Annotated in this window: 38 protein-coding genes and 6 pseudogenes; 25 read left to right on the top strand and 19 right to left on the bottom strand. The window is 31.9% G+C overall.

Going from position 1 to position 49033, the window contains the following annotated elements; translation table 11 throughout:
* Window positions 1-133: 133 nt before the first annotated feature.
* The gene (locus tag HMPREF3239_RS09100; protein ID WP_053021809.1) at window positions 134-868 is read left to right on the top strand and encodes a hypothetical protein; all 735 of its coding nucleotides are present in this window, start codon (window positions 134-136) and stop codon (window positions 866-868) included.
* A gap of 301 nt (window positions 869-1169) precedes the next feature.
* Window positions 1170-1347 (top strand): annotated as a pseudogene (locus HMPREF3239_RS12160) (IS6 family transposase); the annotation flags it as partial.
* A gap of 315 nt (window positions 1348-1662) precedes the next feature.
* Here HMPREF3239_RS12160 and HMPREF3239_RS09095 read toward each other — a convergent pair.
* The 6 genes and pseudogenes from HMPREF3239_RS09095 to HMPREF3239_RS09070 form a co-directional block, all read right to left on the bottom strand.
* Window positions 1663-2844, bottom strand: coding sequence for a NupC/NupG family nucleoside CNT transporter (locus HMPREF3239_RS09095; RefSeq protein WP_070855406.1), 1182 nt, complete (start codon window positions 2842-2844; stop codon window positions 1663-1665).
* Window positions 2845-2854: 10 nt separating this feature from the next.
* Window positions 2855-3766, bottom strand: coding sequence for a pseudouridine-5'-phosphate glycosidase (locus HMPREF3239_RS09090; RefSeq protein ID WP_048667850.1), 912 nt, complete (start codon window positions 3764-3766; stop codon window positions 2855-2857).
* Window positions 3750-4859, bottom strand: coding sequence for a carbohydrate kinase (locus HMPREF3239_RS09085; protein ID WP_048667849.1), 1110 nt, complete (start codon window positions 4857-4859; stop codon window positions 3750-3752). Before HMPREF3239_RS09085 ends, HMPREF3239_RS09090 begins: the two co-directional genes overlap by 17 nt.
* 156 nt (window positions 4860-5015) lie before the next feature.
* Window positions 5016-6641 (bottom strand): cassette chromosome recombinase CcrB, encoded by a 1626-nt coding sequence (gene ccrB, locus HMPREF3239_RS09080; protein ID WP_070855404.1) that lies wholly within the window; start codon window positions 6639-6641, stop codon window positions 5016-5018.
* On the bottom strand, window positions 6638-7999 hold the full coding sequence (gene ccrA / locus HMPREF3239_RS09075; protein WP_070442253.1) for a cassette chromosome recombinase CcrA: 1362 nt from the start codon (window positions 7997-7999) through the stop codon (window positions 6638-6640). Before ccrA ends, ccrB begins: the two co-directional genes overlap by 4 nt.
* A 186-nt stretch (window positions 8000-8185) precedes the next feature.
* Window positions 8186-8815 (bottom strand): annotated as a pseudogene (locus HMPREF3239_RS09070) (hypothetical protein); the annotation flags it as partial.
* Window positions 8816-8823: 8 nt separating this feature from the next.
* On the opposite strand from HMPREF3239_RS09070, the pseudogene HMPREF3239_RS09065 reads away from it, so the two are divergent.
* A pseudogene (locus HMPREF3239_RS09065) lies at window positions 8824-9162 on the top strand (recombinase family protein); the annotation flags it as partial.
* A gap of 111 nt (window positions 9163-9273) precedes the next feature.
* On the opposite strand, the gene HMPREF3239_RS09060 reads toward HMPREF3239_RS09065, so the two are convergent.
* The gene (locus tag HMPREF3239_RS09060; protein WP_017175149.1) at window positions 9274-9633 is read right to left on the bottom strand and encodes a ZIP family metal transporter; all 360 of its coding nucleotides are present in this window, start codon (window positions 9631-9633) and stop codon (window positions 9274-9276) included.
* 206 nt (window positions 9634-9839) lie between these two features.
* On the opposite strand from HMPREF3239_RS09060, the gene HMPREF3239_RS09055 reads away from it, so the two are divergent.
* From HMPREF3239_RS09055 to HMPREF3239_RS09045, 3 genes are all read left to right on the top strand, one after another.
* On the top strand, window positions 9840-10166 hold the full coding sequence (locus tag HMPREF3239_RS09055) for an ArsR/SmtB family transcription factor (protein ID WP_000391495.1): 327 nt from the start codon (window positions 9840-9842) through the stop codon (window positions 10164-10166).
* Between the two features lie 329 nt (window positions 10167-10495).
* The gene (locus HMPREF3239_RS09050) at window positions 10496-12421 is read left to right on the top strand and encodes a heavy metal translocating P-type ATPase (RefSeq protein WP_017175150.1); all 1926 of its coding nucleotides are present in this window, start codon (window positions 10496-10498) and stop codon (window positions 12419-12421) included.
* 1071 nt (window positions 12422-13492) lie between these two features.
* Window positions 13493-14275 carry a hypothetical protein gene (locus tag HMPREF3239_RS09045; RefSeq protein ID WP_053030215.1) on the top strand — a complete coding sequence of 261 codons (783 nt, stop codon included), beginning with the start codon at window positions 13493-13495 and terminating at the stop codon, window positions 14273-14275.
* A gap of 222 nt (window positions 14276-14497) precedes the next feature.
* Here HMPREF3239_RS09045 and HMPREF3239_RS12155 read toward each other — a convergent pair.
* The 4 genes and pseudogenes from HMPREF3239_RS12155 to HMPREF3239_RS09030 form a co-directional block, all read right to left on the bottom strand.
* A pseudogene (locus HMPREF3239_RS12155) lies at window positions 14498-14710 on the bottom strand (peptide-methionine (S)-S-oxide reductase); the annotation flags it as partial.
* 33 nt (window positions 14711-14743) lie between these two features.
* Window positions 14744-16312 carry a Vga family ABC-F type ribosomal protection protein gene (locus HMPREF3239_RS09040; RefSeq protein WP_053030214.1) on the bottom strand — a complete coding sequence of 523 codons (1569 nt, stop codon included), beginning with the start codon at window positions 16310-16312 and terminating at the stop codon, window positions 14744-14746.
* Window positions 16313-16686: 374 nt separating this feature from the next.
* Window positions 16687-17208: a hypothetical protein gene (locus HMPREF3239_RS09035; RefSeq protein ID WP_053030213.1), complete on the bottom strand. Its 522-nt coding sequence runs from the start codon at window positions 17206-17208 to the stop codon at window positions 16687-16689.
* Between the two features lie 30 nt (window positions 17209-17238).
* The gene (locus HMPREF3239_RS09030) at window positions 17239-17748 is read right to left on the bottom strand and encodes a hypothetical protein (RefSeq protein WP_053030212.1); all 510 of its coding nucleotides are present in this window, start codon (window positions 17746-17748) and stop codon (window positions 17239-17241) included.
* Between the two features lie 546 nt (window positions 17749-18294).
* Here HMPREF3239_RS09030 and HMPREF3239_RS09025 point away from each other — a divergent pair.
* A complete protein-coding gene (locus HMPREF3239_RS09025; protein ID WP_053030211.1) occupies window positions 18295-19701 on the top strand; it encodes a glycosyltransferase family 2 protein in 1407 nt (468 codons plus the stop codon).
* Window positions 19702-19825: 124 nt separating this feature from the next.
* On the opposite strand, the gene HMPREF3239_RS09020 is transcribed toward HMPREF3239_RS09025, so the two are convergent.
* Complete coding sequence (locus HMPREF3239_RS09020) at window positions 19826-20317, bottom strand: peptide-methionine (S)-S-oxide reductase (protein WP_053030210.1); 492 nt, start codon at window positions 20315-20317, stop codon at window positions 19826-19828.
* 142 nt (window positions 20318-20459) lie between these two features.
* Between HMPREF3239_RS09020 and HMPREF3239_RS09015 the strand changes: the two genes are divergently transcribed.
* Window positions 20460-21263: a Cof-type HAD-IIB family hydrolase gene (locus tag HMPREF3239_RS09015; protein WP_053030209.1), complete on the top strand. Its 804-nt coding sequence runs from the start codon at window positions 20460-20462 to the stop codon at window positions 21261-21263.
* 20 nt (window positions 21264-21283) lie between these two features.
* Here HMPREF3239_RS09015 and HMPREF3239_RS09010 read toward each other — a convergent pair whose 3' ends face one another.
* Entirely contained in the window at window positions 21284-21853 is a 570-nt protein-coding gene (locus HMPREF3239_RS09010) for a LysE family translocator (protein WP_053030208.1), read from the bottom strand.
* A gap of 109 nt (window positions 21854-21962) precedes the next feature.
* Between HMPREF3239_RS09010 and HMPREF3239_RS09005 the strand changes: the two genes are divergently transcribed.
* Window positions 21963-22838 carry a LysR family transcriptional regulator gene (locus HMPREF3239_RS09005; RefSeq protein WP_053030207.1) on the top strand — a complete coding sequence of 292 codons (876 nt, stop codon included), beginning with the start codon at window positions 21963-21965 and terminating at the stop codon, window positions 22836-22838.
* Window positions 22839-22959: 121 nt separating this feature from the next.
* On the opposite strand, the gene HMPREF3239_RS09000 is transcribed toward HMPREF3239_RS09005, so the two are convergent.
* The 3 genes from HMPREF3239_RS09000 to HMPREF3239_RS08990 all read right to left on the bottom strand — a co-directional run bounded on the left by HMPREF3239_RS09000 (window position 22960) and on the right by HMPREF3239_RS08990 (window position 25941).
* Window positions 22960-23607, bottom strand: coding sequence for a TetR/AcrR family transcriptional regulator (locus HMPREF3239_RS09000; RefSeq protein WP_053030206.1), 648 nt, complete (start codon window positions 23605-23607; stop codon window positions 22960-22962).
* Between the two features lie 16 nt (window positions 23608-23623).
* The gene (locus tag HMPREF3239_RS08995; protein WP_053030205.1) at window positions 23624-24277 is read right to left on the bottom strand and encodes an HXXEE domain-containing protein; all 654 of its coding nucleotides are present in this window, start codon (window positions 24275-24277) and stop codon (window positions 23624-23626) included.
* Window positions 24278-24684: 407 nt separating this feature from the next.
* A complete protein-coding gene (locus HMPREF3239_RS08990; RefSeq protein ID WP_053030204.1) occupies window positions 24685-25941 on the bottom strand; it encodes a YhgE/Pip domain-containing protein in 1257 nt (418 codons plus the stop codon).
* Window positions 25942-26105: 164 nt separating this feature from the next.
* Between HMPREF3239_RS08990 and HMPREF3239_RS08985 the strand changes: the two genes are divergently transcribed.
* From HMPREF3239_RS08985 to HMPREF3239_RS08975, 3 genes and pseudogenes are all read left to right on the top strand, one after another.
* On the top strand, window positions 26106-26711 hold the full coding sequence (locus HMPREF3239_RS08985) for a TetR/AcrR family transcriptional regulator (RefSeq protein WP_053030203.1): 606 nt from the start codon (window positions 26106-26108) through the stop codon (window positions 26709-26711).
* Window positions 26712-26834: 123 nt separating this feature from the next.
* Complete coding sequence (locus tag HMPREF3239_RS08980; RefSeq protein ID WP_053030202.1) at window positions 26835-28085, top strand: FAD-dependent monooxygenase; 1251 nt, start codon at window positions 26835-26837, stop codon at window positions 28083-28085.
* Between the two features lie 286 nt (window positions 28086-28371).
* Window positions 28372-28716 (top strand): annotated as a pseudogene (locus tag HMPREF3239_RS08975) (aldo/keto reductase); the annotation flags it as partial.
* 51 nt (window positions 28717-28767) lie between these two features.
* Here the strand turns inward: HMPREF3239_RS08975 and HMPREF3239_RS08970 are convergent.
* A complete protein-coding gene (locus tag HMPREF3239_RS08970; RefSeq protein WP_053030201.1) occupies window positions 28768-29286 on the bottom strand; it encodes a hypothetical protein in 519 nt (172 codons plus the stop codon).
* Window positions 29287-29495: 209 nt separating this feature from the next.
* On the opposite strand from HMPREF3239_RS08970, the gene HMPREF3239_RS08965 reads away from it, so the two are divergent.
* From HMPREF3239_RS08965 to HMPREF3239_RS08950, 4 genes are all read left to right on the top strand, one after another.
* Entirely contained in the window at window positions 29496-30809 is a 1314-nt protein-coding gene (locus HMPREF3239_RS08965; RefSeq protein ID WP_053030200.1) for a PrsW family glutamic-type intramembrane protease, read from the top strand.
* Window positions 30810-30815: 6 nt separating this feature from the next.
* Window positions 30816-31916, top strand: a complete 1101-nt coding sequence (locus tag HMPREF3239_RS08960) for a zinc ribbon domain-containing protein (protein WP_083324771.1) — start codon at window positions 30816-30818, stop codon at window positions 31914-31916.
* Window positions 31917-31946: 30 nt separating this feature from the next.
* Window positions 31947-33980, top strand: a complete 2034-nt coding sequence (locus HMPREF3239_RS08955; protein WP_053030198.1) for an Ig-like domain-containing protein — start codon at window positions 31947-31949, stop codon at window positions 33978-33980.
* Between the two features lie 86 nt (window positions 33981-34066).
* Complete coding sequence (locus tag HMPREF3239_RS08950) at window positions 34067-34594, top strand: DUF3267 domain-containing protein (protein WP_053030197.1); 528 nt, start codon at window positions 34067-34069, stop codon at window positions 34592-34594.
* Window positions 34595-34661: 67 nt separating this feature from the next.
* On the opposite strand, the gene HMPREF3239_RS08945 is transcribed toward HMPREF3239_RS08950, so the two are convergent.
* A complete protein-coding gene (locus HMPREF3239_RS08945; RefSeq protein ID WP_053030196.1) occupies window positions 34662-35540 on the bottom strand; it encodes a CobW family GTP-binding protein in 879 nt (292 codons plus the stop codon).
* Window positions 35541-35816: 276 nt separating this feature from the next.
* Here HMPREF3239_RS08945 and HMPREF3239_RS08940 point away from each other — a divergent pair, with 276 nt between their 5' ends.
* From HMPREF3239_RS08940 to HMPREF3239_RS08935, 3 genes are all read left to right on the top strand, one after another.
* Window positions 35817-36806, top strand: a complete 990-nt coding sequence (locus HMPREF3239_RS08940; protein WP_070855402.1) for a metal ABC transporter solute-binding protein, Zn/Mn family — start codon at window positions 35817-35819, stop codon at window positions 36804-36806.
* Between the two features lie 174 nt (window positions 36807-36980).
* A complete protein-coding gene (locus HMPREF3239_RS12695; protein WP_256323751.1) occupies window positions 36981-37103 on the top strand; it encodes a hypothetical protein in 123 nt (40 codons plus the stop codon).
* Between the two features lie 308 nt (window positions 37104-37411).
* Window positions 37412-38752 (top strand): trypsin-like peptidase domain-containing protein, encoded by a 1341-nt coding sequence (locus HMPREF3239_RS08935; protein ID WP_053030194.1) that lies wholly within the window; start codon window positions 37412-37414, stop codon window positions 38750-38752.
* 308 nt (window positions 38753-39060) lie between these two features.
* Here HMPREF3239_RS08935 and HMPREF3239_RS08930 read toward each other — a convergent pair whose 3' ends face one another.
* Window positions 39061-40284: an ArgE/DapE family deacylase gene (locus HMPREF3239_RS08930; RefSeq protein WP_053030193.1), complete on the bottom strand. Its 1224-nt coding sequence runs from the start codon at window positions 40282-40284 to the stop codon at window positions 39061-39063.
* A gap of 302 nt (window positions 40285-40586) precedes the next feature.
* Between HMPREF3239_RS08930 and HMPREF3239_RS08925 the strand changes: the two genes are divergently transcribed.
* From HMPREF3239_RS08925 to HMPREF3239_RS08900, 6 genes and pseudogenes are all read left to right on the top strand, one after another.
* Window positions 40587-41639, top strand: a complete 1053-nt coding sequence (locus tag HMPREF3239_RS08925; RefSeq protein ID WP_070855400.1) for a PTS sugar transporter subunit IIC — start codon at window positions 40587-40589, stop codon at window positions 41637-41639.
* A gap of 372 nt (window positions 41640-42011) precedes the next feature.
* Window positions 42012-43928 (top strand): threonine--tRNA ligase, encoded by a 1917-nt coding sequence (gene thrS / locus HMPREF3239_RS08920; protein ID WP_053030191.1) that lies wholly within the window; start codon window positions 42012-42014, stop codon window positions 43926-43928.
* A gap of 153 nt (window positions 43929-44081) precedes the next feature.
* Window positions 44082-44936 (top strand): GIY-YIG nuclease family protein, encoded by an 855-nt coding sequence (locus HMPREF3239_RS08915; protein WP_070855398.1) that lies wholly within the window; start codon window positions 44082-44084, stop codon window positions 44934-44936.
* 77 nt (window positions 44937-45013) lie between these two features.
* Window positions 45014-45154, top strand: a pseudogene (locus HMPREF3239_RS12505) (MepB family protein); the annotation flags it as partial.
* Window positions 45155-45724: 570 nt separating this feature from the next.
* Window positions 45725-46792 (top strand): acyltransferase family protein, encoded by a 1068-nt coding sequence (locus HMPREF3239_RS08905; RefSeq protein ID WP_053030188.1) that lies wholly within the window; start codon window positions 45725-45727, stop codon window positions 46790-46792.
* Window positions 46793-46808: 16 nt separating this feature from the next.
* Entirely contained in the window at window positions 46809-48704 is a 1896-nt protein-coding gene (locus HMPREF3239_RS08900; RefSeq protein WP_053030187.1) for a glycosyltransferase family 2 protein, read from the top strand.
* The last annotated feature ends 329 nt before the right edge of the window (window positions 48705-49033 follow it).

Below are 49033 nucleotides of genomic sequence, written 5' to 3'. Positions count from 1 at the left end.
ATTATACTATAAATTCAACTTTGCAACAGAACCTAAAAATTGATAATGGAAATGATAAAGAAGTAGAACAACTAATTAAAAAAATCAAATACTTAAATTAATTATCCAAATCAAGTAAGGAGATCTATTAATTATGAAAAAACTAATATTAAGTGTCATCATGTTATGTACAATGCTATTAAGTGCATGTTCCATTAATTTTGGAGATAATGAAAATGATAAGGATACTAATCAAGAACAGTCAGACAAAAAAAATAATAACGAATCTAGTTCTAAACCTGATAACAACGCCAACAACGAAACATCTAATAATGCTAATCCAAACAACTCTCAGGAACAAACCAATCGACAACAACCTACAAACAACCATACCGATACTCAGAATCAAGATCATCCTAACGAAGAAAATAGCACTCAAATCTCTCGTGAAGATGCCATTCAAAAAGCCAAAAATGTTTTTAAAACAGGACAATACTCTGAATTTAAAATAGATCAAAAAAGAAGTAGCAATACAGATTATTTTATAAAATTTTTAGGACGAGACGCTACTGGCTTTCCAATAAAATTTGCAACAACTGTCAATAAAGAAACTGGTGAAGTTGGAAATTTGATTGATGATCGAACAGAAAAAGATAAACAAATCCATGTACAACATGCCAACGAAAGTAAAATGTATAAAGGGGATAATAGTCGTAACGAAGAAATATATGGTCGAGATCTTTCTCGTCCTAATGATGATGAACGAGAAAATAGTAAGCAAAACAATATCAATTCAAAGCGTAATCAAGATGGCAATAATCACCCGAACGAAAACAGTTCAGAAAAAAATACTACTGAAGAAGACCAATCCTCAACCCAAAATAAATAGTAAAGTAAAACGACACTTTAGGTATCAGTCACCATACAAATACCTAAAGGGTCGTTTTATATATTAGAAAAAGAAGGATATAGAGATTTTGCTAAAAAATTCACATCATATCATACAGTTTTCCATCCAATATTTAATATTGATTCGTCAATAATTTCACTCAGGGAAATCAATGTAATTTTATTATTACGTTACCTGTCTTTTATAATTTTTTTCTACTGTAACAGTAACTAATTCATAAAAAAGGTTCTATTGCAAAGTTGAATTTATAGTATAATTTTAACAAAAAGGAGTCTTCTGTATGAACTATTTCAGATATAAACAATTTAACAAGGATGTTATCACTGTAGCCGTTGGCTACTATCTAAGATATGCATTGAATTATCGTGATATATCTGGAATATTAAGGGGGACGTGGTGTAAACGTTCATCATTCAACGGTCTACCGTTGGGTTTCTGCTTCCTTATATATATTATTTATTTATAAAGAATAACGGGATTTTGGGATTGTGCTTGCACAATCCTTCTGCTTCTTCGAGTAAGCAAATCCCATTCATTTCCCGTTAAAAAATCATCGTGGGATGTTCTTTAGCAATTTCAATATAAGCTTCGTGTAGTAGTAGATAGATAATGCAATTTGCTACCATATTAGATAAGTGTTATTGAAATTGATAAAGAAAATTCTTATAAATAGTTATAAAAAGTAATCAGAAGAAGAAAATAAAGAACTTTCTATAATAAAAAGTCTTCACTATTAAATTTTAGTGAAGACTTTTTACTTAAAATTTTATTATTTATAAAACTAAGCCAATAATACTTGCTGAAATAATTGATGCTAATGTTGCACCTAATAATAATCTTAGGGCAAAAGAAGCTACTTTATTTCCCTGTTTACTATCAATACCTTTAATAGCTCCTACCATAATTCCAACAGTACCAAAGTTAGCAAAGCTTACAAGATAAACAGATATTATACCTTGAGTCTTTGGAGATAGAGAAGAGGCAATTTTTTGAAAATCTAACATTGCTACGAACTCATTTGTAATTAACTTTGTTGCCATAATTGATCCAGCACGTATAGCTTCACTCCATGGAATACCCATAATGAAAGCGATAGGAGCAAATATGTAACCAATCAATTTTTTAAAATCTAGACCGACTAAATCAAATACAATAGTAATTCCTTTCATTAAAGATATAAAAGCTAACAACATTATTGCTACAGTAATAGCAATTCTGAAGCCATCAATAGCACTTTCACCAATCATTTGAAAGAAAGTTGTTTTTTTAACATTTTTTTCTGATTCAGCTTTTAATTCTTTATTATCATTTTTGTAAGGATTAATGACGCTAGCAATTATCAAAGCACTGAAAATATTTAAAACAACTGCAGTAACTACATATTTAGGATCGATCATTTGCATATATGAGCCTAGCATAGCCATACTGACAGCACTCATACCTGAAGTAGCGATAGTATATAACTTTTCTTTTGACAAGCTTGGAATAATATTTTTAACTGTTAAATAAACCTCTGGTTGACCTAACATAGAAGTAGATATTGCGATATAACTTTCAAGTTGGCCCATATGAGTTATTTTATTAATTATCCAACCTATAATTTTAATTAGAAAAGGTAAAATTTTAAAATAGTTTAACATACCAATTAAAACTGAAATAAAAACTAAAGGTAGTAATACATTTAGAAAGAAATTATAGCCGTTTTTATTTTGTAAATCTCCAAAAACGAATTCAATACCTTCTTTACTAATATTCATTAAACCTTCAAAAAATGTACTCATTGCGGTTAATAAATTAAGACCTATTGATGTATTCATCATAAATAAAACAAGAACAATTTGTATTACTATCATAATCATTGGTTTTTTTATATCTATAGCTTTTCTATTAAAACTAAAAATATATGCAACTAATAAAGCAAAAACTATTCCTAAAAATGTGAAGATTATTGACATAGTCAAGCACCTACATTTTGCTGAAAGCTACAGCTATTTTAGCTCCTAAAACAGCGTTATTTTCTACCAACTTAATATTTGTTTCTAAGCTTTTGCCATCTGTTTTTTCAACGATTGTTTTAAGAAGGAAAGGTGTAGAGTCTTTTCCAATAATTCCATTGGCAATAGAATCTTTAACAGCTTCTTCAATTATAGTGTCAATATAATCTTTAGAAAGTTCATGTTCTTTAGGAACAGGATTTGCAATGACCATTCCACCATGTAAATTTAACTCCATTTTGGTCTTGAAAATTTCAGCTATTTCTGTAGGTTCCTCAACTGAACTATTTAGTTTTAAACCGCTTTCTCTAGTGAAAAAAGCAGGTAGTTCAGTTGTTTGATATCCAATTACCGGAACACCTTTAGTTTCTAAGTATTCAAGCGTTTTAGGCAAGTCTAAAATAGATTTTGCTCCTGCGCATATAACTGTAACATTTGTATGCGCTAGTTCTTCTAAATCTGCTGAAATATCCATACTAGTTTCTACGCCCTTATGAACACCACCAATTCCACCAGTGACAAAAAATGGTATCCCAGCTAATTCTGAACAAATCATAGTAGAAGCAACAGTTGTAGCCCCAATTTTTTTAGTAGCAACTATTTCTGCTAAGTCGCGACGAGATACTTTAGCGACATTAGGACTATTTGCTAGAGTCTCCAAGTCATTTTCGTTTAAACCAATTTTTATTTTCCCATCCATTATGGCAATAGTAGCAGGTGTGGCGCCATTGTCTCGTATTATTTGTTCAACTTTTTTTGCCATTTCAATGTTTTGTGGGTAGGGCATACCATGAGAGATTATTGTAGATTCTAAAGCTACTATGGGACTATTGTTTTTTTTGGCTTCTTCAACTTCTGTAGAAAATTCAAGAAATTTTTTCATTTTTAAATTCCTCCAATTCAATTTCTAATTGTTTTTGATCTAAATTTTGTCTAACAGTGTAATTAGTTTCAACAGTTTTCTTCGAGTTTAACAAAGCTAAGTTAATAATGTCTTCATTAGTATAATTTTTTAGCCAACTATATATTACTGCGCTAGTAAATGAATCACCAGCACCAGTTACATCAACTACATTTTTAGATGAAATTACTGAGTGAAATGATTCTGAACTATTATCTTTGAAAATGAGTGGTTTTAGTCCATTTGTAATAATGACGTTAGACACACCAAGATTAATTAATTTCTCAGCAGCAATACTCATGTCATCATTACTATCAATTTTCATTTTTAAAAAAGTTTCGGTTTCATCGCGATTAATAATTAACCAATCAATTGAATGTAGTGAATTAGGCATATGGATCATTTTAGGTGAAGATACTGGTACAATTACTAACTTAATATTGTTTTTTTCTGCGAATGAAGTGAGGTACTCAATAGATTTTTTGGGTAAATTTAAATCTATTACTAAACATTTAGCTTTTAATAAGATAGATGACTGCTTTGACAGAAATTCAGGTGTAATTTCCTCGTAAATATTCATATCTGCAAAACCATACTGCATATCACCTTTTTTATCTATAATAGCTGTATATGATCCTGTACTTGCATTTTCTATAGGTTGAATATAATTTGTATTCATAAAAGGCTCAGATAGTTTTTTAATCAAACTCCATTCGCTATCATTTCCAGCTGCTGTTAAAAATGTAACATTTTCACCAAGTCTCCCTAAGTTTTCAGCAATATTTCTTGCTACACCTCCAATCGATTTTGTTGATTTTACTGGATTGGAAGTCATAGATTGTAGATCAGTATCACAATAAAACTTTCTATCAACATTAGCAGCTCCAATACAGATTATGGAATCTTCCTCATTAACAATGTATGCTTTTCCTAATATATATTTCTTTTTTATTAAACCAGATATTATATTAGCTGTGGCTGGCCTTGATAAACCAATACGTTCTGCTAACTCTTGTTGAGTAATAAAAGGATTTTTTTTAATTTCGTTTAAAATAAATTGCTCTTTATTTTTCAAAATAGCACCTCCTTTTAAAGAAACAATAGTTCACAAACAAAACATTTGTTTGTTTCATTCAAAGAGATAATAACATATATACATTTTTGTGTAAACGTTTTCTCGAAAGGTTTTATTTTTTATTCTATTAAAAGATAATTATACTCACTTTATTTACTAAATAATAAGATACAGTGTTTGGGACAAAAATAAAGACGAAGTGCTAAGAAGCACTTCGTCAAGTGGATGGTTATTAAATAGTTGTTTGATAATCTCATTATTCAGTTTGAGCGTAACGTAAAATTGCTTCTTATGATGCTCATCTTTTCTTATGTCAATACGATCGATGATTGTTAGATATAGTGATTTCAACTGAGATTTCTCTAATTTGTCTATATCTTTGAATATTGCTTGTAATACATTAGCAATCATATCTGCATCATAATGTGGAGATTCCGCTTGTTTATCTTGTTCTAGTTGATGGATTTGATTGTTTATTTGATTCAACTCATCTTGATAGCTAAGTATTGTTGGTTTCAACACACTATCTAAGTCAGGTGAGTCTTCGATCGTTTTCGTTAGTGTATGCATTTTGGCTTTGATTTCTTCACATTGTGACTGTTTATAAGCGATGTCATGATTCAAAGAAGAGACATCTATTTGACTTCTTTCATTTACTTTTTCAACCAATTGTTTCATTACCTTTTTACTTTTGATAATCTCCAATATTTGGTTCATAACATATTTTTCCAATATATCTGCTCTAACACTATTGGCTGAACAAACTTTAGAACCTTTGTTTCTAAAATTACTACATGAGTAATATCTGATTCTTTTCTTAGTGCCATCTTTTAATGTATTGGTTGTATTACTTGCCGCCATTGCTGCACCACATTTCGGACATTTTACAATGCCAGTCAGTAGGTTTGTCCCTTTACCATGGACTTGTGGTTTCTTGCGACTCTCCTGGCGTTTAAACTGTACTTTATCCCATAAGTTTCTATCAATAATAGGTGCATGCTTACCGTCAGCGATAATAGGTTCCTCATTGAGTCCTTTTCGTCTCTTATCGCTCCAGTGTCTATACTTCGCAAACTGTATTTTTCCAATGTAAAAAGGGTTTGAGATGATGTAGGTAATGGATGAAATACTAAACGGTTTACCTTTCTTAGTTACATAACCTTTGTGATTTAATGCATTCGCAATCTTACGATAACCATGACCTTTAGCGTATGACTCAAAAATATATTTAACAATATTTGCTTCATGTTGATTGATCATGAGCTCTTTTTTACTGTCAGGTACTTTATCATAGCCTAGAGGCAAATTACCTTGGTAATAACCTTCAATGGCACGTTGTCTTTGACCATTAAACACGTTTTCTACAATAACGTTTCTTTCAAATTCTGCGAAGCTCGCTAAGATTTGGAGCATCAATTTACCTGTGGAGCTCGCAATTTCTATTTTTTCAGTTAGACTAAAAAATTCAACATTAATCTCATACAATTCTTCGACAATATTTAATAAATCTGAGGTATTTCTAGCTAAACGAGTAGTATTATATACCATAATACCATCTAATTTACCTTCTTTAGCATCTTTTAACATACGTTGTAATTCAGGACGTTGTGTTGTTTTACCTGATATACCACGATCGGTATATTCATCAACGACTTCATAACCTTGAAATTGACAATACTCTGTAAGTTGATTTAATTGACCATGAATACTGTAACCATCCGTTTGCATTTCAGTTGATACACGTGCATATAATCCAATACGTTTCTTTTTGAGTTGTTTCATACGACTTCATTCCTTTCAGATATTATTAAGTGTGATTGTTCAACGATATTGAGTGGACTATTTTTAAAGTAGATTCCTTGTAATTGTTTAGTTTGAGTTATGTTGATGCAATCGATAAAAGGTGCTATGGTTTCTAATGTCAATTTATCTTTGATTATATGACGGATTGTTTTGGTAATTTGTTTATGTGAATAATTAGAGTAACGTTCTTCACTTTCAGAGCCAGCAGATAAATGTTTAAACGTCTCGATATCAATTTGATTTTGTGCTAGCTTTTCGATGAGTTGTTCTTGTGTTAGATGTGATTGTCTGTGTTTCATTTGTTGGCGTTTTAGAGCTTTTAGTATTGTCTCATTTAATTTGTCATGAAATGACTGATTGTTACAATATGCTTTACAAGTGTTGAGGACCTCTGTTTCAATCATTTGCGCATTGATACCTTTAAATGGACACGTATGATAAGCTTCATTCATATTTTTAGGACAGACATAGTAACGTAGAGAATGATGTTCTTTTTTTATTGTTAAGTTTGTTAATGTTGATTGACAGTAAGGACATTTAAGTAGCTTCTTTAATTTGTTTTCAGAAATGTGTTGTTTATGATGTTTATTCAAGCGACGTTGCTGTGCTTGTTCAAAGGTATCAATGTCGACAATAGAAGGTACTAAATCATTAAATGTTCCATACTTATTGATGACACGACCGCAATAGTTAGGGTTCAAGAGAATATTTCTAACTTGATAGGGCTTACGTGGAGTAAGCTTAGGATTGTTATCTAAATGTTGGGAAATTTTTTTGTAGCCTAGACCTTGTAAGTACCAGCGATAGACAGCTTTGACTGTATACGCTTCTTCTTCATGTACAACAAAATGACCTTGTCTATAACGATAGCCAAAAGGTGCATGAGTTGTGATTAGCTTACCTTGTTTGGCTTTTTCTCTTATCCCATTTCGTGTCTGTTCACTGATATTGTTTGATTCCATTTCCGCTAGACTCATAAGTATGTTCAAGCGAAAGCAATCAAACTCTTTAGACAAATCAAAATATCCATCGTTAACACTGATGATTGTGACGTGATGCTTTTTACAAATTTCAAAGAATTGTATGGCATTTTTCAAATTACGATGTAGTCGGTTCAAGCGATAGCAACACAATACTTTACATTTTCCGGACGTAATCATTTCTACCATCTTTTGATAACCCGACCGTTTCGTATTTCGACCGCTTCTCTTATCATCATAAAACGTCACATTAGGCCATCCATATTGCTTAGCAGTATTCAAAATGAGAGATTTCTGAGTCGCTAAACTTTGTTGTTTTAGTGTACTTTGACGTACGTAAGCAACGGCTTCTTCCATGTTATACACCTCCATAGAGATAATATATGTTTATGAATGAATTAGAATGAAAGGTCCAACGTGTTAAAAGCACGTTGGACCGCAATGATTAATTATCGTTCTGTAACTCTTCAATAACTAAATCAGCTAGTAATTCAATCAATTCATCCATTTTATCTACTCCTGTACGATTGCATCTTTAAGTTATTAAAAATCAATTAAATCATCATTCTGTTTTTTCCATGATTCAAGCATCTTTTTGTTATCCAAGTTAATTTTAGCTTTAATAGGTTCAGCATCTTTAGTTAGACCAAAAATAGATGCATATTCTGAATCTAGTTTTAAATGGTAAAAGACAAGTGACTGTTTCTTACCATAGTCATCTTTAACTGTTCGTTTTGTCGTAATTCGATCACGGTCAGATTCAATAAAACCTTTATCTCTTAGTGCATTCACGACATTGTTGACATCCTGAAAGTGCTGTTCTTTCAGCATATCTTTAAATACAGTCGCAATGATTTTGACTTCGATATAATCATCTTTTAAGGCAATTAGTCCATAATTCTCAATCATATTCTTTAACGCTGTGTCATCAGAAAACTTACCACGATTTTGTGCTACAAATTGCGTAACGACTTCAATCGCTTTATCTGCCAGTGATCGTTCAGAGACTGTATGAGTATGATAATCAATAAAGTAATCTTTTATTTTAGTGATATCAATATCTGTAGATAAAACATGACTAAGAATCTTGGCCGAAGTAGTGATAGCCGCATAGCGCTCAAACATACGAATACCAGTATTATTTGTTTCATCCTTCAATTTATCTTTAAACCAATGATGTAATTCAAAAACGGATCAAAAAACAAAGGGCCCTAGAAACTAGGAGCACACTTACACAAGAACAATTGATAGATAAATTAGCTAAAGGAGCCATCGATGCAGAAACGTTCAGAAAACAATCTCAATCGTTACTTCAACAATCAAAACCAACACTATCAATAAATGAGCAACAAATTCAAAAGTCTTTTGAAAATGTAATTCAACAACACTTCACGTTAAGCATGTTATACCGATATATTGATGAAATTCATATTTCTAAAAACAAAAGCCTTGTGGGAATCTATTTCAAAAATGAACCGCTAAACATTGTAAACCAAGCTACGCAATCATCGATTGCTTAATTAATGAAAGGATGAAAAATATGAAAGAAATGAAAAGAAAATCTGTAGGATGTTATGTTAGAGTTTCAATAATTTCTCAAGACATTGATAAATTTAGTATTAATGGTCAAATTACACAAATAAAGGAATATTGCCAACAGGGAAATTATGAATTGCTATACTGATAATTAAAAGTACCCCCGATCGAACGAAAATATCTTTTTGATGACTATTAGTGATAATTGTAATTTTATCCATTAATAGATGAATGGATTGGAATAATACTAAGCCTATTGCTATTCCACCGAGTAAAATTACCCACCCGCCTAATTCAATACTTTCCGGAATCATTTCAAAAAATAATAAGCCAATTATAAGGCCTGCACATAATGAATAAATAAAGCCATGACCACTTTGAAAACCTTCCATTATCCAAGCGAGTCCACCGCCAACACCAATTACAAGTGCGGAAGCTAACGCCCGATCATCCATACTGCACTCATCCCACTATTCTTAAAAAGGCTTTGTTTATTTTACTCTAAAAAATCAAAACAAAATATATGAATTCATATTAAATATTATTTGATTTTTTATTCAGATGGTTATATCATATATATGAACATATATTAATATATGTAGATAAATAGTGATTATTATATATAAGGTTTTGAATTGAAACCTAAAGTGAGGGAAGGATAATGGAAGAAAAAAAGGAATTAGAGGAAGTAAATAATAAGGATTTAGATGATGAAACATTATTTGTCGTATCGCAAACATTTAAAGCGTTAGGTGATCCTACGAGAATCCGGATTCTCCATTTGCTCTTTTATAAGGAGTATTCGGTAAACGGTATTGCTGAAACGCTACATCTTAGACAATCAACAGTTTCCCATCAATTGCGGTTCTTGAAAAATTTACGGTTAGTAAAATTCCGAAGGGAAGGCACAACATTGTTTTATTCCCATGATGATGAACATACTATGAATATGCTAAAACAGGCGATCGATCACGCCTGTCATCACTAGTATTCCGTAAACCAGTAATGAGTGTTAATAATAATTCACGTCATTAATATTGTTATATGATCATATAACAATATTATAGGCATATGAAAAGGGGGTTTTGCAATGGATATGGAAAACAAAAAAACAGAATGGAAAGCGTTGTATGATATCTCGAAGGAAAGTGAGATGGGTGTAGCAGAGAGGGTTAGTGAATACGGTTGATAAATTCATAGGATGTATTATTGGATACAAAAAGTTTGGATGTGGTCAATTAACGTCCTGGTTTAGTAAAGCTTACTGCGAATATATTGGAACCCGATATATCATATTTATTTAGAAAGGTGATAGAAATGAAAAATATTCAAGAGCAACAAGCACACGAAAGTCATAGCCACGATCATAGTCATGATCATGATCACGGAAAAATGCCAATTATTTCATATTTTATTGGCTTAGTGTTGGCTATAATTGGGCTTTTTTTAAGTGATGCAAATTTATTAATACAAAACATCTTATTTTCAATTGCCACAATCACAGCCGGCTACCATGTAATTATTCTCGAAGGAATTGGAGAGACAGTTGAAAATACTAAATTAAAGGGAAAATTCACTCCTAATTCTCATATTCTAATGGGATTAGCTGCAATCGGGGCTTCTCTGATAGGGAGTTTTTGGGAAGGAACCCTTTTGATACTTATTTTTTCCGGCGCTCATTTTCTTGAAGATTACGCTGAAGGAAGAAGTAAAAGAGAAATTACTAAGCTACTCGAAATGAACCCAACGACAGCTAAATTAATCCTACCTGATGGAAACACAAAAATTGTTGATGTCAGTGAATTAAAAGTTGGAGATCAACTCCAAGTGCTGAACGGTGATCAAGTTCCAATTGATGGGATTATTTTATCCGGTACTACCTCAATTGATGAATCTTCTATTAATGGAGAAAGTATACCGAAAGAGAAATCTAAGGGTGACGAAGTTTTTGGAAGTACGATTAATGGAACAGGTACTTTTACTATGGAAGTCACTAAGGAAAACAAGGATACTGTATTCTCTAAAATTTTACAATTAGTTAGTCAAAACCAAGATAATCAAACAAAAGCTGCCAGTATCATTCAAAAATTCGAGCCTAAATATGTTAATATAGTTTTAATCGCAATACCATTAGTAATGTTACTTGCTCCTTTTCTATTTGATTGGACATGGTCGCAAAGTGTTTACAGGGGATTAGTGATTTTAGTCGCAGCTTCACCGTGTGCTTTGGCAGCAGCTACTGTATCTGTAACATTGTCTACAACATCTAACCTAGCTAAAAAAGGCGTGCTTTCAAAAGGAAGTACTTACCTATCACAATTAGCGGATATAGATGCAATTGCCTTCGATAAAACAGGAACCCTTACGAACGGAGAACCTAAAGTAACAAATTACTATTTCACTCATTCTGTGAACGAAGAAAATATTATTGATATTATAGTCGCCCTTGAAAAGGAATCCAATCACCCACTCGCTAATGCTATTTTAGAAAAATTTGAAGTTAAAAATAAAATAGACATCGAAGTTACTAATCAAATTGGAAAAGGTCTGACAGGAGATTATAATGGAAAAAATTATCGTATTGGTAAGCCTACTTCTTTTGAAAGTGCTTCTGAAGAGTATACCCAGTTCAATCATGATTGGGCATCAGAAGGAAAGACGGTTGTATACGTAGCAGAAAATGAAGAAGTTATTGGGATTATAGCTCTAATGGATATTCCGAATGAGCATGCTAAAGAAACAATTAATTACTTTAAGAAACTTGGTATCCACACGACTTTAATTACTGGTGATTCGGAAATGACGGGAAAAGCTGTAGGCGAACAATTGGGAATAGACGAAGTTATCGCTAATGTAATGCCTGAAGATAAATCCAGAATTATAGAAGAACAAAAAGAAAAATTTGGAGTTACTGCCATGGTTGGAGATGGTGTGAACGATGCACCGGCCCTTGTTAATGCTGATGTTGGTATAGCTATGGGGGGCGGTACTGATGTGGCAGTAGAAGTATCTGATTTGGTTTTAATGCAGAACAATTTATCTAAATTAGTACAGTCTCATAAAATTTCCTCAAATATGGGTCGTGTTATTAGGCAAAATATTATTTTTTCAATGGCAGTTGTTGCCTTTTTAGTTGTCGTTAGTTTGTTAGGATTAACTGATATTACAATCAGTGTAATTGTTCATGAAGGAAGTACTTTAGTTGTTATACTAAATGGACTTCGATTATTAAGATCTAAATAATGAACGAATCGATTGACATGAATGAACTTTGAAGTGTGGATTCTACAATGTTCCCATAACATTGGACACTAAAAAACAGAGCAATCTAATAAAGATGTTATGAGTAAAAACAATGCCTTGCATACCGTTTTTATCATACGGGCGGTCAAATAAGCAATTAAAGAGCATGGGAAGCATAAAATCATAAACAGTGACTTAAGGCAGCCAGTTTACATTCAAAAGTTAAATTGACTGTATTAAAAGTTTCGAAACGATTAATATCCGTATGGGGGCAAGCGTCGAGCCAAAGATAATGCCAGGACAGAGCGTCTTTTTCCGTTCTTTTAAGTGGGAAAGGTTTTACCTTCTCTATGCCAAGACAGTCCCAGAGCTAAAAGAGCCAGTTGCTCTTTTTGGGCGTTTGTGAACGGTAATCGCAGGAAGGGGATTTTCCCAACCGCACCTGGTTTTCCATCACAATAAAGTTGGCGGCATTTGTTCTGATATTCTTGGGAATACTTACACTATGAATGGCCGTATTAAGTGATACAGGAGCTGCTATTATTGTAATACTGAATGCTCTCCGCCTTTTGAGGGTAAAAGAATAAAAGTAAGGATAACTAGGTAAAGCTGTTCAATCAAAAATTGAACAGCTTATTTTTCATCAAAATCAAAAACGTTTATTATAATACCTACACTTGTTCTGTTAAACGTACCGATTTTTTAACCTTATTGTATCAGTAATATCTTGAAACGAAGTAAGCGACTAAAATTTCTCTTTTATCATACTTTTATAAAAATACACTTTTAAGAACGGTTTGAAAATTTTTGAAATAGATCAAAATAATCTTCTGGTTAAAAAACCTGTAGATATGATTTCTCTCTTAAATTTTTGTTTGATTAGATTAGATCCTAATAAGACGCATTCAATATGTCTACACGTGAATTTAGTCTTTGAAAATGTAAGGACCATTATTATTATAAAAACCCCAGTATAAAACGATACGCAGAAGCGTACCATAAATAAAACTAAAAAATAGGTTGCGTAGTATATATTATGAAATAATTCATTAGATAAAGGAGAAATTGTTAATGACTATGTTTCGTGAGGCATTAATATGGCTAGTACTCCTAGTATTTAATTTAATAAACACGTTCTTAGTGATTATAGGGAAAACACAATTATTTAAAGTTCCACTATGGAGTACGTGGCTATTATGGGGAATTATTACGATCATTATAATAGGTATTTTATTCTATAGAAAATATCTACAAAAAACGAATTCTCTAACTAGTATAAATTCCGGTAATAATGAAAAGTTTAAAGACGGGGAGTTCTTTGTGCAAATCCCTTTATACATCATTGAGAATCAAAGTAATGTTATATACGGAAATGAAACAATGACTTATAAACCTGTTTTCGATAACACGCTACATAAACTAATGAGTATTTTTGGTGTTCAAACAAAATATAGTCTGCACATGACTTCTCATAATAATAATGTGAAAGTAATTCGGAAGAATGTTGTTGCTAATAGACACCAATATACTATCCATTTGAATAGTGAAGAAGTAGGCACACTCGAAATGAAAAAATTCTTCAAAAGCGGAGGAAAGCAACAGATTGCCTATACATTTAATTATAAATCTGAGGTATTTGATGTAAGTAACCCATTTTTTAGTAATGAAACTACAATCACATCGGAAAGTGAAACATTACTAACTGCAAAGCGCAGTTTTTTAGATGTTTCAAAAAGTAAACGAACTAAAAAACGTGGAGAAAAACACGATATACAAATTCACAGTACTAGAGTTAAGAAAGAAATATTAATAGCAATATATTTACAATGCATTATAAATAAGCAAACACAGTAAATTGAATATTGATAATATGGGGGGATTTGGGATAGCGTTAAAGAATGACTTTCTTTTCTAAGATATTGATCCAAATGCATACAATTTTTCACATTATTAATGCAACTTTTATTAAAAAAATTAATCATTAATTCCAATTCAAAAATACGCTTAGGTACAAATAAATTGTATCTAAGCGTATTTGTATGTGTGAGTCATATTTTGAGCTTACGACATCTACAATTATTTATTTTCAGTATTTTTACATTTATATACTAAACTTTTAGGTAGGTGACAGTAGTCATCAGGGTAGCGTTCTAATCGGTTTTGATGCATTTCAGCACTTTTAACGTAATTAGTGAGCGGTAAGACTTCGGTCGCTATAAGGTGGTGTTCTTCAATAGCGTCAATAAATGCTTGTGTTTCTTTAAGATAATTTGGATTTTCACTATATAACCGGTTCTATGAAAGATAAAAAATTATAAGTGCTTAATCATCTAGTTCTCTCTTTTTTCTTATTAAGTTTTGATATTCCTTTTCTAATTCTTCTGAGGGATCGACACTTAACCGACTGATTACTTCGGTAATTTTCATATCGATTAGAAGTTTGTCATTTTCTATTGTATCTTCAGCTGTTTTTCGTTTTTCTTTTAATTCATCATACGTTCCTTCAAATAGACTTATTTCTTTATTATGAATTGTAATGATTCGAGTAGCTATTTTATCTATAAATTTACGATCATGTGAAACAAAAATAACACTGCCTTCATACGCTTCTAATAAAGATTCAAATGCTTCAATAGCATTCGTATCTAGAAAGTTTGTTGGTTCATCTAGCACGAGTACATTAACATCACTTAAAAATACTTTAGTTAAAGCCAACTTTACACGTTCTCCACCACTTAAGACATTTGCAGATTTATGAACATCATCTTTGAAAAAATGCATTCTGGCTAAAACAGTTCGAATTAATGTTTCATTTTGACTAGAAGAAGATTGAACATTTTCTAAAATAGTTTTATCTAATTCTAATATGTCTAGATTTTGACTGAAGTAACCCATTTTTACGGATGGAGAAATAGTGACTCCTGATTGATTTTCAACAATTTTTTTAAGAAGCGTCGTTTTACCTACACCGTTAGAACCAGTAATTGCAAGCTTATCACCACCATAAATATTGAAACTAGTTGAATTCCACAGTAGACGATCTTTAATTGCACCCGAAAGATTTTCAATACGAAAAATAGTTCTATGTTTAAATGTATTCGAGTTTAATATATCCATTTTAATATGGGGGAGTTCTTTAGTCTTCTCTACCATATTTAGTTTATCGAGTCTAGTTTCTAAAGACTTTACTGTTTTTCTTAGCTTCTTTTGTTTATTAGAGTAATACGTCTTTACTCCTTTTATTCTTGCTTCAGATGAAGATAAGTGCTGAGGTTTTTTTGTAGCCTGTTGAGCTTTCATTTCTTTTAGTTTTATAGCTTCTTCTAATTGCTTTTTTTCGTTTTTATATTTTTCATATGCTAACTGTTCTTGACGATGTTCTACTTCTTTTTGTTGAAGATATTTACTATAGTTCCCTGAATATTGTATTATCTCGCCATTTCTAATTTCCCATATAGATGTACAAACATGATCAAGAAATTCACGATCATGTGATACTACAATAAAAGCTCCTTGCCAAGCATTCAATTGTTGCTCTAAATTTTCTATAGAATTTGTATCAAGATTAGTTGTAGGTTCATCAGCGAGTAACAATTCTGATTTCTTATCAAGAGACCTATAAATATACATCTGTGTTACTTCCCCACCACTATTTGTCGTATCGGTTTTTTTTAATTGAGGAATAAGTTCAGTTTTAGCAAATTGAGTTACAAAACCTTCTTCAGGTGTTAAATCTTGGTTCAATATGTGAAGTAACGTTGTTTTTCCACTACCGTTCTCTCCAACTAAACCAATACGATCATTTTGATAAACATGTAGCTGCGCTATATTCAATAGCATACGGTCTCGAACATACTGTTTTATATTATGAGCATCTAGCAATATCTTCATAAAGCTTCATCTCCTTATTATTAATAAAAAATGTCTCCTATTCCATTCAGAATAGGAGACATACGTCTACGTAGGCATACTTTAAAAAGTCTTAAAGTTAAACTACATGTATATAATCCTATCCTGAAAATAACAATAAAAGGCATTACAAATAAAGTACGCATGTAAAGTAAAAGCCTTCATTGTCTTAGCTTCAAAATAGAATTATTTAATCATGTAATCTGTTCACCCTTTTCATTTAATTAAGTTAAGCGTATAGGATAGCGTTGTGAAAGTCAAAAGTGTAGATCAACTATTTGATAAAGTAATAAGTTTTTATGTAGAGCGTTTTATTCATTGGTTTATTGAAATGAATAGTGTAATTTGACTGATTGCTAATGTACTCTAGCACCAGGCTCTTCAATTTCTCCTCGGGCTGCTTGTTCATATACCTCTTTTTGTTTCTCATAATCTGTTTTATATTCATCTGGTGTATAGCCACCACCTGATTGAGACATTACGCCTTTTTCAAATTCAGCTTCTTCTTGTGGAGAATTAAACTCACCAATGTAATCAATCCCATGCTTTGTTTTATGTATGACCTCACCATTTTCGTTGGTTCTGACTTCATTTGTTGTAACATTATTTGCTGTATTTGATTGATTATCATTAATTGCTGTTTCATCTGAAGTATTATTTTGTTGATTATTTTGATAGTCAGTATTAATTTCTTGTGAGTTTTCGGTTTCTATATTTTCTTTTTTATCCTTCTTACTTTCTTTATTTTTAGCTGCGCTTTCTGTTTTTGTATTCTCTTTAGTTAAGATATCCTTACCAAAACTTACACCGAATACGATTAACCCTATGAGAATGACCGATAGAATAGCAATAATTAATATATTTATAATTTTTTGCATATTTTACTCCTAATTATTATTGATTTTATCTTATTGCATTTGCACATCAATTCCACCATCTTGATGAACGTAATACATTAATTGATTACCGACTGATTTATTGGTAGCCAAAATTTCCCAGCAATTTTTTTCGTAATTATATACTGGTTCTTCATATCTTAAGTTTTTAAAACTTTCTGCGCCTAATTCATTTTTAAGATAATCAAATACATTACTTCGATTAACTCTCATTTTGTTAGTATCATCGTTATCATTGTTATAACTGTCAGTAGATTGGCTTAGATTTTCAGAAGTTTGATTTTCTGAATTATTATTTGATTGCGATGTATTATTTTGATTTACTTCATTAGAAGAATTGTTATCATTACTTTCATTATGATTTGCTTCGTTCTGTATTTTGCTATGATTTTCATCTTTATTACTTGCTAGAGAGTCATCATGAGTTAAGATATCCTTACCAAAACTTACACCGAATACGATTAACCCTATGAGAATGACCGATAGAATAGCAATAATTAATATATTTATAATTTTTTGCATACTAGACTCCTTTAATTTATGAATTCAACAATTAAATTTTATCTTTTAATTATTGAATTATCTACTATATTTTTGATTTTTTAAAATTAAATTTGTATCGTGTTACGCCTTTTGATTCGTCATATCGCTACTAATTAAGGTGACGATACAAATAACTAGTCTGCCATTATTTTGGTTAAGTAAAAATATATTAATATAAAATATACTATAAATAAAGTTAATTTTATTATATATTATTGACTAAAACTAGAAATCAAATTATTATTTGTATTGTGTCATATATAATAAAGTAATTTAATAGTATGAACACATGTTATTATCACATCCCGGTGAAGTGTGTGTTCAACTGATAATTCAAAACTAAATGGGATATAAGGGTCATCGTTGTTATTGGTAACACGTGATTTCTCATGATAATGAGTTAACAGATGGAATACATCCATTATGTGATTACCTTCATAAACGATGTTTTGAAATTTTATGATTATTTAAGAATATTGAATACGTTACATAAACAAAATAACGATTAATCAAAGGGGAATAGAAATGAAGATTATAAAAAATAAAGAAATTAATCACAGGCCTAAGGTAAGTGTACTAATAAGTACCTATAATAAAGAAAAGTTTATTGGTACAACATTAGATAGTGTTTTGAAACAAACAATGAATATGAAAGATTTCGAAGTGATTGTGGTGGACGATTGTTCAACTGATCAAACTTTCGATATTGTGAGTCAAAAAATAGAAGACTTTGCTAATTATAAGTTTGTTCAATTAGATGCCAATTCAGGTACGCCAGCTAAACCACGTAATTTATCTATTGAATTAAGCAAAGGGAAATATATTATTTTTATAGATGGTGATGATTGGTTACCAGAGGATGCTTTGAAAAAGCTATATACACTTTTAAAAACAAATAAGACAGACTATGCTACTGGTTTAACAAAATATGTGCACAGTGACCGTATAGCTAGAAGTGGCGTGGCGCTATCTAAACTTGCATATAACAAAGCAGATTTAAAATATTTTAGAAAATCGTTTTATCATTTAGCACCTGCTGGTCGTATGATTAAAGCAAGTGTCATTAAAAAGAATCATATTCAATTTCCAGAAATGATTTTCGGAGAAGATTTACAATTCTTTGCTGAAGTATTCTTCAATACGAAACGCATTAGTACGACGCAAGATGTTGTTTATTGTGCTAATCGATATGATGATAATATGTCTTTAGTTAAATCAGAAAGTTCTACAAATATTAACCGAATGAAATGGCAAGGCGAAGCTTATAAACATTTAATGAATAAATATAAACATAATAAGTTAATGCCTAATTTACTATACCGTATTATTAATAAAGATATTTTAGAAGCTAAATTTTATAAAAAACGTTTTATTAATAACATAGATGAATTGTTGCCGATTTTCCAAAATATTATTCAAATGATAGAAGAGAATTTCAATCCTTTAGATTATGTAGATGATGATTTAAATCGCCGAGCAATAGAATTAATACGTAAAGGTGATAAAGAAGCCATTTTAAATTTCGTTAACTTTTACCTTAAAAAAGATGAAAAGCCGCTCCATGAGAAAAATGATATCTATTATTACTCATTTAAAGGGAAACATTATAAAAAAAGAATGCACCCTACATTGCTAAAAATCGAGCAAGTGCATGATAAGATTTTCTTAAAATTACTTTCTAAAAATGCAGATTTAAAATATCTTGAAGTTAAAAATCGAAAAGACCCAACTCAGTTTATTGTAATAGATATTAAGAAAAGTCGTTTCAAATCTGGAGAATATAGCGTTCAGTTTAAAACAGATCACTTACCTAAAGGGAAATTGGCACTTACAGTTTATGACAAAGACTTAAATGGTTCAGTCATTAAATCCGGCATGCGTTTTGACTTTTATGAAACAGTTGGTGGTAATTTAGGATATATTAAGAAGTAATTAAAAGTTAAAACTTAATTATATTAAAACAGTCAATAACATTAGACAAAAATATACGCTTAGGTACAGATAATTGTATCTAAGCGTATTTGTATATGTGATGGATAATTTGAGTTTATGACATCTACAATGATTTACTTTCAGTATTTTTATATTTATATACTAAACTTTTAGGTAGGTGACAGTAATCGTCAGGGTAGCGTTCTAATCGATTTTGATGCATTTCAGCACTTTTAACGTAATTAGTGAGCGGTAAGACTTCGGTCGCTATAAGATGATGATCTTCAATCGCATCAATAAATGCTTGTGCTTCTTTAAGGTGTTTAGGATCTTCACTATATAACCCAGTTCTATATTTTAAACCAATATCTTGACCTTGTTGATGAACGCTATAAGGATCTATGATTTCGAATAAATAGCCCATTAAGTCAGTAGCTGATACTTTGTCAGGATCAAATTCTGTTTTAACAGCTTCTACGTAACCATCGTATTCTCCATCTAAAGTATTCGTAATGCCGTTTGCTCTTCCACTAGTCGTATTGATAACGCCAGGCAGTGTGCGAATATATGCTTCTACGCCGTATAAACAACCTCCAGCTAAATAAACGGTTTCCATAAGTTCCACTCCTTTAATTGATAATCTTTCTCATTTAAAATAATAACGAATTAGATTTGTTTATTCAAATCAGAAGGGGTATGATTGCGTCAAAAGCATGTTGATATTTTAGGGAAATATAGTAAATAAAAGGGGGATTACAATGTTTAAGCTAGTCGTTACTGATATGGATGGGACGTTTTTAAATTCAGAGAGTACTTTCAATCGTGAGAAGTTTCAAAGTTTACTATCGGAATTAAAGGATAAGGGTATTCGCTTTGCTTTTTGCACGGGAAAGCAAAATGAACGCGTGGATGCGATTGTGGGAGATTTGACGCAAGATGTGTTTATCATTGGGGATAGCGCATCTCGAATTAAAATCAATGATATGAACATTTATGCGAAGACATTTAGTAATCAACTTGGCCTACAGTTAATCAAGCGCATTAAGCACATTGATGAGCATTTAGTAATGATTGTTTGTACTGAAGGTATGGCTTATGCGGAAAATCATATTTCCGAAAAAGAGAGACAAATGGTTCTAGGTTCATATGAGAAAGTAACTTTTGTGGAAGACTTAAATATGATAGATCAAGATATGCTAAAAATTACGATTTTTGACATACAAGGTCAGTGCTTTGAACATGTTAAAGGTTTAAACAAATATGAGGATGATCTCTATATCGTTGCTGCAGAAGAGAATTGGATAGACATTACACACAAAGATGTCGATAAAGGAAAAACGATTCGCTTTCTACAACAATTATTAAATATCAGTAGCGAAGAAACCATTGTATTTGGCGATGGCCTAAACGATATCCCCTTATTTGAAACTGCACGATATAAAGTTGCAATGGACAACGCTTATCCGGAACTAAAACGTAATGCTAATTTGATTGCTATTAATAACGATAGAGACGGCGTCATCGAAACTTTGAATACATTACTTGGAAATGAAGATAAGTAATTACTTTATGGCGAATTATTTTAAAAGAATATTGAAATAGCTGAATATAAAAGTAATAATGCCATGATGATATTAAAAGAAGTTTGATGTTTGTTTAACCAGTCATTAAATACACTACCGGCAAATGCCCAAACTAAGAGACAAGCCCAACCTATGAATACACTGATCATTAAATAGATTAGAATTGATGTTGAACCAGTGACTGACGGTATGATAAACGCACCAATCAACGTAATAAAAAATAATAATGACTTCATGTTTAATACTTGAAGAATAAAACCACTTTTAAAGCTGTGATAGGCATTGGAAGTGGTTCCTTTATTAGTAGAAGTTAAAATTTTATAAGCTAGATAAATTAAATACACAAATCCTAAGAATTTAAGGGGTGTCTCGATATAAGTAATCCACTGGCTAAATAGAAGTATGGCAATGTAGGACACTAAGCCTAGAAAAGCAAATCCAGAAAGAATACCTGTTATAAAAGACTTACCGCCACGTAATCCATATATTCTTGTCGTGTTCATCATAAATAAATTGCTTGGACCAGGTGTGATTGAAGTTACAAAGACATAGATTAAGAAAGAAAACACATTATTCGCCTACCTTTTCTGTGCTATTATAGTAAGGATATGTATATAAGTAAAATTAATGTTAATAATAGATGAATTAATATAAGTAATACATAGGGGAGGTTACATCATGGAAATGAGACAAGTAAAAATTATTAAGACGTTATTAGAAACAGGGAGCTATACTAAGACGGCTGAATTACTGAATTACACGCAATCCAATGTGACTCAGCAAGTTCAACTATTAGAAAAAACGTTAAACCAAAAGTTGTTTGATTATAATCATAAACAATTACTTCCGACACCATTTCTAAAGGATATCCTACCGATGATTAATCAAATTTATGATGCATCGCAACGGATTAAACAAGTGTCTGAGCATAATAATTTGATGCGTACGATAAGAATAGCAGCACCTGAATCATTAATGCTGACGGGGTTGAGTGAAGTGATTAAAAATATCATTAATTACTATCCTCATATCGATATTAATCTTCAAAATAATAGTTGCAGTATGAATCATCAAAAATTACTTGAGGATGAAGTGGATATAGCTTTTGTCTTAAATGACGGCGTACATCATGACAAATTAAATGCCACATTGATTTGTGAAGAGAATATTGTCGTCGTTGCGCATGCAGAGGCGCCAGACCATTTTGATGAATTGTTAAAGCAGAAGCAATACAATCATTTTGTGATTAATGAAAAAGGATCAGTATATCGAAACATGTTTGAACAAATTGTGCGAGATTACCAATTAGATATCCATAAAACAACAGAGTTATGGAGTATTGGCGTCATTAAATCATTGTTATTAGATAATATTGGATTTTCATTTTTACCTTACCGTACAGTGAAACAGGAGGTAGAATCTCAACAATTAAAAGTCATCGAAACAGCATTTTCTATCAAAACGTTAGGATCATATATACTGACAAAACCCTATCCTTGGAACAAAGATATAAATCAACTTATTATTGATGAGGTAAATAAAACTCATGATTAAGAAGATGTTGTCTGCTTAATCATGAGGCTAGATAAATAAGAAAAACTGTATCTTCATCAAAAAAATTAGCTGTGACTGATACACCAAGTATATATTTCACAGCTTAATTAAAGACTATAGTTTAATTTTCTTCAGATTTTAATGCTCTGTATATTTGCGAAACTAACTGTTCTTGTTGATTATCTTTAACATTAAATAGAAATGTTTGTGTGAAATTAAACAGTAATTGTCCCATAAAAATTCTTAGTAAAGAATTGTAATTTATATCAGATGCCAGTTCTTGAGTATTATGGAAGATTTCAAAAATTTTAGATGCATTGTCGTCATGATTGTTTTCTAAATAATTTATTAAATTATTTCTAATTTCAGCGTCAATTAAAATTTGGCTTAAAATGATTGTTATGACATCTTTATTTTGTTCTAAAAACTGAGTACGATCATTTACAACGAGATGTACTAAAGTTTTTAAATCACAATTTTCTTTTTCCGCTATTTGATTAGCGAATATATTTTCATAAGACGGAAGACAATGTTCAAAAATTGGAGTAATTATAGCCAGTAATAGACCGCGTTTATTTTTAAAATATTTAAATATCGTCGCTTCACTTACACCGGCATTTTTTGCTATTTCGGCAGTACTTACAGCATTAAATCCAAATTTAGAAAATAAGTTAATACTTGAAATTAATACCTTTTGTTTTCCTGGAGTAATTTTTTCATTCTTTAAAATGAGTGCTAGGTCAATTTTGATATCGTTCGTATAATCCATAAATTTCTCCTATTGATTATGATTTTCTTTGAGCAAAAGTGGTCACTTTTTTAAATTGTTCAATTTGCCAATCTGAAATGACATATTTGGTATTTCTATTTTTTAATGTTTGGACAGGTAAAATAATAGTGACTACTAAAATTATGAAGAAAGTTATAATAGCAGCAATCCATGTATAAATATTTATTAAGTGTTCATTGTATATATAAATAATATAATAAATGCTTATAGGTGCAAAAAGAGAAACACTTGTAAACAATCCCGGATTGTACCATGTATTTAAAGTTTTATTCATTGATATACCATGTCCCAATACTTGCATTATATTGAATAACATTGTGGCTAATCCAAGCCAAATAAATTGAGGGAAAATAATTGCTAATACATAAAATAAATAAGCGCTAATGTTCACTATGCAGATTGATAAAGTATTACCAGGATAATGGTCGTAGTCTTCATCTTCTTTATAAGTTGCTTTATTAATAACAGGTGAACCGCCACCTGGGAAAACATATTCTTCAAATTGATGAATAGATAATGCCATCAAACTATACATTAGAATAATTTGAATTGAACTTAGTTTTGCATGGCCATAAAATCCCATGAAAAATGATAACCCTACGAAAATAAAAATTGTGAAGTAATACCAGTAATTTCGAATAAAATTCATAATGTTTACACCTCTTTGGTAAGTGATTACTTACTCACTATAATGAGATAATATTTTTTTGTCAATAATAATGGATTGATTACGAAATATATTAAAAGTACTAATAGTAAAAAAAGAAAACTACAATCATATGATACATACATATGATACATAAACAATAATATATAAAGGGTGGAACAGAATTCATTTAGAATACGTCATCCCACCCTAACTTGTTTTACTTGTAAAATTTTTTGGAAATCTCTCATGTTATTGTCTCGCTTACAAAAGTGATTACAACTAAGAAAAGCTTGATTTAAGAGAATGCCTAGTATAGTCAGTTGTTGCGAATTTCAACGTAGTCTTATAATATAATTTTTGCTTCATACAGATTCTATTAATAAAACTAAATTTACTCAATTACCATGTTAACTAGCTTTTTTTACATAAACGGCAGAAATTAGTGATACTAAACCAAATATTATAAATGCAATAAACATCCATATTGTGCCGCTCATAGTTAAGCCAGAGTTAGTATATAGTAACTCTTTTAAAGTATTTACATAGTGATAGAATGGGCTCCATGGTAAAATCCAATCTTGATAGAATTTTGGCAACATGACTTTAGGCAACATCACTGCTTGAATTGTGAAGAATAGATATAAAATAAATATTGGAATAGCACCAAAGCCTATCCATACCATTAGTCCTAGTATGAGTAGTGCAAATCCTAATATTGCAATTGCTATGAATAATGCTGTATCTAATGGGTGATTAAAATCAAAGTTCAATACTCCACCTGTGTAGTAGACATAGACAAATGCACCAGCGAAAGCAGCTATTGTTACTGATAAGATAACCTTACTTGTAAACCATAATTTATCTTTATGTGATGTTAATTTTTCTCTGTTTTTAAAGGCAAAGAATGATAGCACTGCGGTAATCATTGCTGCAAACCATATTGGTGTAAACATTGCTGAAGCACCATTTCCATTACCTTGGTGATCTTTAACTTCATTTAAAGTTGTAGTTTCAACTTTGACCGGATTCATAAATTGATTAAATTGCTTACTTGGTAAATCTATTTGATTTTTTGCTAATAACCCAACATTTTGCTTACTAATCTGATGATTAAGATTCTCTGTAATTTTACTTAATGCTTGTTGAGCAATGTTTGATACTTGAGCATGACTACCTTGATTAATGATGGTTTCTATGTGAGCTTGTTTTGGTTTTGGTATTTCTTGATCACCATTACCCGTTTTTTCTTGCATTGCTTTAATTTGTTGTGGTGACAGTTCACCAGATTTGATTTTTTCTTTAACCTCATGTTGTTTTTCAGTCATAATTTTACTTTGAGCATTACTAATAGCATTTTTAGAAAAGTCTTTCTCGAAGACGATAGCGCCAATATATTTATTATCTTTTAGTCCTTGCTTAAGGTCTTTCTCATTTTTCACGGACTCCCAATTTAACGTTTTATTATCACTTTTCTTCAAATTATCTGCTAGATTCTTACCGATGTTGGTTGAATTACCTTGAACTTCAATACCTTTATCTTTATTTAATATTGCCATTGGTACATCCTTTGGCTTCGGGTTGTATGCAGGATAAAAAGCTGTCGCTAAAATCATTAATATTAATACGATTGCAATGGGGATGAACCACACTAATTTCTTTTTCATAAAAATTTCTCTCCTTATAAAACAACACAATGTTGTTTATCATTCTATTTGTTATTATAATAGGCAGATAAGGATATTCAATAATCAATAACTTTAAATGTGAATGTTAAACAACAATATAATCTGAAATGTTGTCATTATCTAATAAATAAGGAGTGATTTTTATGGATCGTAGAGTAAAACGAACAATTACAAGTATTGAGAAGGGCTTTATTCAACTTTTAAAAACATATAGTTTAGAAGAAATAACGATTCAACAGATTGCGGATGAAGCGGATATTAATAGGGCTACATTTTATAAATACTATTTAGATAAATACGATTTATTGAACCATTTAGAAGATAAAGAAATTGAACGTATGAAAGCAAATATTGATTATGATAGATTAGCTAATCAACAAATTAATGAGTTTAGTGATTTAAATAAGATTATCAATAATGTACCAAATAGCATCATTAAAATTGTTTTAAATAATATTGAATTATATGAAGTATTATTTAATCTAAAAAGGCAAAGTAAATTAGAAGAAAAATTAGCAGATACGATTTCACAAAACTTATTAATTGCTTTAAATAATAAAATGACCATCAATCATATACCTTTTAGATATTTTCACAGTTACATTTCTGGAGCTATCATAACTACAATTAAATATTGGGTATTAGATTCAGAAAGAATTCCAGAAGAAGAAATCATGCATCATCTATATACACTCATGAGCACAGGTCCATTAGAACAATTAGTCATAGAACTATCAAAAAAATCTTAGGATTGTTTGTGCTTTTGGCAACATTTTTTATTCTTTTGTTACTAAACATACAGATTGATGGTTTTTGATTATTGTATAACAGGTTACTCGTAAATATTATTAGACACACAGGGGGAATGTAACATGTCTAATAATGTTTCAAATAACAAAACAAATAACGAAAGTAAAAAAGTATTAATTGTAGGTTTAGGTATTAGTGGTATTTCTTCAGCAATAGCTTTAAAAAAAGCAGGATGGGATCCTGTCATCATTGAGAAAGCCTCAGAACGGCGTAAAGGTGGCTATTTCTTGGCGCTATTTGGACTTGGTAGATATGCTGCTCAAGATTTAGGAGCACTTCAATTCTTACATGATAGACGTAGTTCTACTTCTGTTAATTTTTCAATAGATAGAAATGGTATAACAGGTTATACGCTTGGATTTGCTGATATTCCGAGATCTTTTGCTCCGTGGATGATGTTGCGTGGCGATATTGAGAACGCTGTCTATAAAGCGTTGCCAAATGATATCGAAATAATTTATGATACAGTGCCAGATGCTATTTGGCAAAATTCATCTGAAGTAAGAGTGACTACTAAAAATCTTAAAACTAATATGAAATCTGAAAGTTCTTATGATCTTGTTATAGGTGCTGATGGGGTGTTTTCTAAAGTAAGAGAATTAGCATTTGGTCCACATGAACAATATATTAAAGAATTAGATTATATGATTTGTGCGTATCAACTAACTGAAAACCCACCTGATTTAAAAATAGATCAAGGCGTTATTTTGCATGAAGTTAATAAATCATTTACTATATTTACGTTTAAAAATCATCCAGCAACCATATTATTTACGTATAAAGCGGATAATCCACAAGCGGAAAGAAAAAAAGATCCACGTGAAAGAATTAGAGAAGTATTTGGTAAACCTTATGGTAAATATATGGAATTTGCGTTGGAGCAATTAGATCAAGCTGATAACGTCATATTTAGCACAACTGACCAAGTAAAAATGCCATCATGGCATCGAGGTCGTGTCGTACTAGTCGGTGACTCAGCATGGTGTCCAACACTTTATTCAGGAATGGGCGCAACATTAGGACTGGGTGGTGCTAATCTATTAGGTAAAGCATTGCAAAAACACTCAGATAATATAGAGTATGCGTTAAATGAATGGGAAAATATATTAAGACCTAAAGTTAAACAATTTCAAAAGCAAGGTGCGACAACAGGCAGAAGAAATTTTGTATCTATAAATGATAAAGAAGTACAAAAAAGAGAGAACAGTATTAAATTAAGAAGAACATTAATGAAAAGTAATCTGTTGGGTAATTTATTAAAGTATACACCATCCATAAAAGCCCGAAATGCAGATCTTACAAAAGAACTTTAGTATATATAAGGACCAATACTTAAATAGCGAAGCAATTTACGATGGTAAATACGCTTTGCTATTTTTGTTTTTTATATCAGAAATTAATTCCGAAAGCTGTTTCATTTTAATAGGTCGAGTAATTATTGTAATAAAAACAGCATCATTAATCAGAAGGTTTATTAAGTAGTTGCAGCCTACATTTAACCAACAAACAAATTCATATCAATATTTTTAAATTTATTGCTTGCTATAGAGTTAACGCCATAATTTATAGTGAGATTATCAAATTTAGGGAGTTAAAATAATGGAAACTTTAAAAATAGAAAATGACGTTGAAATTCCAGTGTTAGGCTTTGGTGTGTATCAAATTCCTCAAGAAGAAACTAAAGAAGCGGTTGAAAATGCAATTAAAGTTGGCTATAGACATTTTGATACTGCGCAAAGTTATCAAAATGAAACAGAAGTTGGAGAAGGTATCAAAGCTTCTGGTATTGATAGAAAAGAACTATTTATTACGACAAAAGTTTGGATAGAAAATGTGAATTATGAAGATACACTAAAATCGGTAGAACTTTCACTTCAAAGACTTGATTTAGATTATATAGATTTAGTACTTATTCATCAACCTTACAATAAAAAGGCAGGGAACTAATGTGAGTATTGCATCACATTAGTTCCCTGCCTTTAATTTTAATGGTTATTATTCTACATCTTCATCATCATTACCAATACCATCATGAGCTGCTGACATACCTGGTCCACCGACGTCGCCTCTAGGGTTATTTGGATTATATCCAATTCCTTCTTGTTCCGCTTTAGATAAATGATCTAGTTCTTGTTGACTCATCTTATATCCTTGATGTTCTATAGATGTTGCAGTGCCTGAATTTGGTTGGGCTACACTTCCTTGTTGTGCTTGTGTTGCGTTAGTATTTGATACTACTCCAGTAGATGCGCTTTGAGCGTTGGTAGTTTGTTCAGTAGTATCGTTCACATTTGATTTATTGATGTTTGTTTGCATCGTTTCATCATCTTGTTTTTCTTCTTTTTTCTGTTCTTTTTTAGATTTATTATCATTGTTCTGATTTTTATTTTCACTATGTGCTTTTGTATTATCGTTAGTTAAGATATCTTTACCAAAGCTCACTCCGAATACAACTAGCCCAATTAGAATAACGGATAGAATTGAAATAATTAATATGTTAATAATTTTTTGCATATAATACTCCTTATTTTGAAAATAATAAGTTAATTTTACCTTTTAATTAAATATTTGACTACTGTAATTAAAAAATATTTCAATATAGTAACGCCTATTAATTATATATTATAAATATTTTGAAATTCTTTAAAAACAAATAGTATTTTGACGAAAAATAAATTAAAATATTTGTATTAATAATAATCAAAAATAAGGAGTGCAACTAAATGGAATGTTTAGCTTGTGGTGGTAATGTTAATCGTGATGATAAATTCTGCCAGCATTGTGGTCATGATTTAATGACTGATAATTTGAAAGCCATGGACCAAGAGGACATCTTAACGCCTTTAACGTGTCCTACTTGTCATCAAATGGTAGATGAGAGTGACAAGTTCTGTACTAATTGTGGCTATGATTTAACAAATACGGATAAACAGACAATGCAAGGGGCTTATATTCATAACAATCAACAAGTCGAAATGACAGAAAATATGAATTTAGCATATGAGGCAAAGAATTTATTTAATAATACAACGAAATCAATTGGTAGAATCGCCGGTAATGAAGAAGTGTTGAGTTTAAATTTAAAAGATATGTTTTCAGAAGTATTCAAATCTCATGCTAAGCATGAATCTGATGACATTTTTATTGCTGGTACGAGAAATACGACACCACACATTAAAGATGTATCACAAGAATGGGCTAAGCCATGGGTCTTTTCACGTGTGTTTTTAGCTTTAGGTATCACTTTTATGGTCTTATTAATTTTAGTTAATACATTTGCGAATACGAATGCGTTACCTGGATTGATCTTTATAGGTGCACTCATTGTTCCTATTTCAGGTCTGATATTTTTCTATGAATCTAATGCGTTTCAGAATATTAGTTTCTTTGAAGTGTTGAAAATGTTTTTCATAGGTGGGGTGTTCTCGCTACTAAGTACGATTATTTTGTATCATTTTGTCTCTTTTAGTGATGAATTAGAAACTTATGGAATCATGACGATTACTGACGCGTTCTTAATAGGATTAGTTGAAGAACTTGGTAAAGCCATTATAGTTATCTTATTTATTAACTATCTTAAAACAAACAAGATACTAAATGGTCTATTGATTGGTGCTTCTATAGGCGCAGGTTTTGCTGTATTTGAAACAGCAGGGTATATCTTGAATTATGGGATTTTGAGTACTGGTACGCCAGATTTGACTGAAATTATGGATATTACTATTTTAAGAGGTTGGTCAGCAATTGGTGGTCATTTAGTATGGGCGGCTATTATTGGTGCGGCAGCAGTTATTGTTAAAGATGCGCGTCATTTTACCTGGGCTAATATTTTAGATAAACGTTTTCTATTTTTCTTTTTTGTATCTGTAATTCTCCATTGTATTTGGGATACAGATATAACAGTTTTAGGTAGTAGTAATTTGAAAATGATTTTCCTAATCATTATTGCATGGATTTTTGTATTTATATTAATGAAATCTGGGCTTAATCAAGTAAACCAAATTCAAAATGATTATCTAGAAATGGAAGGAAGATAGTGCTAAATGAGATACTGTACAAATTGTGGACACAAAATCAATGACAATCAATCATTTTGTAATAACTGTGGGACTAAGCTACATGATGCTCAAAGCAATCAACAAAGCAATCAACAAAGCAATCAACAAAGTGATCAACCAAACAACCAGCATGACAATCAACAAAGTGATCAACCGAACAACCAACATGACAATCAATCAAGTAATCAACATAGCCATCAACCAAATAACCAATACAGTAATCACAATAGAATTGCCAGAAATAGAGAAGTAAATGATCGATACGCATATCATTATCAAGATAATAGCCAACATAAGCGTTCTGGGTTTGGAAGCGTGTTATTAGCCATACTTGCAGTCGTTATTTTAGGTTTACTCGTATATGGTCTTTATTTTGCTTATCATCAATTTACTGGTCATAACAGTTCTGATGATACGACACAAAGTCAAAGTTCAAATACTTCAGATAGTAGTTCTGAAGGAGCGCAAATTGATATTTTTAGTGATGCATTTGACCAAGCCTATACGAAAGCACCTTCTAAAGACGGCTATGCAGAAATATACAACGGTATGAGTCGCTCAGGTGTTGAAACGAAATACGGACAATCGAATGGCACAGTCTATTTACAAGGTAGTACATATGAAAAGTATGGAGATATAGCTGTTTTATATGATGAACACGATGATGTGAGCCAAGTCATTATCACACCAAGTAATATAACGGAAGACGACTACATTGAACATTACGGTGAACCTGACGATAGAGAAGGCAATACGCTCATCTATGATACTTACAAAGATAATGATTTTAGCGTCTTAGTAACAATTAAAGATGGCATGGTATTAGCTATAGAGAATGTCGATCAATTACCAAGTAATAATTCAGATGATAGCGATAGTGATGAAGTATCAAGTACAAGTGAAGCAAGAGCCATTGCGAATGATGTGTTAGATAGTAGTGATTGGATACACTCAGTCGATGAAGGTGAATTCAGTTATAGAGTTAATTATGGTAAAGAAAATGAAGATAAAGCCCATCGTGCAATCATCGTAGAAAAAAGTGATGGTAGCACCTCTGAATGGCATGGTGGAGAATGGGATTATTAGGACAATATAAAAAATTAAGGGGATAGGTAGATGAAAGAAAATATTCAAAAACGATTTGTCAAAACGACAATTAAGACAGTCATTGCTTGCCAAGGCATGATTGCGGTAGGCATACTTACACATACTCTAGGTGATAATCAGCAGAAAGCTTTTGCGGCTGAGCGTAAAATAAACAATCAACAATCGACGCCAACAGAAACCGTTCAACAAAATCAATGGAATGGTAAAGTTCAAAATAACGTTAATAAGACTACTGGCAGTCTAAATAATGTTGAAAATAAGCAACAAACATATACCAATGTAAACACTGCACAACAAAAACAAAATAAATCATTAACTCAGTCAGACGCAGGGACTTTGAAACAATCAGTCATTCCTAAAAGTGACGCACCACAAGCTAACACGTCAAATATCCAAAGAAGTACGAGTCATACACAATCAACAAAGGTATCAACTGCACCTACTAAGGAAATAAATGACAAAAAAGTAGTTAGGAAAGAACAAACACATAGCACATCAAATAGTACTAAACATGTAAACACAGCAGTTAAATATAGTAGTCATTCGAACAAAACACTTCCCAACACTATTGCACCAAAAGCGACGACACCACAAATTAAAGTGAATAGAAAATATACAGTCTCATCTAATGTTACAAGTGATCAAGAAAAAGAAATTAGAAGAATTAAAAAATATAATGATGAACGATATATAAAGGGAAATAGCACTTACAAATATGGACATGACGATACTACGTATCAAGGTATATTAGGAATTGAAACAGATAAAGTAACATATAAACCGGGCGAAACAGTAAGAATATATACGGAACATAATAAAGATTTTGTTAAACCAATCTACAATGAAGCTAAACTTTTTTCTCATCGATTAGGTGGTTGGAATGGAATGGACCCGCCTTATTATTTTGATAGAACAGCTTACATAGGACGTACAACTCGATTCTACAAGAAACCCAATGGTAACTGGGAATCATTAATCGAAATTAAGTTACCAGATAAAATGGTGGATGAGGCATTTGATTTAGATATCAATTGTTGGAATGATAATTATGATAGTAACTCTGAAAGTAACTTCAATCATATTGTAATTAAAGTAATCAATGATAGTACAGCAGATCCGTTAGGTGGTTATGATGGTTCAGCTTTTGATGCTTCATCAACACGTAAAGCAGACTATGATGATCCGAAAGTGGTGAACATGAGCTTAGATAAGAAAGTGTATAATCCTAATGATATTGTGACGCTTACGGCTGAGATTGAAGAGGAAAGTGATTTGATGTTTGCAAGTGCGGATATGTCTACAGTTGAACCATATGGTTATGAAAGAGGAACACACCAATACATTCCAATGCAGTTTACACATTCTACAAGAACATTGACGCTACTGGACAATGGTAACTGGCAAGTTAAATTCCAGTTTAAACTTCCGGATTATATTAAGACAGGTGTTGTGAACATAGATCAAATATTAGCTGCTGATAAATATGGTAATGAAATGAGATATAATCCTGTGTTCGCTAACAATGAACTAAATGGTCAATTTAAAGTTGAAAGAACAGAGAATGTACAATCATTTTCAGCAGATCCTGTTGCAGACTTTTCAACGGAAATAAGAGGCAAAGCCACTTCAGGAATGACGATGTATGCTTATGTGAATGGTAAAAAGATAGGGCAAGCGCCAGTAGTAGATGGCAAATATTTTATGAAAATACCTAAACAATTGGCGAATAGCAAAATTCAACTTTACACAGTTAATAAATATAAAAATAAAAGTAAAATCATAACAATAACAGTGTTAGATAAGACAGCACCTAAAAAGCCAACAGTCAGCAAGATGGCGCCAAGAACGATTTCTGGTAAAGGTGAAAAAGGATCAATCATTTATATTTATAAAGGCTCTACCAAATTGGGAAGCGCGACAGTTAATGCTAAGGGAACATATACGATTAATATAAGACCACAGAAAAAAGGAACAACACTCGTTATGTATGCCAAAGATAAAGCGAATAATAAGAGTGCTTCTTTAAAGTTAAAAGTAAAATAAATCAAAAATGAAACAACGATGCATTGTGAACTTCACGAAAACATATTACGATTGTAGTAACTAAACTTTCAAAAGGGGCGCTATCTTTGGAAGAAATTAATTTGTTAGAAGATAAACAATTGGCGAATAAGCTAGCTATATATTCTTATATTAGCTTTGTCGTTTTTGGTATCATTTTTTATATTATTATGAAGTTTTCGGATGCACCTAAATTTTTTGATTCTTTGTTAGTTAATGCATTATTCGTGATTATTCTTATTGTACTAATGTTTGTTATTCATGAGTGTATTCACGGCGTATGTTTCAAACTATTTTCTCCTAAGAATAAAGTCTACTTCGGTGCAGCTAACGGTATGATTTATTGTGCGATACCAGGCGGGACGTTTACACCGCTCACATTTTTAATTAGTAGTATCGCACCGTTTGTCATTATCACAATGCTATTTATAGTGACGTTATTTTTAGGGTGGTTTCCACGGGGGCTCTTTTTCTTCTTTGCCACATTTCATGCAGGATGTTGCGCTGGTGATTTCTATTGGGTTTGGAAAATGATTAAAGCTCCGAAAGATGCAACCATTGAAACAACGGATAAAGGCATTATTATCCATTCATAATTAAGATATGTTTAATAAATTTTTTAAAAGCATCCAACATTAAATGACCTGTTGGGTGCTTTTAGTTTTATAATACCAACTCTATATCATCTAACTGCTTGCCAATGACTACCAAATATAAAGGGACGTCTGATTTAAATTGGACGGGTGTTAATTCCATCTCTCCTTCAGCATACTGAACTAGATGTATCAATTCATGATCTGTAAAACGAACAAATCCTTTCACACGGTAAACTTGTTGTGGGAGTTTGGTTAATCTTTCAATTAACGCTGCTTTCGTTTGTGAGAGAGGTGGTTCTATCAACTGATGATTGATTGCGTGATGTAGTGTACCACTTTGTTTAACATCTAAATGTTTCACGTTTAACAATGTATTTAAAGATAATTTGCCCCATTGTCCTACTTGTATATTTGCCTCTCCATTAATAACCTCCAGATGTCTTAATAGATGAGCAATCTGTTCGACATCAGCGATATCAATCTTATTCACAAATAATGTAGAACAATGACTTAACTGTTCATAGAATAACGCTTGAATATCTCTAGGGTATGTTTCCAATTGCGCATATAGATTCGCATCAATAATACCAAGCATGCTTCTTATTGTAGTGATTGGTGCTAAGACAGGTGTCAAACAGGCATCGACAACAGCCAATGGTTCTGCCACACCACTGCATTCAATGAATACTAGATCTGGTTGGTGTGCTAAATATAATTCGTGTAGTTGTTGAGATACGTCAGACTTCATAGCGCAGCATATGCAGCCTTCCACAATTTCGCTTATAGGGATAGCGGGATGGATGAGTTGACTATCGACGCTCATTTTTCCGAATTCATTTATAATTAATGCGGTTTTTAAGTTATGATTCAAGGCGTCTGTAATCAGATGATTTAATGTCGTTGTCTTGCCACTGCCTAAGAAACCCCCAACAATAATAATCTCCATAATAAACTCCTAACTATGAATGAGACGAGTGATGTCATTCATGATTTTAAATAACGATTATGATACAGGAAATAGATTCAATTTTTAAATCGTAATAATTACTATTTGAAAAGTATATCGAAACATATAATCATTTTCAAAATAAAATGTATAGATAAAGATAGATTAAACCTATTTCTATTGTCAGAGTTTTAAGATTTTAAAAATTAGCATTGACAATTACACCATTTAATGTGAATAATAAAACGTAACGATTTTGATTTAGGAGATGTGTACATGTTTAAGAAGAGTATTATTTTATTATTCGTGGCTGTTTTAACGTTATCACTTGCAGCATGTGGCAAAGGCGATAGTGAAAAGTCATCTGATCATAAAGGTAAATTAGAAGTTAAGACGACAGTTTATCCATTAAAATCATTTGCACAACAAATCGGTGGTAAATATGTTGATGTTGAATCAGTTTATCCAAACGGAGTAGACCCACATACATATGACCCAAGTCAAAAACAAATGGTTGATATCGGTAAATCAGATTTATTCGTATACACAGGTGACAATTTAGACCCTGTAGCTAAGAAAATTGCCAAAGCAATTAATGACAAAGATAAAACATTATCTTTAGAAGCAGCATTAGACAAAAATAGTGACTTATTAAAAGGTGAAGAACACGAACATGAGCATGAACATGGTGAAGAACATGACCATGACCATGGCGAAGAGCACGAACATCATCACCATGGTAAATATGACCCACATATTTGGTTAGATCCTGTCATTAGCCAAAAATTTGCTAAAGAAATTAAAGATGAATTAGTTAAGAAAGATAGTGAACATAAAGATTACTATGAAGATAACTATAAAAAATTAGTTAAAGACTTAAAAGGCATCGATAAAGATATGAAACAAGCAGTTAAAGGTAATGAAGGTAAAACAGTTTATATCTCACATGATTCTATCGGTTACTTAGCAGATAGATACAATTTCAAACAAGAAGGTATTCAAAATATGAATGCTGAAGAACCTAGCCAAAAAGATTTAACAAACATTGTTAAACAAATTAAAGAAGATAAAGTCAAATATATCTTAGCTGAAGAAAATGTATCGAACAAAGTTGCAGAGACAGTGAGAAAAGAAACAGATGCAGAAACAATCAAATTCTACAATATGGGCTCACATACGAAACAACAAGATGACGACAAAAATACGTATCAATCATTTATGAAAGAGAACGTTAAAGCAATTGAAAAAGCCCTTAAAAATGAATAATACGATTTAAAATACAAGATGACAGACCTTCGTGTATAGATCTCATGACAAGCGTCATGAGGTCTTCTTTATAAGTAGAGGTAAGTCTCACTTCCCTATGGATAATAGATAGAATTAGGCAGAAATTAATGTTATGGTGATAATGAAATGTAGTATTAGAGGAGGTCATTGCAAATGTCTTCAAGTACATTGGTTCATGTTATGTTTTATACGCTATTCTTTATAATAGTCGGAATGGCACCTGTATTTGGCGTTTATTTGCAAAAAAGAAAACAAAAAGATAGTAAATCTAAATAGTCATTAATATTTATTAAAAATAGGCAGCTAGCAGATTAAATTCTACTAGCTGTCTTTTTGTATATTTATGAACGTGTGAATGAATTGTTATAAATTAAAGTGATGACAATTCAATATTATATAAATTTAATATTTATTAAAAGTTAAAAAACTATAAAAATGAATATTGTAGTGTACATTAATTAAGGTATATAATAAGTTAAAGCAAAAATTTATTAATTTGAAACATGATGAAAGTAGGGATGAGTATAGTGAACAAAGGGGTAGCATTAAAGAGATATTCACTTATATTAGTAGTCTTTCTGATAATGATGTGTTTATCTTTTCATTTTCAATTTAATGAAGCGCATGCTTCTACTATAAGTGATAAATTAGATGTACAACAAACATCTCAACAACCTGTCGTTAAACAACAAAACAAGTCAGTAAATGTATCTAAAGATAAAGTTGTAGTAGCTCAGACTAAGGTACAAACGCCGTCTAAGGTAACAAATCGCAATCAAGCTTCGTTACAAAAGACAATGGCACCTTCTAAACGAGCACATATTACTTCAACACATGTGATACCAAAAAGTACTAAAGTACAACCTTCATCGCAAAACGTTTCAAAACAAAAGCAACCAACTAAGGTTAACAAAAAAGTTGTCTCAACAAATAAAAAACCACAAAATGCATCAAAAGTAACGCGTACACAATCTGCGAAGCCACAGTTATTAGCACAAACTACCAAAACGAAAAGTAAACCAATTACGAAAGTGGCAGTTGTAAGTAAGACTAAAGCTGCGAAACCAAGTGCGCAAACAACAGTCAAAGCGTCTAAAAAAGCATCATCAACGGCGAAAAAGAATTACTATAATCAAGCGCCTAAGCGTTGGCCATCAAATGTGCCAGGCGGTGATAATGTACGTGATTTCGGTCAAACGACGAAAGAATCCGGCATTGATGACGCACTAAAAATAATGAAGAAATCGGGCAACAAAGGCGTAACCATTGAGCACGCTAAAGCGAAAGATGCCAATATCGCAACGGTATATAACTGGAATCCAAAAGCAAAACAATTAACATATGGCACTGGTACAGCAATTGGAAAGCATACGATTCTAACTGCGAATCATGTTGTTAATGATCAAAGTGCGCATAAACCTTTAACACCGTCACAACCACAAAATATGCGTATCAACATATTACAAGAGGGATCTAAAATTGTGCGTACACTTGAAGTCTTTGGTGTTCAAATGCTGCAATATGGTGATGTTTCTCTAGTGTATACGTATGAAGATATTTCAAAGTATATGAAGATAAGAAAGATTGCATCAGAAAGTTCGATTAAAGCTATGAAAGCAAACACACCTATTCATATGTACCACTATGGTAAGCCGACTGGTAAATATAAAAATGATCCTGCCGGCACAATGTATCATTCAAAAGGGAAATACACGATGACTGCACGTAATGTGAACCCGATTGGCTATTATCAAATGATGGCAGAACCAGGTTCTTCTGGTGGGGCAGTCTTGAATAGTAAGAATGAAGTGATTGGTATTCATGCTTTCCGATTAAACTCAGGAGATTATAAAAAATATAATTTAAATACGATGGCAGAAATCAGAGGCAAATTACGCAAAGAAATTATTGATAATATTGTGTAACAATCTGATTGCGACAGTGAGCGGGATGACAGAAGTTAAAGCTAGTCAATATCCTGCTCTTTTTATAGTTACTTGAAGTTATGCGTCATAGCCTGAAGGAGAGTTGTGATTCAAACGAATATGGATTGTTTTAGGGATATTTTAATGAAAGAGTGTCATTCATTACAAGGAAGTTAGACTGCGGTCACTAACAGGTAAGCCTAACCTCAACATTGGATTTTACTTAAATACATCACTAAAATGACGTAGTATAGACACTGATCATATGACAATCAATGTCTATACTACGTCGCATGTTAAATATTAATTTACTTTTCACCCAAGTACTTCACGGCCACCTCTTTGTAGATATCGATGTATTTAAGGTACATCTCTTTTTCAATATATTCATCGACTTGATGGGCCATAATCGTAATTCCTGGACCAACAATAGCAAGATCCACATTATTTGGATTATCACCTAGAAGACTAGATGCATCCGTAGTACCTATAAATGCTGCGACAAAGACGTCGTCCTTATTCACATAATGTGGTGCAACGTCTGTAATCACTTTGATTAAGGTGCTGTCTTTATCACTTGTTACAGGACGATGGTCACTTACAACTTCAAATGACAATGCATCGCGATTTACTTCGTCAATCGTTTGCTGGAATAATGTTTTAACAAAGTCATTATTATACTCAGGTACAGGCCGTACATTGTATTCAATTGAGGCTTCTTCAGGTACAGAGTTGAATTGTTTACCACCTTTGATAACTGAACCGAGCATGGTAAAGCCAGATGCAAAATTTTCCGCTTCCTCACTTAATGTGCCTTTCATAAATTTATTTACCATAGGTGCGACATCCAACGCATGATGCAGGTCATGCTTTTTAATATCCGCATACTTTGAATTTAACTGATTGATAAATTGTACAAGTGTGTTAATTGCGTTGTCTCCTAGAAATGGCATTGAACTGTGGGCAGCGACACCTGTGGCCGTCACTTTACATGCCATAGACCCTTTATGTGCATAGAAGACACCGTTATCTGTTGGTTCCCCGATGATTAAGCCATCAAGATCATCTAAATAACCTGCTTTCGCAAATAATTTGGCACCTGCCTGTTCTTTTTCCTCTCCAGTCGTCGCCAGCAAACGGATGGTTCCCTTTGGTAGTGCGTCAGACATTTTTAATTCAATCAGTGCAATCACCATTCCCATCAAGGCGCCTTTCATATCTGTTGTACCACGTCCATATAATTTGCCGTCTTGTTCAGTGAGTTTAAATGGTGGGTAAGTCCATTTCTCATGATTTCCGGCATCAACAACATCCATATGACCACTCATTGCTAATATCGGAGAACCACTACCGATTTCAGCGACTAAATTTGCTCTAGTCTCGCTCACTTTTAATATTTTAGATGGTATTTCGTAGCGTGCTAATACGTTTTGTAAATAACGACAAACGTCTATTTCGTGATCATTTTCTGACTGAATTTCAATAATATCTTCTAGTAACTCAATTTTATCTTCTTCTTTAAAACTCCACATATGTATCCCAACCTTAAATTTAATATTAGTATTATGTATACATAAAGTGTAATTTATAAACATAATAATGAATATTCATCCTAATATATTTTATAAAATTGCATGTTAAATGATATAGTTATCAAAAAAGGGTTACATTCGTAATAGTTAATGTAATATACTATCGAAGTTGTGAACAAATGATGAATGTTACATATTTATTTTTATATGATTTAAAATAATGTGATTGATTTATTTGTTCGATACTTTAAAATCAAGATTAAAATTTAGAAAAAGAGAAAGTTTTATGAGGGATAAGAATTATGGGTGAGAGAGAAATGATAACACCTAGAACATTTATATTTAATGTATTAAATGGTGTTGCTTTAGCAATTGTAGTAGGTATGATTCCAAACGCAATTTTAGGGGAGTTAAGCAAATACTTAGGTCAGTATAATGATATATTTACGAAAATCGCCTTTGTAACGCAAGGTATTCAATATTCAATTCCAATTTTGACAGGTATATTGATTGCGGCACAATTTGGCTTAACACAATTACAAACCGCCGTAACAGGGGCAGCTGCTTTTGTGGGGTCTGGTGCATCGACATTTGTAGATAACAAGTGGGTCATTGTTGGCATAGGTGATTTAATTAATACGATGATTACTGCTTCCATTGCGGTAGGCATTATTTTATTAATTGGCAATAAACTGGGTAGTTTAAATATGATTGTGTTGCCTATCGTTGGTGGTGCGGTGGCTGGATTACTTGGATTATTGATCTTGCCATATACTAAATTGATTACATTAGGATTAGGAGATGTTATCAATGGTTTAACGAATACACAACCTATTATCATGACGGTATTGATTGCAATGATATTCTCTATCTTAATCGTGTCTCCGATATCATCTATCGGTATAGGTTTGGCAATTGGAATCTCAGGATTAGCCGCTGGTTCGGCTGCAGTGGGTGTTTCAGCAAGTGCAATAATGCTTGCGGTTGGTAGCTGGCGTGTGAATAAACCAGGTGTTCCGATTACAGTATTACTTGGCGCAGTGAAATTAATGATGCCGACGCTAATTCGCCATCCAATGATGATGGTACCAATTATTTGTACAGCAGGTGTTTCAGGTTTTGTTGGTGGCTTGTTAAATATTAAAGGTACGCCAGATTCAGCAGGTTTCGGATTGATTGGTCTTGTAGGACCTATTAAATCATTAAATTTATTAGATATGGGTACAACGAGTGGCTTATTGATTATCGCCATTACGTACATCATTGTGCCGTTAATTTCTGCACTGTTTTTCCATTATTTATTTACAAAAGTATTAAAATTCTATGATCCTAATATCTTTAAATATAAAGTTTAAGCCAAATATTAAACATAAATTGTCAAAAAGATAACTCATGTAGGTAATTTAATATTTTGATACGCATTTGACTAACATTTAAGATAGGTATATGATTATTAAAAATTAATACTGAATTTAAGGACAAGAACTTTATGGTCAATTCACAGAGAGGGAATAAGTGCTGAGATATTCCTAAATTTAAAATAAAGTTTACTACCTTTATATACATTACATGGAAACATGTAACGTTTCATACGCGTTAAAGTATGACTAAAGTGCCATCTCTTGAATGAGATGGAATGTTGGGTGGAACCACGGGTATTCAAGACTCGTCCCTTTTGTAGGGACGGGTTTTTTTATTTTATATAAATGTTTAAGGAGAGATGTATCATGTCTAATCAACAAATTCATATTCAATTTCCAGATGGAAGTGAAAAAGCGTATCAAGCAGGTGTTCTAGCTAAAGAGGTAGCGCAATCTATTAGCCAATCTTTATATAAAGAAGCGGTCGTTTGCCGTGTGAATGACCGTTTAGTTGATTTGACCCATCCTCTCCAAGCGGATTGTGAACTCACATTCTACACTCTTAAAGATCAAGAAGGTTTAAATGTGATGCGACATTCTGCGGCACATGTCTTAGCACAAGCACTTACTCGTTTATATCCTGACGTAAAATTAACAATTGGTCCTGTCATTGAAAATGGCTTTTACTATGATATTGATTTAGATGAATCGATTAGTGAAGCAGACTTAAATAAAATTGAAAAAGAAATGAAGAAAATTCATAGTGAGAATTTAAAATTTGTACGACAAGATTTAAGCTATGCAGAAGCTAAAAACATTTTTAAAGATAATCCTTACAAACTGGAATTGATTGAAGAACATAAAGATGATCAGCTTTCACTGTATCAACAAGGAGAATTTATAGATTTATGTGTTGGTCCACATGTACCAAGTACTAAATTTGTAAATCATTTCAAGTTAACAAAAGTGTCTGGTGCATACTGGCGTGGCGATAGTGACAACAAAATGTTGCAACGTATTTATGGTGTAGCATTTAGTTCTAAAGATCAACTTGATGACTATTTTGAGTTTTTAAGAGAAGCAGATGAACGCAATCATAGACGTTTAGGGAAACAATTAAAATTATTTATGTTCTCTGAAGAAGCACCAGGTATGCCATTCTATCTTTCAAATGGTCAATTTATTCGAAATCAAATGGAAAGTTTCTTAAGAGAAGTGCAATTGAAACATGATTACGATGAAGTAAGAACACCATTAATGATGAATAAACGACTTTGGGAAGAGTCAGGACACTGGGATCATTATCATGAAAACATGTACTTCACTAAAGTAGATGAAAATGATTATGCATTGAAACCAATGAATTGCCCGGGACATATGTTAATTTTCAAAAATGAATTAAGATCTTATAAAGACTTACCGCTTCGAATTGCTGAATTCGGGCAAGTACATCGTCATGAATTTAGTGGTGCGTTGAATGGTTTACTACGCGTGAGAACGTTCTGCCAAGATGATGCGCATATCTTTATTATGAAATCTCAAATCAAATCAGAAGTACAAGAAATTCTGAAGTTAATTGACTATATCTATTCAGTCTTTGGCTTTGACTATAGTATTGAACTATCAACACGACCAGATGATTATCTAGGTGAAATTGATTTGTGGAATGAAGCGGAACAGTCATTGGCACATGTGTTGGATGACCTTGGTTTGGCATATTCAATTAATGAAGGCGATGGTGCCTTCTATGGTCCTAAAATTGACGTACACATTAAAGATGCATTAAATCGTAGTCACCAATGTGCAACAGTACAATTAGACTTCCAAATGCCAGAAAAATTTGATTTAACTTATATCAATGAACAGAATGAGAAAGAACGTCCAGTTGTATTACACAGAGCAGTCTTCGGCTCTTTAGACCGCTTCTTCGGTATCTTGATAGAACACTTCAAAGGTGCATTCCCATTATGGATGGCACCTGTACAAGTGAATTTAATCGGCGTATCAGATAATAATGATGACTACGTCCGTAAAGTGGCAGACACATTAAGAAACGAGAATATTCGCGTCGCTATAGACGACCGAGATGAAAAGTTAGGCAAGAAAATTAGAGAAAGCCAAATGAATAAAATTCCATACACATTAGTATTAGGTGACGATGAACAACAACATCAAACTGTGTCATCAAGAAAGTACGCACATCACGATAACGAAACAATGGGTATTCAAACATTCGTTGAAAAATTAAAACATGAAATTGAAAGCAAAGCCTTATTAGTTTAATGATATAATCTGAACTCAACCAAGCCTATCAGAGTATGAACACTTTGATAGGCTTTTTTAGGTTCTAAATATTAAATATAAATATGTGAATTGTAGAATAATTATATAATGTATTAAAATAATAAAAATACTAAATTATTAAGGGTTATAAAGATGATTAAGCTAACAGATTTTATACAGACACCAAATGTAAGTAAAACTAAAATTAAATTCAATATGAATGCTGGAGATATTAATAAGCGTGCATGGGACTTTTTGTTAGAAGATAGTGAAGATTGGATAGTTATGAACGCATGGAAGACTAGACAAAATAATAATAATCTCAATAAGGCCGATTATTTAATAGCCTTAGCTCAATATTATCCATATGGACCAGAATATTTTGTCTTTGGCGGTATTTATAAGGTCGAAAAGATCAATCCAGAAGTATTTAATCAAGTTGGGTATAAACTAACATTACTTGATAACTATAAAGCATACCGAAAAAGACTTATTATCAAAATACAGAAACCGATTGGTAGAGATGTATATAATCGCCTCTATTCAACTGTGCAGGAACAATTAAATCCAGAAGTTTATGAAATAGCACCAAATGTTAAATTAGGACATTTTAAAGGTTATCAACATGTTTGTTTAAAGCATAAAGAATTACAGCAGATTATAGATAGAAATGAACCAAGTTGGAAAGATGCATTAAGTCATGTTAAAGGCGTTTATGTTATTACTGATTTAGAAACGGGACAACTCTATATAGGATCAGCGTCAGGCAATACTGATGGGATTTGGCAACGATGGTCGAACTATGCATATTTAAATAATTTAACCGGTGGCAATAAAGAATTTCTAACTATTTTAAATGAAAAGGGTAGAGAATATATTATTCAGCACTTTCAATACGCTATCCTAGAAATATTTGATACAAAGACAAAGACCAATACAATAATTGAAAGAGAGAATTATTGGAAAACAGTATTGGATACGAAAAAGCATGGTATGAATCATAATTAAATTTTAAGACATAACACATTAAAAAAGGAGTTTGTATATGAAACCCATTGAAACAATGCAATCATATCATTTGCTAGAAAGGTATTTTAAAAAGTGATACGTTTATAGGGAAAATGGCATTAAGAGTGTATCCACCATGGGAGACAGAATTAAATAAAACAGCAACTAAGACACAAGCATGGCAGTGTGCATATTTTAATGAGATAACGTATGAATAAGTACCCAAGCTACATTTTGCAGTAACAAAAATATTATAAATAAATGGAGAGAATACATGGATGGTATCATTGCATTTATTCAAATGTTAGTCGTCGTACCTTATTCCATATTTTTACTGGCTGTGTTTATGTATTGTATATGGAAGTGCGTGTTTTTCGTAAGTGATTTAATTAGATTATTGTTGAGAAACAAATTAAGACAAGATGTGTCTGAGGACTTGTCTTTTGTCATATTATTTTTCTCTATCATTTTTGGAACATTGCTTTTTATCATTCCTTTCTATATTGTTGTCCAAGTAATAGGCAACGTATTCCAATATGTTTTACTGATCTTCGGAATTTGTATCATTATAAAAAAACTGAAAAGATAAATATCTTTGAATGACAGCATGCTATTGAGTTAGCGTGCTATTTTTTTGATTTTTTCATTGATTGTATGTTTAAAACGATTTGATTTATATTTTTTTGAAGTTATATAAATTACTATTGTATAATAAGTGTTGATTGCGATTTTTTTGAGAATTCAAACATAAAACAATCGTAGTTTAGTATGAAAAAGGGAGAATACAAATGAGGGTTTATACATCGATTATTTTCTGGATGAGGACAATCGCCTGTTTAAGTGTTGTCATGATACATACAATAACAACGACTTTTTATAAATTCGATATGCCAAATGAAGGCTACTTGTTAAGAATCTTTCAATTGTTATTGTTATACGCAACACCGATGTTTGTTTTTATTTCAGAATTCTTGCTAGCTAAGCAGTATAAAACGAAAGTTAAAGATGGCTTCTTTAAGCAAAAGTTACTAACGTTAGGTATTCCGTATATCATCATTAATTTAGGACTTGCTTATGTTTATGGACATCCTAAGAATTTCGGAGATTACATGGATTCTGTAGTCTTTATGATGTTTCGTGGTGGAACATTAACTTATTTTATTGTAATCATTTTTCAGTTTTATTTATTACATGTATTATTTGCTAAATATTTGGTCAAACTTAATCCCATCAAATTAATTATTTATTCACTGATTATTACTTCTTTATTTTGGGCTATGAGAAATTTCATTCCCGCACCAGAATCAATTTATTTTAATTGGTTATGGCAAAGAGAAGGTTGGATGATCTTTGTTGGCTGGTTGAGTTACTTCCTATTAGGTTTCTATATGGGTTATCACTATGAAAAATTAATGAGTAACATTCAAAAATATACAGTCCATATTGTGAGTGGGACAATCATCGTTACCATATTTGTCATTTTTAATTACTTGTTTGGCATTTTAACTTTAGTTGATTCTAAACGCTTTGATACACCTATTTATGTGACATTTGTCATTTTACTATTCTTTTTAATTGCATCTTATTTCAAGTATGTTCCAAGATTTATTATTTTCATAAGTAATTATTCATTTTCAATTTATTTAATTCATTACTTCTTCGTGCATCGATTAGGAGCACTACATGATCATCCGTTATTAAACATATTATTTACGTTTACGTTAACTGTGACATTCTCAATATGTATCGCCTACGTTATGAACTTAAGTAAATTTGGTAAGTATATTGTTGGTGGCATAGGGAAGATGAAATATGAAACGTACTATCAAAGTTATAAACAAAATTTAGTTGATTAAAAAATGGGGGATAATGATGGCTAAAGTAGTTTCAATTATTGTATCTGTATATAATAAAGAACATTTTTTAAAAAAGTGTATAGAGTCATTAATTGATTTAAAGATAGACAAAAGCATGATTGAAGCAATATTTGTAGATGATTGTTCAACAGATCAATCGGTTGATATTATCAAGGCATATGAAAAGGAATATGACTTTATAAAGTTAATTCAATTACCTGAAAATACAGGCAGTCCTTCTGAACCTAGAAATATTGGAATGAGAGAAGCACAAGGTAAGTATATTACGTTACTTGATGCGGATGATTGGTTGGATAAGGACGGCTTCCCACAAGTGATTGAGAAAGTGAATGCAGATGATGCTGATTTTGGCCTGGGTCAAAGTTACAAACATACGTCAAAAAACGTGGCATATCATTCCTTTTTCACTAGCTATAAAGACGCGTCTCATTTAAAACCGCAAGATATTAGTAAACTCTTTAGAGCAGTAGGACCACCAGGAAAAGTATTTAAACGAAGCTTAGTTATGGAAAATCATATTGAATTTGAGCATATGAAATATGGTGAAGATAAATTATTTTTCTTCCAACTATTTTCTAAAGTGGAAAAGATTACAATGTCCACAAAACCTATGTATCACGTGAATCGCTATGATGAAAACAAATCGTTAGTACAACAAACATCAATGTTAGATAAAGCAAGCTTGAATTTAGCGATTCTAGATAGAACATGTCGAATGGACATGCCTACACAACTTAAACATATGGCTTTATCAAGAATGGTCGAAGTAGACTTTATCTCGAGATTCCTTCGTACGAAGACATTTATTAAATCTATGGATAAACAGGCATTTTATGCTGTATTTGATAAAGTCGAACAAACATTAAATGCGCATGGTATTGATATCAACACTTTGATTACGAATCCAGTATTTAAGCAGATTTATACGTTATACCATCATGCAGATGAATCGGTATTTATTCAATTTACGAAAGATGTCGTATATAACCAATGGCGTTATATCATTCAAGACGGCATGGTCTTCAGAGATTTCGTTCATCCATACGACATGATTCAACCAACTGCTGTTGATTGCTATCCAGTCTACGAAGGAACGCAAATGGTAGAAGATAAGAAATATGAAGTCATTCACGTCATGAAACCAGACGATATCAGCATTAGTTCGGTGAGTATGGTTGAAATCAACAATGCATTTAATGAATATGAAGTGGCGTACCAATTTAATGACAATAGACTTTATATTGCACATGATGAATTTAAAAAGTTAGATAGCCACATCGATGTTAATTTTAATGTGAAGTACGGTGAATCAGGACAATCACTAGTATATGCCTCATATCCTAGTTTCAATGATGTCTATAAAATGAAACGTCAGAGTTTTAAAGTTGAATTCATTCATAAAGAAAACGAAAACCAAGCGCAACAATCAACTGATATAGCACATAAATATTTCACTAAAGTCATGAATCCTATGATGACCTTGAAAAAAATTAAAGTATACAAAGACTTATCTTTTAATGAACAAATCGATAGTTTAGAAGCCGGTGCTAGAGTAGAAGTGTCAGATGTTCGATATACATCGAATGGTACACCGCGTCTGATATTAAAAGATGATAGTGTTATAACAGCGAATAAAGACTTTATTACCTTGATTAACACAGCAGGTTTAGAACAGTATATTACTAAGGTGCCTGAAACTGTGAAAATTATAAAAGCTTGTAAACTGTATGACTCACGTAATTTCAAAGATAATATAGTAGGTAAACTTAAAAAAGATGATGTACTGACTATTAAAGACATTATTTATACTAAGAACGCAACACCAAGACTCGTAACACAAGAAGGGCTATTCTTAACAGCAAATAAGGATTTTATTGAGATAATCAAATAATACGACATTTATTTATGACTTAGGATTCATTAGTCCTAAAGATGGATTACAAATGACGTTGTGTGCGGGGCCCCAGCAAAGAGATTTTCAACAAGAAAATCTACAAGCAAAGCAAGCTAGGGTTGATGAACGTAAGTGCTCACACACTTACGTAAATAGTTCTAAGATAGATTACGAAACAGAGTTGCGGAGACTCCTAGGGGAGCAGTAGTTTCAATGAACCTAAGTGCTTTAACACTTAGGTAAGTAGCTCTAAAGATGGATAATAAATGGCGTTGCGCGACTCCTCTGTTGGTTATTAATGAACATAAGTGCTAGCGCACTTATGT

Origin of the sequence: Staphylococcus sp. HMSC34C02, assembly GCF_001838705.1 — a bacterium.
In the GTDB taxonomy this organism is placed as follows: Bacteria; Bacillota; Bacilli; order Staphylococcales; family Staphylococcaceae; genus Staphylococcus; species Staphylococcus borealis.
Note: the sequence above shows the minus strand (reverse complement) of the source record. Positions and strands in the feature narration are given on the sequence as shown.

Coding starts and splice junctions, on each gene's coding strand:
- HMPREF3239_RS09100 (WP_053021809.1), top strand. CDS start 134: ATGAAAAAACTAATATTAAGTGTCATCATGTTATGTACAATGCTATTA.
- HMPREF3239_RS09095 (WP_070855406.1), bottom strand. CDS start 2,844: ATGTCAATAATCTTCACATTTTTAGGAATAGTTTTTGCTTTATTAGTT.
- HMPREF3239_RS09090 (WP_048667850.1), bottom strand. CDS start 3,766: ATGAAAAAATTTCTTGAATTTTCTACAGAAGTTGAAGAAGCCAAAAAA.
- ccrB (WP_070855404.1), bottom strand. CDS start 6,641: ATGAAACAACTCAAAAAGAAACGTATTGGATTATATGCACGTGTATCA.
- ccrA (WP_070442253.1), bottom strand. CDS start 7,999: ATGGAAGAAGCCGTTGCTTACGTACGTCAAAGTACACTAAAACAACAA.
- HMPREF3239_RS09060 (WP_017175149.1), bottom strand. CDS start 9,633: ATGGATGATCGGGCGTTAGCTTCCGCACTTGTAATTGGTGTTGGCGGT.
- HMPREF3239_RS09055 (WP_000391495.1), top strand. CDS start 9,840: ATGGAAGAAAAAAAGGAATTAGAGGAAGTAAATAATAAGGATTTAGAT.
- HMPREF3239_RS09050 (WP_017175150.1), top strand. CDS start 10,496: ATGAAAAATATTCAAGAGCAACAAGCACACGAAAGTCATAGCCACGAT.
- HMPREF3239_RS09045 (WP_053030215.1), top strand. CDS start 13,493: ATGACTATGTTTCGTGAGGCATTAATATGGCTAGTACTCCTAGTATTT.
- HMPREF3239_RS09040 (WP_053030214.1), bottom strand. CDS start 16,312: ATGAAGATATTGCTAGATGCTCATAATATAAAACAGTATGTTCGAGAC.
- HMPREF3239_RS09035 (WP_053030213.1), bottom strand. CDS start 17,208: ATGCAAAAAATTATAAATATATTAATTATTGCTATTCTATCGGTCATT.
- HMPREF3239_RS09030 (WP_053030212.1), bottom strand. CDS start 17,748: ATGCAAAAAATTATAAATATATTAATTATTGCTATTCTATCGGTCATT.
- HMPREF3239_RS09025 (WP_053030211.1), top strand. CDS start 18,295: ATGAAGATTATAAAAAATAAAGAAATTAATCACAGGCCTAAGGTAAGT.
- HMPREF3239_RS09020 (WP_053030210.1), bottom strand. CDS start 20,317: ATGGAAACCGTTTATTTAGCTGGAGGTTGTTTATACGGCGTAGAAGCA.
- HMPREF3239_RS09015 (WP_053030209.1), top strand. CDS start 20,460: ATGTTTAAGCTAGTCGTTACTGATATGGATGGGACGTTTTTAAATTCA.
- HMPREF3239_RS09005 (WP_053030207.1), top strand. CDS start 21,963: ATGGAAATGAGACAAGTAAAAATTATTAAGACGTTATTAGAAACAGGG.
- HMPREF3239_RS09000 (WP_053030206.1), bottom strand. CDS start 23,607: ATGGATTATACGAACGATATCAAAATTGACCTAGCACTCATTTTAAAG.
- HMPREF3239_RS08995 (WP_053030205.1), bottom strand. CDS start 24,277: ATGAATTTTATTCGAAATTACTGGTATTACTTCACAATTTTTATTTTC.
- HMPREF3239_RS08990 (WP_053030204.1), bottom strand. CDS start 25,941: ATGAAAAAGAAATTAGTGTGGTTCATCCCCATTGCAATCGTATTAATA.
- HMPREF3239_RS08985 (WP_053030203.1), top strand. CDS start 26,106: ATGGATCGTAGAGTAAAACGAACAATTACAAGTATTGAGAAGGGCTTT.
- HMPREF3239_RS08980 (WP_053030202.1), top strand. CDS start 26,835: ATGTCTAATAATGTTTCAAATAACAAAACAAATAACGAAAGTAAAAAA.
- HMPREF3239_RS08970 (WP_053030201.1), bottom strand. CDS start 29,286: ATGCAAAAAATTATTAACATATTAATTATTTCAATTCTATCCGTTATT.
- HMPREF3239_RS08965 (WP_053030200.1), top strand. CDS start 29,496: ATGGAATGTTTAGCTTGTGGTGGTAATGTTAATCGTGATGATAAATTC.
- HMPREF3239_RS08960 (WP_083324771.1), top strand. CDS start 30,816: ATGAGATACTGTACAAATTGTGGACACAAAATCAATGACAATCAATCA.
- HMPREF3239_RS08955 (WP_053030198.1), top strand. CDS start 31,947: ATGAAAGAAAATATTCAAAAACGATTTGTCAAAACGACAATTAAGACA.
- HMPREF3239_RS08945 (WP_053030196.1), bottom strand. CDS start 35,540: ATGGAGATTATTATTGTTGGGGGTTTCTTAGGCAGTGGCAAGACAACG.
- HMPREF3239_RS08940 (WP_070855402.1), top strand. CDS start 35,817: ATGTTTAAGAAGAGTATTATTTTATTATTCGTGGCTGTTTTAACGTTA.
- HMPREF3239_RS12695 (WP_256323751.1), top strand. CDS start 36,981: ATGTCTTCAAGTACATTGGTTCATGTTATGTTTTATACGCTATTCTTT.
- HMPREF3239_RS08935 (WP_053030194.1), top strand. CDS start 37,412: ATGATGTGTTTATCTTTTCATTTTCAATTTAATGAAGCGCATGCTTCT.
- HMPREF3239_RS08930 (WP_053030193.1), bottom strand. CDS start 40,284: ATGTGGAGTTTTAAAGAAGAAGATAAAATTGAGTTACTAGAAGATATT.
- HMPREF3239_RS08925 (WP_070855400.1), top strand. CDS start 40,587: ATGGGTGAGAGAGAAATGATAACACCTAGAACATTTATATTTAATGTA.
- thrS (WP_053030191.1), top strand. CDS start 42,012: ATGTCTAATCAACAAATTCATATTCAATTTCCAGATGGAAGTGAAAAA.
- HMPREF3239_RS08915 (WP_070855398.1), top strand. CDS start 44,082: ATGATTAAGCTAACAGATTTTATACAGACACCAAATGTAAGTAAAACT.
- HMPREF3239_RS08905 (WP_053030188.1), top strand. CDS start 45,725: ATGAGGGTTTATACATCGATTATTTTCTGGATGAGGACAATCGCCTGT.
- HMPREF3239_RS08900 (WP_053030187.1), top strand. CDS start 46,809: ATGGCTAAAGTAGTTTCAATTATTGTATCTGTATATAATAAAGAACAT.